Origin of the sequence: Cohnella zeiphila, assembly GCF_014212055.1 — a bacterium.
GTDB classification, from domain to species: domain Bacteria; phylum Bacillota; class Bacilli; order Paenibacillales; family Paenibacillaceae; genus Cohnella; species Cohnella zeiphila.
The window spans coordinates 1-55,980 of the sequence record NZ_JACJVO010000015.1 but is presented as its reverse complement, the minus strand read 5'-3'; the positions used below and the strand labels follow the sequence as shown (position 1 = coordinate 55,980).

Annotated in this window: 54 protein-coding genes and 1 riboswitch (1 of these 55 only partly in view); of the genes, 36 read left to right on the top strand and 18 right to left on the bottom strand. The window is 60.2% G+C overall.

Annotation, left to right across the window (positions count from 1 at the left end):
• Positions 1–106, top strand: the end of a protein-coding gene (gene rocF, locus H7C18_RS12835) for an arginase (protein WP_185129467.1). It extends 797 nt beyond the left edge of the window; the window shows 106 of its 903 coding nt (coding positions 798–903); its start codon lies off the left edge, out of view; it ends in the stop codon at positions 104–106.
• 74 nt (positions 107–180) lie between these two features.
• Here the strand turns inward: rocF and H7C18_RS12830 are convergent, their stop codons facing one another.
• On the bottom strand, positions 181–309 hold the full coding sequence (locus tag H7C18_RS12830; protein ID WP_185129466.1) for a DUF4023 family protein: 129 nt from the start codon (positions 307–309) through the stop codon (positions 181–183).
• Between the two features lie 184 nt (positions 310–493).
• On the opposite strand from H7C18_RS12830, the gene vanG reads away from it, so the two are divergent.
• From vanG to hepT, 7 genes are all read left to right on the top strand, one after another.
• A complete protein-coding gene (gene vanG, locus H7C18_RS12825) occupies positions 494–1,552 on the top strand; it encodes a D-alanine--D-serine ligase VanG (RefSeq protein ID WP_185129465.1) in 1,059 nt (352 codons plus the stop codon).
• Positions 1,549–2,406, top strand: a complete 858-nt coding sequence (locus H7C18_RS12820; protein WP_238357668.1) for a D-alanyl-D-alanine carboxypeptidase family protein — start codon at positions 1,549–1,551, stop codon at positions 2,404–2,406. The genes vanG and H7C18_RS12820 overlap by 4 nt, the downstream gene beginning before the upstream one ends.
• Positions 2,396–4,543, top strand: coding sequence for a serine racemase VanT catalytic subunit (gene vanT / locus H7C18_RS12815; protein ID WP_185129464.1), 2,148 nt, complete (start codon positions 2,396–2,398; stop codon positions 4,541–4,543). The genes H7C18_RS12820 and vanT overlap by 11 nt, the downstream gene beginning before the upstream one ends.
• A gap of 206 nt (positions 4,544–4,749) precedes the next feature.
• Positions 4,750–6,813 carry an alpha-galactosidase gene (locus tag H7C18_RS12810; protein WP_185129463.1) on the top strand — a complete coding sequence of 688 codons (2,064 nt, stop codon included), beginning with the start codon at positions 4,750–4,752 and terminating at the stop codon, positions 6,811–6,813.
• A 35-nt stretch (positions 6,814–6,848) separates the two neighbouring features.
• Positions 6,849–7,934 carry a Gfo/Idh/MocA family protein gene (locus H7C18_RS12805; protein ID WP_185129462.1) on the top strand — a complete coding sequence of 362 codons (1,086 nt, stop codon included), beginning with the start codon at positions 6,849–6,851 and terminating at the stop codon, positions 7,932–7,934.
• A gap of 72 nt (positions 7,935–8,006) precedes the next feature.
• Positions 8,007–8,387, top strand: coding sequence for a type VII toxin-antitoxin system MntA family adenylyltransferase antitoxin (mntA, locus tag H7C18_RS12800; RefSeq protein WP_185129511.1), 381 nt, complete (start codon positions 8,007–8,009; stop codon positions 8,385–8,387).
• A 49-nt stretch (positions 8,388–8,436) separates the two neighbouring features.
• Entirely contained in the window at positions 8,437–8,820 is a 384-nt protein-coding gene (gene hepT / locus H7C18_RS12795) for a type VII toxin-antitoxin system HepT family RNase toxin (RefSeq protein WP_337913433.1), read from the top strand.
• A gap of 70 nt (positions 8,821–8,890) precedes the next feature.
• Here hepT and H7C18_RS12790 read toward each other — a convergent pair whose 3' ends face one another.
• Positions 8,891–11,260 carry a glycoside hydrolase gene (locus tag H7C18_RS12790; protein ID WP_185129461.1) on the bottom strand — a complete coding sequence of 790 codons (2,370 nt, stop codon included), beginning with the start codon at positions 11,258–11,260 and terminating at the stop codon, positions 8,891–8,893.
• A gap of 155 nt (positions 11,261–11,415) precedes the next feature.
• Here H7C18_RS12790 and H7C18_RS12785 point away from each other — a divergent pair, with 155 nt between their 5' ends.
• On the top strand, positions 11,416–12,063 hold the full coding sequence (locus tag H7C18_RS12785) for a response regulator transcription factor (RefSeq protein WP_185129460.1): 648 nt from the start codon (positions 11,416–11,418) through the stop codon (positions 12,061–12,063).
• Complete coding sequence (locus H7C18_RS12780; RefSeq protein WP_185129459.1) at positions 12,056–13,441, top strand: sensor histidine kinase; 1,386 nt, start codon at positions 12,056–12,058, stop codon at positions 13,439–13,441. The genes H7C18_RS12785 and H7C18_RS12780 overlap by 8 nt, the downstream gene beginning before the upstream one ends.
• 124 nt (positions 13,442–13,565) lie before the next feature.
• On the opposite strand, the gene H7C18_RS35520 is transcribed toward H7C18_RS12780, so the two are convergent.
• The 6 genes from H7C18_RS35520 to spoVAC form a co-directional block, all read right to left on the bottom strand.
• Positions 13,566–13,700, bottom strand: coding sequence for a hypothetical protein (locus H7C18_RS35520; RefSeq protein WP_273386625.1), 135 nt, complete (start codon positions 13,698–13,700; stop codon positions 13,566–13,568).
• 71 nt (positions 13,701–13,771) lie between these two features.
• Positions 13,772–14,221 (bottom strand): hypothetical protein, encoded by a 450-nt coding sequence (locus H7C18_RS12775; RefSeq protein WP_185129458.1) that lies wholly within the window; start codon positions 14,219–14,221, stop codon positions 13,772–13,774.
• Positions 14,222–14,434: 213 nt separating this feature from the next.
• A complete protein-coding gene (zwf, locus tag H7C18_RS12770; protein ID WP_185129457.1) occupies positions 14,435–15,934 on the bottom strand; it encodes a glucose-6-phosphate dehydrogenase in 1,500 nt (499 codons plus the stop codon).
• 380 nt (positions 15,935–16,314) lie between these two features.
• On the bottom strand, positions 16,315–17,175 hold the full coding sequence (locus tag H7C18_RS12765) for a DUF421 domain-containing protein (protein ID WP_185129510.1): 861 nt from the start codon (positions 17,173–17,175) through the stop codon (positions 16,315–16,317).
• A gap of 6 nt (positions 17,176–17,181) precedes the next feature.
• On the bottom strand, positions 17,182–18,216 hold the full coding sequence (gene spoVAD, locus H7C18_RS12760; protein WP_185129456.1) for a stage V sporulation protein AD: 1,035 nt from the start codon (positions 18,214–18,216) through the stop codon (positions 17,182–17,184).
• A gap of 8 nt (positions 18,217–18,224) precedes the next feature.
• Positions 18,225–18,698 (bottom strand): stage V sporulation protein AC, encoded by a 474-nt coding sequence (spoVAC, locus tag H7C18_RS12755; RefSeq protein ID WP_185129455.1) that lies wholly within the window; start codon positions 18,696–18,698, stop codon positions 18,225–18,227.
• Between the two features lie 154 nt (positions 18,699–18,852).
• Between spoVAC and H7C18_RS12750 the strand changes: the two genes are divergently transcribed.
• The gene (locus tag H7C18_RS12750; RefSeq protein WP_185129454.1) at positions 18,853–19,059 is read left to right on the top strand and encodes a DUF1657 domain-containing protein; all 207 of its coding nucleotides are present in this window, start codon (positions 18,853–18,855) and stop codon (positions 19,057–19,059) included.
• 156 nt (positions 19,060–19,215) lie between these two features.
• Positions 19,216–20,739, top strand: a complete 1,524-nt coding sequence (locus H7C18_RS12745; protein ID WP_185129453.1) for a hypothetical protein — start codon at positions 19,216–19,218, stop codon at positions 20,737–20,739.
• Here H7C18_RS12745 and H7C18_RS12740 read toward each other — a convergent pair.
• Both H7C18_RS12740 and H7C18_RS12735 read right to left on the bottom strand, forming a co-directional pair.
• Positions 20,708–21,532, bottom strand: a complete 825-nt coding sequence (locus H7C18_RS12740) for a hypothetical protein (RefSeq protein WP_185129452.1) — start codon at positions 21,530–21,532, stop codon at positions 20,708–20,710. The two genes, H7C18_RS12745 and H7C18_RS12740, sit on opposite strands and share 32 nt — an antisense overlap.
• A gap of 171 nt (positions 21,533–21,703) precedes the next feature.
• Positions 21,704–21,919, bottom strand: coding sequence for a hypothetical protein (locus H7C18_RS12735; RefSeq protein WP_185129451.1), 216 nt, complete (start codon positions 21,917–21,919; stop codon positions 21,704–21,706).
• A 150-nt stretch (positions 21,920–22,069) separates the two neighbouring features.
• Between H7C18_RS12735 and H7C18_RS12730 the strand changes: the two genes are divergently transcribed.
• From H7C18_RS12730 to H7C18_RS12675, 12 genes are all read left to right on the top strand, one after another.
• A complete protein-coding gene (locus tag H7C18_RS12730; RefSeq protein ID WP_185129450.1) occupies positions 22,070–23,464 on the top strand; it encodes a hypothetical protein in 1,395 nt (464 codons plus the stop codon).
• A 90-nt stretch (positions 23,465–23,554) separates the two neighbouring features.
• Entirely contained in the window at positions 23,555–24,799 is a 1,245-nt protein-coding gene (locus H7C18_RS12725) for a DUF445 domain-containing protein (protein WP_185129449.1), read from the top strand.
• A gap of 249 nt (positions 24,800–25,048) precedes the next feature.
• Positions 25,049–25,429, top strand: coding sequence for a DUF2642 domain-containing protein (locus H7C18_RS12720; protein WP_185129448.1), 381 nt, complete (start codon positions 25,049–25,051; stop codon positions 25,427–25,429).
• Entirely contained in the window at positions 25,422–25,613 is a 192-nt protein-coding gene (locus H7C18_RS12715) for a hypothetical protein (RefSeq protein WP_185129447.1), read from the top strand. Before H7C18_RS12720 ends, H7C18_RS12715 begins: the two co-directional genes overlap by 8 nt.
• A 28-nt stretch (positions 25,614–25,641) precedes the next feature.
• Positions 25,642–26,367, top strand: coding sequence for a glycosyltransferase family 2 protein (locus tag H7C18_RS12710; RefSeq protein ID WP_185129446.1), 726 nt, complete (start codon positions 25,642–25,644; stop codon positions 26,365–26,367).
• The gene (locus tag H7C18_RS12705; RefSeq protein WP_185129445.1) at positions 26,357–27,514 is read left to right on the top strand and encodes a glycosyltransferase; all 1,158 of its coding nucleotides are present in this window, start codon (positions 26,357–26,359) and stop codon (positions 27,512–27,514) included. Before H7C18_RS12710 ends, H7C18_RS12705 begins: the two co-directional genes overlap by 11 nt.
• Complete coding sequence (locus tag H7C18_RS12700) at positions 27,511–28,575, top strand: polysaccharide pyruvyl transferase family protein (RefSeq protein ID WP_185129444.1); 1,065 nt, start codon at positions 27,511–27,513, stop codon at positions 28,573–28,575. Before H7C18_RS12705 ends, H7C18_RS12700 begins: the two co-directional genes overlap by 4 nt.
• 162 nt (positions 28,576–28,737) lie before the next feature.
• Complete coding sequence (gene infC / locus H7C18_RS12695) at positions 28,738–29,232, top strand: translation initiation factor IF-3 (protein WP_185129443.1); 495 nt, start codon at positions 28,738–28,740, stop codon at positions 29,230–29,232.
• 583 nt (positions 29,233–29,815) lie between these two features.
• A riboswitch (cyclic di-AMP (ydaO/yuaA leader) is annotated at positions 29,816–29,964 on the top strand.
• A gap of 139 nt (positions 29,965–30,103) precedes the next feature.
• A complete protein-coding gene (locus tag H7C18_RS12690; protein ID WP_185129442.1) occupies positions 30,104–30,772 on the top strand; it encodes an HAD family hydrolase in 669 nt (222 codons plus the stop codon).
• Between the two features lie 51 nt (positions 30,773–30,823).
• A complete protein-coding gene (locus H7C18_RS12685) occupies positions 30,824–31,987 on the top strand; it encodes a mannitol-1-phosphate 5-dehydrogenase (RefSeq protein ID WP_185129441.1) in 1,164 nt (387 codons plus the stop codon).
• A gap of 105 nt (positions 31,988–32,092) precedes the next feature.
• Entirely contained in the window at positions 32,093–33,160 is a 1,068-nt protein-coding gene (locus H7C18_RS35725; protein WP_185129440.1) for an acyl-CoA dehydrogenase family protein, read from the top strand.
• A gap of 103 nt (positions 33,161–33,263) precedes the next feature.
• A complete protein-coding gene (locus tag H7C18_RS12675; protein ID WP_185129439.1) occupies positions 33,264–33,728 on the top strand; it encodes an HPP family protein in 465 nt (154 codons plus the stop codon).
• Here the strand turns inward: H7C18_RS12675 and H7C18_RS12670 are convergent.
• The 3 genes from H7C18_RS12670 to H7C18_RS12660 form a co-directional block, all read right to left on the bottom strand.
• Positions 33,725–34,288 (bottom strand): peroxiredoxin-like family protein, encoded by a 564-nt coding sequence (locus H7C18_RS12670; RefSeq protein ID WP_185129438.1) that lies wholly within the window; start codon positions 34,286–34,288, stop codon positions 33,725–33,727. The genes H7C18_RS12675 and H7C18_RS12670 overlap by 4 nt on opposite strands.
• 63 nt (positions 34,289–34,351) lie before the next feature.
• On the bottom strand, positions 34,352–35,053 hold the full coding sequence (locus tag H7C18_RS12665; RefSeq protein ID WP_185129437.1) for a helix-turn-helix domain-containing protein: 702 nt from the start codon (positions 35,051–35,053) through the stop codon (positions 34,352–34,354).
• A gap of 265 nt (positions 35,054–35,318) precedes the next feature.
• Complete coding sequence (locus tag H7C18_RS12660) at positions 35,319–38,582, bottom strand: DEAD/DEAH box helicase (protein ID WP_185129436.1); 3,264 nt, start codon at positions 38,580–38,582, stop codon at positions 35,319–35,321.
• Positions 38,583–38,764: 182 nt separating this feature from the next.
• Here H7C18_RS12660 and H7C18_RS12655 point away from each other — a divergent pair, with 182 nt between their 5' ends.
• From H7C18_RS12655 to H7C18_RS12645, 3 genes are read left to right on the top strand one after another with little or no spacing between them, the layout of a single operon-like run.
• Entirely contained in the window at positions 38,765–39,880 is a 1,116-nt protein-coding gene (locus H7C18_RS12655) for a GerAB/ArcD/ProY family transporter (protein WP_185129435.1), read from the top strand.
• The gene (locus tag H7C18_RS12650) at positions 39,877–41,406 is read left to right on the top strand and encodes a spore germination protein (RefSeq protein ID WP_185129434.1); all 1,530 of its coding nucleotides are present in this window, start codon (positions 39,877–39,879) and stop codon (positions 41,404–41,406) included. Before H7C18_RS12655 ends, H7C18_RS12650 begins: the two co-directional genes overlap by 4 nt.
• Positions 41,403–42,626, top strand: coding sequence for a Ger(x)C family spore germination protein (locus tag H7C18_RS12645; RefSeq protein WP_185129433.1), 1,224 nt, complete (start codon positions 41,403–41,405; stop codon positions 42,624–42,626). The genes H7C18_RS12650 and H7C18_RS12645 overlap by 4 nt, the downstream gene beginning before the upstream one ends.
• Positions 42,627–42,663: 37 nt before the next feature.
• Here the strand turns inward: H7C18_RS12645 and H7C18_RS12640 are convergent, their stop codons facing one another.
• Positions 42,664–42,957 carry a hypothetical protein gene (locus H7C18_RS12640; protein WP_185129432.1) on the bottom strand — a complete coding sequence of 98 codons (294 nt, stop codon included), beginning with the start codon at positions 42,955–42,957 and terminating at the stop codon, positions 42,664–42,666.
• Positions 42,958–43,125: 168 nt separating this feature from the next.
• Here H7C18_RS12640 and H7C18_RS12635 point away from each other — a divergent pair, with 168 nt between their 5' ends.
• Positions 43,126–44,994, top strand: coding sequence for an LTA synthase family protein (locus H7C18_RS12635; RefSeq protein ID WP_185129431.1), 1,869 nt, complete (start codon positions 43,126–43,128; stop codon positions 44,992–44,994).
• A 49-nt stretch (positions 44,995–45,043) separates the two neighbouring features.
• Entirely contained in the window at positions 45,044–45,700 is a 657-nt protein-coding gene (locus tag H7C18_RS12630) for a phosphatase PAP2 family protein (RefSeq protein WP_185129430.1), read from the top strand.
• 197 nt (positions 45,701–45,897) lie between these two features.
• Here H7C18_RS12630 and H7C18_RS12625 read toward each other — a convergent pair whose 3' ends face one another.
• A complete protein-coding gene (locus H7C18_RS12625; protein WP_185129429.1) occupies positions 45,898–46,488 on the bottom strand; it encodes a TetR/AcrR family transcriptional regulator in 591 nt (196 codons plus the stop codon).
• A gap of 238 nt (positions 46,489–46,726) precedes the next feature.
• On the opposite strand from H7C18_RS12625, the gene H7C18_RS12620 reads away from it, so the two are divergent.
• Both H7C18_RS12620 and H7C18_RS12615 read left to right on the top strand, forming a co-directional pair.
• A complete protein-coding gene (locus H7C18_RS12620) occupies positions 46,727–48,199 on the top strand; it encodes a DHA2 family efflux MFS transporter permease subunit (protein ID WP_185129428.1) in 1,473 nt (490 codons plus the stop codon).
• Positions 48,200–48,724: 525 nt separating this feature from the next.
• Positions 48,725–49,795 carry an undecaprenyldiphospho-muramoylpentapeptide beta-N-acetylglucosaminyltransferase gene (locus tag H7C18_RS12615; RefSeq protein WP_185129509.1) on the top strand — a complete coding sequence of 357 codons (1,071 nt, stop codon included), beginning with the start codon at positions 48,725–48,727 and terminating at the stop codon, positions 49,793–49,795.
• Positions 49,796–49,812: 17 nt separating this feature from the next.
• Here H7C18_RS12615 and H7C18_RS12610 read toward each other — a convergent pair whose 3' ends face one another.
• From H7C18_RS12610 to H7C18_RS12600, 3 genes are read right to left on the bottom strand one after another with little or no spacing between them, the layout of a single operon-like run.
• On the bottom strand, positions 49,813–50,937 hold the full coding sequence (locus H7C18_RS12610; protein ID WP_420481858.1) for a PAS domain-containing sensor histidine kinase: 1,125 nt from the start codon (positions 50,935–50,937) through the stop codon (positions 49,813–49,815).
• Positions 50,927–51,583 carry a response regulator transcription factor gene (locus H7C18_RS12605; protein ID WP_185129427.1) on the bottom strand — a complete coding sequence of 219 codons (657 nt, stop codon included), beginning with the start codon at positions 51,581–51,583 and terminating at the stop codon, positions 50,927–50,929. The genes H7C18_RS12610 and H7C18_RS12605 overlap by 11 nt, the downstream gene beginning before the upstream one ends.
• 43 nt (positions 51,584–51,626) lie before the next feature.
• The gene (locus tag H7C18_RS12600; RefSeq protein WP_185129426.1) at positions 51,627–52,103 is read right to left on the bottom strand and encodes a GAF domain-containing protein; all 477 of its coding nucleotides are present in this window, start codon (positions 52,101–52,103) and stop codon (positions 51,627–51,629) included.
• A 219-nt stretch (positions 52,104–52,322) separates the two neighbouring features.
• Between H7C18_RS12600 and H7C18_RS12595 the strand changes: the two genes are divergently transcribed.
• The 5 genes from H7C18_RS12595 (at position 52,323) to H7C18_RS12575 (ending at position 55,908) form a co-directional block, all read left to right on the top strand.
• A complete protein-coding gene (locus H7C18_RS12595; protein ID WP_185129425.1) occupies positions 52,323–52,859 on the top strand; it encodes a DoxX family membrane protein in 537 nt (178 codons plus the stop codon).
• A gap of 179 nt (positions 52,860–53,038) precedes the next feature.
• Complete coding sequence (locus H7C18_RS12590) at positions 53,039–53,473, top strand: hypothetical protein (protein WP_185129424.1); 435 nt, start codon at positions 53,039–53,041, stop codon at positions 53,471–53,473.
• A gap of 124 nt (positions 53,474–53,597) precedes the next feature.
• A complete protein-coding gene (locus H7C18_RS12585) occupies positions 53,598–54,653 on the top strand; it encodes a LacI family DNA-binding transcriptional regulator (protein ID WP_238357665.1) in 1,056 nt (351 codons plus the stop codon).
• A gap of 95 nt (positions 54,654–54,748) precedes the next feature.
• Positions 54,749–55,204 carry a VOC family protein gene (locus tag H7C18_RS12580; RefSeq protein WP_185129423.1) on the top strand — a complete coding sequence of 152 codons (456 nt, stop codon included), beginning with the start codon at positions 54,749–54,751 and terminating at the stop codon, positions 55,202–55,204.
• Positions 55,201–55,908: an SDR family oxidoreductase gene (locus H7C18_RS12575; RefSeq protein ID WP_185129422.1), complete on the top strand. Its 708-nt coding sequence runs from the start codon at positions 55,201–55,203 to the stop codon at positions 55,906–55,908. The genes H7C18_RS12580 and H7C18_RS12575 overlap by 4 nt, the downstream gene beginning before the upstream one ends.
• Positions 55,909–55,980: the final 72 nt, after the last annotated feature.

Here is a 55,980-nt window from a genome sequence, read left to right as displayed (position 1 = left end):
CTCGATGGACCTCGTGGAGGTCAATCCCCGCCTGGACCCGAGCGGACGAACGGCCAGGCTGGCGGCAGAGCTTGCCGCGGCCCTGCTGGGTCGGAGGCTGTTATAACCGCCGGCAAAGGAGAAGCCGCATTTCCCGGGGGATCGCTTGGGGAATGCGGCTTCTTGCCGTTCTGCGCGGCGTTATTTGTTGGTGCTGTGCTGCTTGCCGGGGAGGACGTTGCCTTCGTTCCCTTTTCCCTGATGCTTGTTCTTCTCGGCCTTCTTCTGGTTATCCTGCACCTTCTGTACGAAATCGCTTGTGTTCTCCACCTGAGATTCCTCCTGCGCGATGTTGGCGTTCAAGTTAGCTTTTCCCGGAGGGCGATACGGTTACGCGCAAATTCTTAATAAATGTTTAGCCTTTCGTAAGACTCTTCTAAGCTTGTCTTCAATCGTTCCTAAATTCGGCCCGTTACCATAGAAGCCAATACGATAAACAAGGGGACAGGCTGCGATGAGAAAATGGGCGATCGGAGTTCTATTCGGAGGGTGCTCGACGGAACACGACGTGTCGCTGTCGTCCGCGGCGGCCGTGTTGGCGCATTTGGACCGGGAGAAGTACGAGCTGATCCCCGTCGGCATTACGAGGGACGGAAGCTGGTACCGGTATTACGGGGATGTCGGGGAGATCGGAAAAGACCGATGGAGACAGCATCCGGGCTGCGTCCCCGCCACCCTGTCGGTCAACCGGACGATGAAGGGGCTGATCGAGCTCGTCGGCACGGAATACCGCTTCACTCCGCTGGACGCCGTTTTTCCGGTGCTGCACGGCCGGAACGGTGAAGACGGGACGCTTCAAGGGCTGCTGGAATTGGCCGGCATGCCGTTCGTCGGCTGCGGAACGCTGTCGTCGGCGGTGTGCATGGACAAGGAGGTGTCCAAAATGCTGGTTCGGGAGGCGGGCATCGAAGTCGCCCCCTTCTGGACGCTGGCGGCGGGCGAATCGCTGGATACGGCCTTGGCGAAGGCGGAGGAATTCGGGTATCCGGTCTACGTCAAGCCGGCCCGTTCGGGCTCCTCGATCGGCATTACGAAAGCTTACGGGGAGCGGGAATTGCTGCAGGGGATCGAGACGGCTCTGCTGCATGACGGCAAAGCGGTCATCGAGCGGCACGTGGACGGCGTCGAGCTCGGGGTCGCCGTGCTGGGAGGCTCGCAGCCGGAGACGGGAGAGATCGACGAGATCGAGCTGGCCGGGGAGTATTTCGACCTCGCGGAGAAGTATTCGCTGGCCACCGCGGCCATTCATCTGCCGGCCCGGATCCCTCCGGAGACGGCGGAAGCGGCACGGCGGATCGCGCTGCGCATCTACCGCGTTCTCGGCTGCGCGGGCTTCGCCCGGGTCGATCTGTTCCTGGCCAGGGACGGGCGGCTGCTGTTCAACGAGGTGAACACGATTCCCGGCTTCACGGCCAAAAGCCGCTACCCGAGCATGATGCGGGAAGCCGGAATCTCCTTCCCCAAGCTGCTGGACCGCCTGATCGAGGCGGCCGTCCGGGAGGCGCGGCCATGATGGCGGATCGCGGTTCGCGGCTGGAGCCGGCGGATACCGGCGGCGGGGCGGTACTGCCGTTGAAGCGGGAAGGGATGTACGAAGGAGAGCTCGTTCTCGTGAACCGCGAACATCCCGTTCGGGTGCCTCCGCGGAATCTCGCCCCCGTTCCCGAACTGTATTTGCGAACGGACCGGCCTGAAGAGCCGCGCATCCGGCTGGAGCGGGCATGCCTGTCTCAGCTCGTCGCTCTGCTGCGGGAGTGCCGGGCGGGAGGGCGAATCTCCGTCGTCAGCGGCTACCGTTCCCGGGAAGCGCAAGAGAAGCTGTACGCGGACTCGCTGCGCGAGAACGGCGCCGCCTTTACGGCCAGCTACGTCGCGCTGCCGGGGGCGAGCGAGCATCAGACCGGGCTGGCCGTGGACGTCGGATTGGCGGGGGAAGACACGGACTATATCCGCCCGGATTTCCCAGACAACGGCGTCTGCGCCGACTTCCGGCGGCTCGCCGCGCAATTCGGCTTCGTTCAGCGATACCGGGAGGAGAAGACGCCGATCACGGGCATCGCCTGCGAGCCGTGGCATTACCGCTATGTCGGGTTTCCGCATTCGGCGATCATGGAGCGGGAAGGCCTGTGCCTGGAAGAGTATACGGAGTACGTCAAGGTCCATGCCGGCGGCAGCTCGCGGCTGGTCTACGAGAATCGCGAAGCGAGGTTCGAGATCGGGTACGTCGCCGCGGCCGGCGATAGGACGAACGTGCCGGTTCCCGAGGCCGTACCCGAGGATTGCCGGCGGCTGTCCGGCAACAACAAGGACGGGTTCGTCGTGACGACGGCTTTCCCGGCCGGCCGTTCCGACCGCCATGGCCGCTAAGCTCGGCTACGGCGGGGTGGACCGTTTCCGGCTGGCGGCCGCGCTGCTCGTCGTCGCCAATCACACCGGTCCGCTTTCTTCGTATAGTTTGACGGCCGATTTTCTGCTTTCCGGCGTTTTGGCGCGGCTGGCCAACGCCTTCTTTTTTATGGTGTCGGGCTACTTCCTCTTCGGCAGGCCGAGAGATGACCGGCGGCAAGAACGCGCGGCGCTGGGCCGGTTCCTGTCGCGAATCGGGCTGTTCTACGCGGCGGGAATGCTGCTGTACTTGCCTTTGAACGTGTACGACGGGTATTTCGCTTCGGGAAAAGGGGTTCTCTCTTACGCGGAGGATATCGCGTTCAACGGAACGATGTATCATCTGTGGTATCTTCCGGCGGTCATGCTCGGCATGTGCATCGTCTATGGCCTGCGCGGCGTTCTGTCCGACCGATGGACGCTCGGCGCGTCCGCTTTCCTCTACGCGCTCGGATTGCTCGGCGACAGCTATTACGGGCTGACCGCCAAAGCCGGCGTTCTCTCGTCGTTCTACGATGTTCTCTTCGAGGGATTCCATTATACGCGGAATGGTTTGTTTTTCGCTCCCTTGTATATCGCGCTGGGAGCGCTGGCCGCCAGACGGCCCCTGCGCCCCGGGTTTGTTCGAGGCTACGCGGGCATGCTGCTGATCTCTTCGGGGCTGCTGCTGGCGGAAGGGAAGGCGCTTCACGAGGCGGGCTGGCCGCGGCACGACAGCATGTACGCGGCGATGGTTCCGGCCGCATACTTTCTGTTCCGGCTACTGCTCGCCTGGGGCGGAGCCGAGCGCCGGCTGCTTCGGCCGATCTGCGCCTGGATGTACGTGCTGCACCCGCTTGCCATCGTCTTGCTTCGCGGGATCGCGGAAGCGACCGGACTCGTGCCCTTTCTGATCCGCAACAGTCTCGTCTATTTCTTGTCGGTATCCGTCCTTTCGGCCTTATTGTCGATGGCGGTCGTCTGTCTGGATCGTCTTCGGAAGCGAAGAAGGAAGACGGGGAACATCCCTTCGCGGGCTTGGGCCGAGATCGATCTGGGGCATCTGGAACATAACATCGGCGCGCTCGGAAGCCTGCTGCCCGGCGGCACGCAGATGATGGCGGTCGTCAAGGCCGACGCCTACGGCCACGGCGGCGTGCCGATCGCCAAGCGGCTCTATAAGGCGGGCGTACGTTTCTTCGCGGTGGCCGAGGTCGACGAAGGGATCGCGCTGCGGCGGGGAGGCCTGAGAGGGGACATCCTCGTGCTCGGCTATACGCCGTCGCATCGGCTGACCGACCTGGTCCGCTTCAAGCTGATGCAGACGGTCGTCAGCGCCGACGATGCGGAGCGGCTGCAGGCCAGCGGGCACCGGCTCGCCGTTCACGTGAAAATCGACACCGGCATGAACCGGCTCGGCGAACCGTCCGGCCGGATCGAGCGAGTGCTGTCGATGTACCGGCACAGCCGGCTTCGGGTAGCGGGGACGTTCAGCCATCTGGCCGCGGCGGACGGGACGGAGCCGGAAGCCGTCGCGTTCACCCGGGGGCAGATCGACCGGTTCCTCCGTGCGGTGGCCGAAGTGCGAGCCGCCGGATTCGATCCGGGGCCGGTTCATCTGCAGAGCAGCTACGGCATTTTGAACTATCCGGAGCTGCGGTTCGACTTGGTCCGCCCGGGCATCGCTCTGTACGGGCTGCTCGCCAACGAGCGCGACAAGAAGGCGGCCGGCATTGACTTGCGTCCGGTGCTCGCGCTGAAAGCGACGGTTACGCGCGTGGAGACGGTGCGAGCCGGCGAGCACGTCGGCTACGGCATGAGCTATGCCGCCTCTCGCGACAGCGTCGTGGCGACGGTCTCGATCGGATACGCCGACGGCGTTCCCCGCGAGCTGTCGGAGCGCGGCGGCTGCGTCCTCGTTCGCGGACGGCGGGCGCCTATCGTCGGCCGCATCTGTATGGATCAGATGATGGCCGACGTGACGGGCATCGGGGAGGTTCGCCCCGGCGACACGGTTACGCTGATCGGAGCGGACGGAGACGAATGCATCACGGCGGAAGAAGTCGCCGGCTGGACCGGAACGATCTCCAACGAGACGGTGACTTCGATCGGCGCTCGGGTGGCCAGAAGGTACGTATAGCCTGCTCCCGCTTGGCAGCGGCTTCGGAGCTTGATGATGGACGGTTAACCTCGCAGCCGCAGGGTTCGCGGGGTTATTCGTATTTATCGAAAGTGGCCAAGGAATACGCGCCGTCTCTTGTTAAAGAAAAATAAGCCCTTACAATGGAAAATGGAAGACTAGCAGATGTCCATCGCCATTACGTATTGAGAGAGGGGCTTTGACGGATGAGCATCAGGCTGTTGGATCTATCGGACGACCGGCTGACCTATCGGCTTCGGCTGGATGGCGGCATCGCGCTGGCTGAATTCGGCCGCCGCGGGGCCGTGCCCTGGACGGGGGAAGGAGGCGGGCCGGGCCCCGACTTCGCCGTGTATGCAGGAAAGGAGCGGATCGACGGACGGTCGGACCGCTTGCAGGTCGTGGAGACGCGCGAGCTGCCAGCGGCCGCCGGGGCGAAGCATACGGCCGTCGTGCTGTTCGAGCCCGCTTCCGGCTTGGAGATCGAGAGCCATCTCGTTCGCTACGAGGGAACGGCGCTGCTCGAAAAGTGGATCGTCGTCCGCAATCGCGGCGGGCGGACCGTTCGGCTGGAACGAGTGGACTCCCTGGCGCTCACGTTCGTTCCCGGCGAATGGCAGCTTCTGTCGTTCTCCAGCGACTGGGGCAACGAGTTCGAGCCTGCGGCCGAGCCGGTGGGGGAACGCGTTATCTTGGAAACCAGGTATGGCCGTTCTTCCAAAGGCAAGCATCCGTGGGCGACGCTGGTACGGGAAGACGGCGAACTGCTGAACGTATCGCCCATGTGGTCCGGCAACTGGATCATTCGGCTGGAAAAAGGGGATAAGGGAGAGCTGAGTCTCAGCGCGGGGCTGAGCGATTGGTCGTTCGGCAAAGAGCTTGATTCCGGCGATTCCTTCGAGAGCGTTCATGTCGCCGTCGCGCTCGGAAGCGGCGCGGACCTGAACTCCGTGTCCGTCGATTACGCCCGCGTGGGCCGGAACCACTGGTATCCGCGCAACGGGCTGTCCCGCGTGCTGCCGGCGGAATGGAACCACTGGTGGAGCTACGAGGATCAGGACATCAACGAGCGAGCGTTCTTGGCGAACGCGGAAAGCGCGGCTGACCTGGGCGTTGAAGTGTGCACGCTGGACGCCGGGTGGTTCGGCCCTTCGGATGGAGAGACGCAATGGTACGATTACCGGGGAGACTGGGACCTCGTCAACGCTTCCCGGTTCCCGGGCGGCATTCGGGCGCTGTCGGACGCCGTTCACGCGAAAGGCATGAAGTTCGGGCTGTGGTGCGAGATCGAGGCGGTCGGGCAGCGGGCCAAGCTGGCGGAAGAGCATCCGGATTTCGTCGCCCGCCGGGACGGCGCTTCTCTAGGCTATCTCTGTTTCGGCAATCCGCAGGTCCGCGAGTGGGCTTATCATACGCTCGCGCAGCTGATCCGAGATTATCGCTGCGATTGGATCAAGCTGGACTTCAACCTGGACCCCGGAGCGGGCTGCGGGTGCGACGATCACGGACACGGCCCCGGCGACGGTCTCTATGAGCATTACCGGGGCTACTATGCCGTATTGGACCGCGTGCGCGCCGATTTTCCCGAGGTGCTATTGGAAAATTGCGCGTCCGGCGGCTTGCGAATCGACCTTGGCATGGCGAGGCATACTCACACGACATTCCTGAGCGACCCCGATTGGCCGGAGCACAGTCTTCAGGTGTTCTGGGGCGCCTCCACGTTCCTCGCTCCGGACGCTTGCCTGCATTGGAGCTATTCGGAGTGGAGGGGAGAACATCCGAATCAGCGATTCCGGGCTAGCGACCCGTCCCTGACTCCCGAGCGCTTCGATTGTTATACCCGCATCTCGATGCTGCACGGTTTTGGCATCTCTCAGAAGCTGCCCGAACTGCCTTCATGGATAGCCGAGCGCCTAAGGCTCCATATCGCCGACTATCGGCAGCTTGTACGCCGCTTCGTCCGGGAAGCCGACCTGTACCGCCTCACCGGCCAGCCTCTCCATGACGGCCGCGGCGATCGTTGGAGCGCGTTCCAATACAGCCTCCCGGCGGAGGACGAGCACCTGCTGTTCGTCTTCCGTCTAGCCGGCGCCGAGCCTTCGCGCACCTTGAAGCTGCGTGAACTCGCCGCGGACGCCCGTTATGAGCTGACCTGGTCGCAAGAGGAGCGTGCAGAAACGCATGCCGGGATCGAACTCCTCTTTCGGGGCCTCCCATTCGCCAAGATGGAGGAGGAATCCTCGGCTTTGATTCGAATTCGGAGATTGTAGCGGCAAAGATTCGATTACGAAGGGGAGAGGGAGCGATGAAAAAACCTGTCGTTTTTGGGATTGTCGGAGGAGCGAGCTTTCGGGCGCAATATTATTTGCGGATCGCCCGGGAGCTTCCGGATCGGTTCCGGGTAAGCGGTCTTGTCGTGCGGGACGGGGCCAAAAGGCAGGATATGGCCGAGCGGTGGCGGGTGCCGGTCTTGGAGACGCTGGAAGATCTGCTCGAGCGGGAGCGGCCGGATTTCGTCGTCGTATCCGTCAGCGGAGGCGCTTGCCCGGACTATTTGCTTCGATTGGCAGAGCTGGGCGTTCCGGCTCTGGCGGAGACGCCGCCGGCTCCCGATCTGGCGGGCTTAATCGACTTGCACGAACGGTTGACGCTTCGGGGCGCACGCGTTCAAGTCGCCGAGCAGTATCATCTTTACCCGCTTAACGTCGCTCGATCGGCCATCATCCGGGAGGGGCGGCTTGGAGACATCACGCAGGCGACGGTATCCGTCTCCCACCTGTATCATGGCGTCAGCCTGCTGCGCAAAATGCTGGGCATCGGCTTCGAAGACGCCAGCATCCGAGGAATGCGTTTCGAAGCCGATGTCGTGGCCGGTCCGGGAAGAGGCGGGCCGCCGACGGAGGAGAAGATCGTTCGCAAGCCGCGCGACTTGGCCTGGCTCGACTACGGCGGGAAGCTGGGCATTTACGATTTTACGGCCGACCAGCACCGCTCCTGGGTTCGTTCCAACCATCTGTCGGTAAGGGGCGTGCGCGGAGAAATCTTCGACACGCGTCTCAGCCTGCTTCAGAGCTTCGACACGCCTCAGCCGCTGGAGTTTAAGCGGATCAACCGGGGAGAGTGGGAAAATGCGGAGGGGTACTTTCTGCAGGGCATTATGGCGGGAGATCGCTGGGTATACGAGAACCCGTACGCGCCCGCCAGGCTGTACGACGATGAGCTGGCCATCGCCGCATGTCTGGACGGCATGGCTTCCTACGTGGACGGAGGGCCGTCCTTTTACGGGCTGCCGGAAGCGTCGCAGGATTGCTATCTCGGCTATCTGATCGAAGAAGCCGTGCGCACCGGCGAGACAGTGACCTCTCAGCGTCAGATTTGGTCGGCGGTTTAGAAGCACCCGTCGCCGACGATTCGTATATTTTCAATCTCAGAGAGGCTATAATAATTTTGAAAATAAGGATGGATCGGCACACAAGTTGATTTCCTTGTAGAACGGTGCAAGGCTTTTGCCGTTATTTTGTTCGGGTCGGCGGTCAAGGGGCAGCTGCGCGTCGATAGCGACGTGGACATTGCCTTTCTGGCGCATGGCCAAATGTCGGCGTACGATCGTTTCATGGAGGCGCAGCGGCTCTCCGACTTATTGAAGCGCGATGCGGATTTGATCGATTTTTCGGAGACGAGCACGGTTATGCAGGCACAAATTGTCACGACCGGGAAGCTTCTTTATGATTCGGAGCCTTCAAATCGGCAGAAGGCTTTTATGGTTGCGCTAAAATCGTATGCTTTACTGAACGAGGAAAGGGCCGAGATCGTAAAAGCTTTCGAAAAAGGTCCGGGAGGCTGAAATGGTGCAAGACGTTATCTTGAATAAGGCAGCTACCATTCGGCGGTGAATCGCCAGAATTTTGGAAGAATACGGCGGCGACTCCACCAATCTTCTTCATGTGACCAAACAGGACTCCATTATCTTGAACCTCCAGCGAGCGTGCGAGGCTTCTATTGACTTGGCGATGCACGTCGTCGCCGAGAAAAAGCTTGGCCTCCCCCAAACGAGCAAAGAAGCATTTGATTTCCTGATGCGCGAACGTGTCATCGACAACGATTTGTGCGGCAGTTTAAAGGCAATGGTCGGTTTTCGCAATATTGCCATGCATGACTACCAGGCGCTTCAATTGGAAATCGTTCAAGCCATCATCGATAAGCACTTGGGAGATTTTCAATTGTTAACCCGGAAGATCGGGGAGTATTTGGGAGCTGCAAGCAACAATCAGCTATAAAAGAACGGTCGATCTGCAGCAGGATAAGAGGCCGGGCAATGTTGCCCGGCTTCTTCACGTGATGATTGCCCTACTCTTTCACAGCCAGAAGCTTGGCGTTCGCCGCCGCGTCGAACACGAGGCTCATCCCGTCTTGGGCGACGACGGCGGATTTGGCCGGAATTTTCCGGCCTTTCACCGTTGCGGCGCGATCGGAGAAATTGGCGATGACGCTCAGGCCGTTTCCGTATTTCGCGCTTTGCACGAGCCGGTCGTTCGACAGGAAGGAGAAGCCGGTCATTTCCCGGGTGACGGCCTGCCGGTGGAAAGGGGACCATACCTTCAGGAAGCCGACGATGCTCGACTTTTCCCGCTCCCACGTTGTGCGGTCCAGATGGTACAGCGGCGGCACGTCGTACAGCAGCTCGTACAGCATGCGATCGGCTTCTTCGCCCTTGATTTTGTAGCTGCCCCATTCCCAGTGGTTCGTCGTGATGATCGAATCGTTGTAGACCAGCTTGTACAGCGGAAGCGAATAAGCCGGATCGACGTAGACCTTATCATACAGCGGCTTGATCGGCACGGGCTTGGCGTAGCGTTCGGGAATGCCGCTGGCCGCGTAGTAACCGCCGACGTAGTACGGACTTTCCTTGTTGTCGCGCATATCGGGATCGCCCCAGGCGATGATCGGGCTCTCGATTCCCTGCGCGTAAGCGATCACGCTGCTGGCGTAGTCGTTGCCTCCTTCGGAGCCGACGACCATGTTCAGGTCTTTGGCGAAATAGGAGAGCCGCTCGAGCCGGGCGTTCAAGTCCTGCTGCTGCGTCGTCGGATGGGCAGGGGAGTAATCGTCGTAAATTTCCCCCGTCGCGTCGCAGTCCACGAACCAGGAGTTGAAGCCGATGCCGTCCTGCAGGATGCCGGCCGCCCGCTGCTTCACGCTGGGCATCGCCAGCGTCGGGTTCAGCTTGCGCCCCCGGCCCAGGAAGCCCGCGACTTTCGTTCCGTCCTTTTTGGCAATGGTCGCGTTCTCGTACAGTGTCGGGTCCGGGAACGAGGCGGTGTTCCAGGAGATGTCCGCGTTCTGCTGGATGGAATGGTACGAATCGTAGGGCGCGATCAGATAGCCGTCCTGGTTGGCCTCGCCGACCAGCTTCGGGTTCATCAGCCCGTCGGCCCAGTTGGGCAGGCCGATCCAGGCGTTCTCAATGCCGGCGTCGCGGATGTCCTTGACGAGCTCCGTCGAATCGGCCTGGCCCCACTCGGACAGGTCGGACGCGGCATCCTTCAGAACGCTCTGAAGCAGCAGTTTGTTCAGTTCGTACAGCTTCTCCTCGCTCAGCTTGTCGACGCCTTGGGCGATCAGCTTCTCGGCTTCTTCTCCCGGATTCGGGAACATCGACGCGTCGTAGAAGCCTCTCAGCTTCAACGCCTCGTTCAGCGCGCTCAGCACGACGCCTTTCTGATACTTGTCCAAATAGTCCTGCTTAGGGATTTGCGCCAGTACCTGCGCGAATTCGTCGCTGCCGTCGGCCGTGCCGGAGAGCAGCTTGACGAGCCACGGTCCGAGCGATTGCGGCAGCAGGACGCGCAGCTTCGGCCAATGGACGTCCCCGTCGGTCAGGATCGACTCGCTCCACAAGTAAATTTGCGGCGCTCCATAGAGCTTGCGAACGTTCGGGTTATCTTGCGCTTTCTGCTCCAGCGTAACGAAATTCCCCTGCTCCTTCACATAGTTCTTGTAGGGCTGCACGACCTGCCGCGGGTCGTTGCCGGTGACGTACAGGCGGAACCCATAGCTCTTGTCCGGATTGATGGACGGAAATTCATGGGCAAACTGGAATTGCACCGAAGATGAAGTGTCGAATTGCACCTCGTCGTTGAACTTGTTCGTCACCACGTAGACGAGGGAGAACGCCTTGGCATTCAGCGCGAAGAAGTCCATGGAGAACGATTCGCTCCACGTGTACGTCTGATCCTTGAGGAACGACCGCCAGTCCGGATCGGCGGCCGGAATCTCTTTGCCTTCCCCAAGCGGCAGCATGTACCGGTCGGCGCTCACCGACGGCCATGCGAACGAATCGGCGCCGATGGACGTCACGCTGATGTCGAGGTAATCGTTTTTCTTGGCGATGCTCACCTTGACCTTGCCCGGATACGTCCATCTGACGCTGTCTTTGCTTTTGACCAGATCGGTCACTTCCGCCCTGGGCAGCGGAACCGAAGCCGGCACGCGTTGGCCATCCTTGATAATCGTGAGCGCGAACGTCTCCGGGTCGACCTCGAAGTCGAACGGCTCTCCGGCCTTTTGCGAGGCTGTTACGACCGCCGCCGTCTGTTTAACCGCCGGGGGCGAAGCCGCGGCGGCGGCGTCGCCGGCTGCGGCCCCGCCGCTCCGACATCCGGTGACCGAGACGGCCAGAAGAGCGATCGCGCCGGCCCAAAAGAATCTTTGCTGCATGTTTGCTTCCTCCATTCTTCGATTGGCTTGCAGGGTCATGGTAAGGGAGCAATGTTACAGGAAAAGCGTCGTTCGATCGCTTGTCCACAGCCGGGCGATTTGTCATACTGGCGTAACAGACGGGCGTTATAGTGAGATGCGGGAGGCGCATCAAGATGAATTTGCTGCTGGCCGACGACGAGCCGTTGATGTTGAATATTTTGCAATCCTACTTTTCCAAAGAGGGTTTTCGCGTGTTTCCCGCGCAGGACGGCGAGGAGGCGCTGGAGCTGTTCTATGGCGGTCCCGTCGATCTGGCGATTCTCGATTGGATGATGCCGCGGCGAAGCGGCGTCGAGGTGTGCCGCGAGATCAAGAAGGCCGGACGGACGAAGGTGCTGCTGCTGACGGCCAAAGGAGGCGCGGAGGACGAACTGCTGGCGCTGGAGGCGGGGGCGGACGATTACGTGCGCAAGCCGTTCGATCCGCGCGTTCTGCTTCTGCGTGCGCGGAAGCTGCTGCAGCTGACCTCGACGGTCGCCATCGGCGACGTGACCGTCGATCTGGCGGGGCAGAAGATCTTCCGCGGCGGCGAGGACGTTCAGGCGACATGGAAGGAGTTTCAGTTGATGAAGTTTCTGGTCCGGAACAAAGGAAGGATCATCTCCCGCAAAATGCTGCTCGACCATGTGTGGGGCTTCGATTATTTCGGCGAGGAGCGCACGGTCGACACCCATATCCGCAGGCTGCGGGAGAAAATCGGGGAGTCGAGGATCAAGACGTACCGGGGGATGGGCTATTGCCTGGAAGAACCCGATGAGTAAGCTGGCCCGCAAGCTGATCGTGCGGCTCGCCGCCGCGTTATGCGTCGTATTTGTCCTTTCCTGCGCCCTGAACACCTACTTTCTCCCCAAATATTTTCTGCACCAGAGCAAGGTGAAGCTGGCCGGACTTACCGCCGAGCTCTCGCCGCTGCCGTACGATTCGCTTGTTTCGAGGATCGACGCTTTGGAAAAAGAGGAGCAGGTCGCGATCGCTTCCGCCTCTCTGACGGAATCGGAGAACGATCTGAACGGCGAGCTGCTGCTCCAGTGGAGTCGCAAGGGGATCGCCCTCAGCAAATTTTGGTTGACCGGGGACAATATCGATCTGCTTCGCGCGGGCGGCAAGGTCAACAAGATTTACGACCAAACCAAGCTGAAGTCCGGCTTTCTCGTGAACTTCTTCCCTGTTGACGGCTACGTGTTCGCGGTAGGAGAATCGATCTCCCATTCCTCGGAGACGATGCGGATCGTCAACCGGTTCAACCTTTATATATGGAGCGGCATGCTGCTCCTGCTCACCGTCCTGTCCGTTCTGTATGCGACCCGGATCGTCAGGCCGCTGGCGGAGCTGAACGAGACGGCCGAGGCGATCTCCCGCCTGTCGTTCGTCAAGCCGGACATCCGGACGGGCGACGAGATCGAGTCGCTCGCGAACAGTCTGGGCCGGATGAGCGACAGACTGAAGGAAGCGCACCGTTCGCTGGAAGTCAAGAACGCCAACCTGCAGAGTTTCATCGCCGACATCTCGCACGAGCTGAAGACGCCGCTGTCGCTCATCCAGGTGTATGCCGCCGGTATTCAGGACGGTTTGGACGACGGCACTTATGCCGGCGTGATCCGGCTGCAGAGCGAGGAGATGAGCGGCCTGATCGATCGGCTGCTGGAGCTGTCCAGACGGCAGGCCGACACGTACGAATTCGCGCCCGTCGAGCTGCGGCCGCTTCTGGACGAGACCTTGGCGCCTTATCAAGTCGCAGCTAGCCAACAAGGGCTCGCTTGGGAGACGGACGACCGGCTGTCTCCGGAAGCGGCGGTGATGGCGGACCGGCCCAAGCTGGAGTCGGTTCTGCGGAATCTGATCTCGAACGCGATCAAATACACGACCGACGGCCGAATCGTCGTGACGATGGAGACGAAGAACGGGAACTTCTATTTTCGCGTAGCCAACGGCACCGACATCGACGATGCGAAGAAGTGGGAGCGGGTGTGGGAGCCTTTCTTCGTCATGGAGAGCTCGCGCAGCAAAAAGTTCAGCGGCACCGGTCTCGGCCTGTCGATTGCCGCAGCCGTTCTGCAGAGCCACCATGCGGACTACGGTTACGAGTTGGACAGGGGGACGGTGACGTTCTATTTTTCCTTGCCGCTGATCCGCGAATGATCACGATGAAATGGGCTGCTGAGTTCGAACGGGGATGAAAGCTCGAATTTGAAACGGCGCGACTCGGAGAAAAGAAAAGCCGTGCAGGAGAATCGCTCTCCTGTACGGCCTTCCGCTGTTCATCTTAGCACGAGCCCTTGTTGTTTTTCCGCTTCGGCTTCGGTCCGGCGCTCTTGGCCTGCTTGTCGCCGAATTGGTCCAATCTCGATGGCGTTGCGGCCGGTCCGTCGTTGTCCGGCTTGTTGTTGCGTCCCGTCATTGTCCTCACCTCGCCTCCCCATAACTTGCACAGCCGGAAGGCAAAGCATTCCCTTTAACGGGCACCGTCCGCTATGTAAGCGATGCGGAGTATGCGCTGCGGGTGACAAGCTCCGCGATTTCGGCCTTTTGCGCTTGGTATTGCTGAAGCGAGATGCTGCCTTCCAGCATGCGCTGCTTCAACTGCTCCGTCAGCTGCCGAATCTGCAGATCGATGACGTCGCCGGGGTCCGCGCCGCTTGCGGAAGCGATGTCCGCCAAGGATTGCCCGTTATACAAGGCGTCGCGAACCTGTTCGTCCGACTCTGCGCCGAGAAGGCTGAGAAACGGGTCGTCCTGCGATTCGGATTCGCCGGCTTCCGTCGGTTCGGCGGCGATTTCGGTTTTGTCGGGGGAATATGCTCCGTAGGATTCGTCGTTCTGAAGCAGATCGCCGGCACTGGTCTCGCGAGACCAAAATCCGCTATTTATCGTCAACATCAAGGCTAGCGTGCAGATTGCCAGCATGCGTTTGGGGTTCATCGGCCATTCCTTCTTTCTTCAATCGTTCTCCCATTGTTCTTTATCCTAAACGAAAGAACTTAAAACAGAATGAAGATCCCCTTAAAGTGTCTTAAGGTTAAGCGGAGCACCCGGCAGGCTCGCATGCATATGGAAACGAAGGAAATGCAAAAAGCCGCCTCCGGATGGAAGCGGACCTTGTTGCGGCAAATATCGTCATGAGCCTTGCTCGTCTCAAGCTTGGCCGACCAGTTCGGGGACGTCGGGATCGAGCCACCAGGAATGGCCGTTCTCCTGCAGAAGATTGTCCGCCGCTTGCGGGCCGTTGGACCCGGCAGCGTACGGATGGAGAGGGAGCATTCCGCCTTCGAATGCTTCAAGCACCGGCTGGACCCACTCCCACGCAAGCTCGACTTCGTTCCAGTGGGCGAAGAAGGTGGCGTCGCCCAGAAGCGCGTCGTAAATGAGCCGCTCGTACGCTTCCGGGAGCTCCTTCTGTTCGGTGGCGAAGCTCATGTCAACCGTCTCGAGACGCCCTTCGTTCCGGGGGTCCTTGGCGTTCAGAACGAACGACACCTTCTCGTTCGGATTGATCTCGATCACGAGCAGATTGGAAGCCGTCTTCTCTCCGCGGGAAGCATAAAGGTCGAACGTCGGATTGCGGAATTCCACTACGATGCGAGTCGACTTCTCCGCCATGCGTTTGCCGGTCCGCAGGTAAAACGGAACGCCCTGCCAATCCGGGTGATCGATAGATACGCGCGCGGCGACGAACGTGTCGTTGCGGGAATCCGGCCCGATCCCCGGCTCTTGCTTGTAGCCGACTACCTCTTTCCCGTTCAGAACGCCGGCTTCATACTGGCCGCGGACGACAGTCGCTGCGACTTCCGCCGGCGCGATAGGCCGAAGGGACTCGATGATCTTTCGTTTCTCCTCGCGGATATGCCGGGCCGTAATGCGTTCCGGCCGGCGCATGGCCGTCATCATGAGCACTTGAAGAAGATGGTTCTGGAACATGTCCCGAATCGCGCCGGCCTGGTCGTAATAGCCGGCCCGCTCTTCGACGCCGACGGTCTCGCTCGCCGTAATCTGGACGTTGGAGATGTATTCCTTGTTCCACACCGCCTGAATGACCGGATTGGCCATCACCAGCGTCTCCAGATTTTGCACCATCGTCTTGCCGAGGTAATGATCGATCCGGAAGATCTCCTCTTCCTCGAAAGAATGGCTTAAATGTTCGTTGAGCAGCCGCGCCGATGCAAGATCGTGGCCGAACGGCTTCTCGATGATGAGCCGCTTCCAGCCCGACGTCGTTCCGAGGCCGCTCTCCTGAATTTGCTGCGCGATCACGCCGAAGAAGTCCGGGGCGACGGACAGGTAAAACATCCGGTTGCCGGGGCCGCCCAGCGCCTGCTCGCGGGACCGGACAAGCTCCAGCAGCTTGCCGTAATCCTCGGCATGATTCACGTTCAGCGGGTGATAGCGGAAGGAAGACAGAAAATCTCCCAGCGGCGCCGCTCCCTCTTCCGCGACGGGACGGCGCGAAAACTGTCTCAGCGATTGCTCGACCTGGCCCTGGTAGACGGAGTCGGGAAACTCTCTCCGGCCGAGCCCGATGACCGTAAAGGCGGACGGAAGCTTGCCGTCCATATATAAATTGTACAAAGCGGGGTAAATCTTCCGCTTGGCTAGATCGCCGGTCGCGCCGAACAAAATAAACGTCATGGCTTCCATCAGTCCGTGTTCCTCCTACCGCGCTCCGTAAGCGCCGGGCCCTTCGCCCTATATATCTTGCATCCCGTCCATTCCGACAGGAATACGATTGGTGCGATCATAATAGTGCCAATCTTACACTCCGCGGGACGGATTCGTCAACTGCTCCGGGGCGATTTCGACTGGCGTTCGATCTAGGGAGATCGCTGGGCGCGAAAGAAGGGGGGGATCCGCACGAAGACTGCCGCAGGCATGGGGAAATAGGACGAGACGGCGAGAAAAATCGAAGAGGGAAAGGCGCTTTCGGCATACGGGAAAAAAGCGCCTGCTTACAAATGGCATGGCGGCAGCCGGAACCGACCGATAACCGATCCGTTCGGCTGCCGCCAGTCGGCAGGCAATCAGCTTTGAAGTATCGGAGTGAGCTGAGAGACAACGTCGGCCAGCTCTCGCGAATTTCGCTCGTACATTCGCTTGGCGTCTTCGTTCTGGCTCGCCGATGCGAACAGTTCCAGATCGGCTTGCGTCTTCTTGAGCGTCGCCAGCAAAAGCGCCTTGCCCTGGGGAGCGGGCACTTTCAGCTTATCGTCGTACAGATCGACGTAAACCTGCTGGTACGCGTCCACCTGTCCGAGAAAGACATTCTCAACCGTTACCCCGATCTTCTCCAGCTCGGTGTTGAGCCAGCCCCGGCTCAGTCCCAGCGTCGCGAGCGGTTCATCTATATACTTGCCGTCGATGATGACCGTCTGCGGTTCGACTTCGTTCACCATCTTTATCCCCAGATGGCTGGCGGTGAGCGGCTGTTTGTCTTTTTTGAGCAGCACGTTCAGATCGCCGTTCGTCTCCATGACCGCGAATTCCACGTCCGCCATGTTGAAGACGCTCTTGCCCCGCAATTGCTCAAGCAGCTCGTCCGCCGTGATGCGTTCCTTCTTCAGGTTGTCCTCCAGCACTTTGCCTTCCTTGATCATGATTCGTCCTTTGCCCTCGAACCAATGCCGAAGCTTGCGGCTCTTGAGCATCAGGAATTCCAGGCCGAACGGAATAAGGAACCAGATGAGCAGGGCAACGACGCCGTGGAAGTAGTGGGCTTCGATGTCGGTGGAGATGAAGGCCGCCAACTCGCCGAGCGTAATCCCCAATATATATTCGAAGAACGACAGCTGCGAAATTTGCTTCTTGCCCAAAATACGGGTCATCGCGAACAGCATGGCCATCGAGCCCAACGAACGTATGGCGATCTCTCCCCAGTTCGGCATTGTCAATCAGTCCTTTCCTGTCCGCTCTTCTTCGGATTCCGCTTCGAGCGCTACCGCGTGCGCGATGCCGGGGATGGATTCCCCCTGCTGCATGGCGACCGGCGAGTGCAGCGCTCCGGTGGCCACGACGAGTATCCGCCGCAGTTCGCCCTTGCGAAGCTTCTTGAGCAGATGTCCGTAAGTGACGACCGCCGAACAAGCGCATCCGCTTCCTCCGGCCTGAACCATTTGCTTCTCGTAATCGTAGATCATCATCCCGCAATCCTTGAACCGGGTTTTGTGGATCGGAACGCCGTGCTTGTCGAGCAGCTCTTCGGCAATGGAGTGGCCGACCTGAGCCAAATCCCCCGTTACGATCAGGTCGTAATGATCGGGCCCGACCTGCAGATCGCGGAAATGAGCCGTGATCGTATCGACTGCCGCCGGCGCCATGGCGGCTCCCATGTTAAACGGATCTTTGATCCCCATATCGACGACTCTGCCGATGGTGGCCGACGCGATCGAAGGACCCGAGCCTGCTTCGGCGACGACGGCGGCGCCTGCGCCCGTCACGGTGTATTGGGCGCTGGGCGGCTTCTGCGAACCGTATTCGGTCGGATAGCGGAACTGCTTCTCCGCGCTGGAGTTATGGCTGGAAGTAGCCGCCAGCGCATGCTTCGCTCCCCCGGTAGCGACCATGTAAGAGGCCAGCGCCAGGCTCTCCATCGAAGTGGAGCAGGCCCCGAACACGCCGAGGTACGGAATGGTCAGCGTTCGCGCGGCGTAGCCGCTGCTGGTAATCTGGTTGAGCAGATCTCCGCCGACGTAGAAATGCACTTGCTCCTTCGTAATACCCGCTCTCTCGATCGCGACGTTGGCGGCTTCTTCGAGCATTGTCCGTTCCGCCTTCTCCCAGCTGGCTTGTTCCAGCAGCGAATCGCCATGGATGATATCGAAGTCGTCGGCCAGCGGCCCGCGCCCTTCGAACGGCCCGACGACGGCGGCTGCGGAGACGAGCTTGGGCTTGCGATGGAACAGCCAGCTTTGATGACCTTTGAGCATAAGAACGCTCAGCCTCCTTGATTGAAGATCAGACGAATCAAAGCGATGATGAACGCGGCTACGGTGCCGAACACGATGACCGATCCGGCCAGCTTGAACATGTTCGTCGCGACGCCGAGCACGATGCCTTCGCTGCGTCCTTCGATCGCCGTCGAAGCCATCGAATTGGCGAATCCCGTCACCGGAACGGCGGAGCCGGCCCCGGCCCATTGCCCGAGCTTGTCGTATACGCCCAGGCTGGTCAGCAGGACCGAGATGAAGATCAGAATCGCGACCGTCGGATCTCCCGCTTTGACCTCATCCCAGCCTCCCCAATGAATAAACATCTGCCGGATGCACTCCCCGACCAGACAGATCAGCCCGCCGAACCCGAAGGCGCGCACGCTGTTGGCGGCGACAGAGCGCTTCGGCATGTGGCTGAGCGCCAGGCGCTGGTACTCCTGCTGGGTTGGCGTCAGTTTCTTGAGCTTCTTGTTAGCCATTCCGACTTGCCCCTTGTTTTCCAGTTTGCTTATCAGGATGCCACCGAGTCCTCCGTTTTACGACAATTTTTTGGCGGTAATGATTTCAACGAATCGGGGTAGGTTATAAGACGTCCCGGAACGCGGGAAATTCCGATCAAAGGGGTGATTCAACATGACCGTCGCTTCCCAAGTGAAAACCTGTGTCGCCTCTTTGAAAAGCGCGCAAGCAAGTCTGGAGCAATTTGCCCTGAGCACGCAAAACCAAGAGGCCAAAACGCTGTTCACGAACGCCGCTGAGCAAACGCAGCAAATCTTGTCCCAAGTGGAGTCGAGAGTGCAGCAGCTGGAAAACGAGGAACCTCAATATAAAGGTTTCTGATTTTCGGCCTGCTCAGAGCCCCGCGTTCGCGCGGGGTTTTCTTTGCGTCGATTAAAGGTGCCTTCATTCTGTTTTCATCTCCGCTTCATCCTCGCGTGAGAAGATACGTCCAGGGGAATGGGCTCGGTGCTGCCGAGCGATGAAAGGGAGACTCTTATGGAAGAGAATCGGATCGAACCGCGACTCCGCCGGTTCTACCCGTGGGGAGCCGCGCTGCTGTTGGCCGCCGCCGTTGCCGTTCGTTTGTGGACGGCGGCGGAGACTCCGGGGTTCTATTCGGATCAGCGCTTGTTCGTCCAATGGATGCAGGCTGCCGATAACTTTGGACTCGGCGGCGCTTATACGAACGATGCGAATCTGAACTATCCGCCGTTTTTCCTTCTTTTGCTGGAAGGATACGGCCGGGTGCTCGGTTTTCTCGGTATCGAGCCTCAGGCCGGCGCCTTTTCTTTCAAGGCGCTGATCGTGGTCATAGACCTGTTCGCCCTTGCAGCCGCCATGGCGCTGATCTCCTCGATCCGGAGCCGTAAATGGAAGCTTCTCGTGCTGGCGCTGTTCGCCCTGAATCCCGCCTTCGTCGTCGACGGTCCCGTCTGGGGCCAAGTAGAGATGCTTCACGGGATGCTGATGGTGCTGTCGGTATGGCAGGCGACCAGGCGACCTTGGCTTAGCGGCTTGCTGGCGTCATTGGCGCTGTTGACGAAATTCCAGGCGGTAACCGTTCTTCCCGTCGTCGGCTTGTATCTGCTCCTCGCGTGGTTCCAGGAGCGGCGGAAGCGCCCCTTGCTCGAGTGGAGCGTCTGCTTTGCGCTTCCGTTTGCAGCCGCGGTTTTGTATTTTCAGGCGGGGGGCGGTCTCGGCGCCATGATTCGCCAAGCGTATACCGACGCCGTCGGCATGTACGCGAACGTCAGCTTGAACGCGATGAACGTCTGGTATTATGTAACCGGCCTGAATCCGGCGGATCCGGATACGGCCCGATTCGCGGATCTGCTTCCTTACCGGGCGCTCGGTCTTCTGCTGTTCGCAATGGCTGCCCTGTATGCCTGCGTCTACCTGATCGTGGCGACGGGGCGGCGTACCGCATCCGAATCCGTAGACGGCATGCTGTTCAAAGCTTCGGCTGCGATCAACTTAGCCTTCTTCATGCTTCCGACCGAAATTCACGAACGCTACAGCCTGCCCGCGCTGTTGTTCTTCGTCTTCGCCGTGATTCATGACCGGAAATGGCTCGCGCCCGCTATTGCTTTGACCGCGACGGTGACCGTCAACCTGGTCGCCGTCCTGAGAAAGAGCGGAAGCCAAGGTGGCTTCGGCGGCCAGGCGGCTAACGGCCGGGGAGGCGCTGCGCGTCGGTTGTCCGGCGGCTTCGGGAATGGGAGCCCCCCGGCAGGCCGGTCTCTCGGATCGGACGGCTTCCAGGGGGGCGGTCCCTCCGCCGGCTTCGGCGGGAACTCCCGTCCCGGAGACTGGGGCGGCGGGAGAGGCCCTTTCGGAGGAATGGGAGGAGGCTTCGGTTCCCATTCCGCCTTGTCTTCCGCCTATGCTTGGGTCGCCGCCGTCAACGTGGTCATTCTGCTGCTCGTCTTCTGGCTGCTTTGGAGAGAGATGCGCGCAGCCGGTAAGGGAGCGGTCGATGCCGATCGGACTACGACGCGGGAAATTGCCCCTTTGCCTTGACCAGAATGGCGGCGATATCCCGTTCGTGCCCGTAAATCTTCTCCTTGTGCCCGTTCAACTGCCGGTAGTAGGAGAGAATCGAAGACAGGGAGGAGGATGCCCCCGCCGGGTCTTTCTTCTTGACGGCCTGGTTGAACGTCTTCATCGACGAGGAGATCGACGCTTTGTTCGAAGTGACGGACTTCTTCTCGGCGGCGATCTGTTTCTTGCTAGAGTCGGCGCCGGCCAACGTGGCGCGAATCGTCTTGGCCGTCTTGGAAGTAGCGTCCTTGAGGCTTTTCTCCGCGGCGGTCTGGTTCCGGATGTTGTCCCGGGCGATCTGAACGAGCGGCTTCAACAGGTTCGCTTCCGTCTGCAGCGCGGACCGGATCGTCTTGCTGCCGAGCGATCTGGCGGTACTGATCTGCTTGTTCAGCTTCGTGTACTGGTCCAGAATCGGCTGGTTGCGCGAGCGAACTTGCTTCGTCTGCGTCGCCATCGCGCTCAGCTTGGCGGCGTTGATCGTCTTGATCCGCTGCCGGACGGCATCGGTCTCCTTCGCGTTGGCATCATGCGCAGACTGAATCCTTGCGTCCAGACTCGCTTCCTGCTGCTGCAAGGAAGCGAGCTCCGCAGCCATCGACTTCAGCTTCGCGGCGCGGGCGGCGTCCGCGTCCGCCACCAGCTTGTCCCATCCCGCCTTCGTCGTCGCCGACCAAGAGACGGCGGATGCCGCGTATCCTTCCGACGGCGCGACGAAAGCCAGATACATTCCGATTAACAGCAGCATTGCGTTTTGACAGAACCTCTTCATCTCGATACATCCTCCCATCGGATCTTCGATCGCCGCGCCGCCGACAAACGCCAAAAAGCACCTGAGAAAAGGCCGTAGACGGCGCTTTCCCACAGGTGCTTCCTGAATGGAAAATGCGAACTTTTGTTCTGATTATATGTCGAGGCGAAGCCGTCTGTCAAGCGGTTCCCGCTATTTGCGACGAAGCTCGAAAAATTCGCATTTGGCTCGCGGGTGGTAAGCCAAATCGCTGACACCGGACTGCAGGACGACGGTCTCGGCATCGAATCGGACGATCACGCTTCCCGATTCGACCAAGTGATCGTCTCTGAAAACCCTAAGGCGCAGCTGCTTCTCCTTCGCTTCGGCAAAATCCTCATCCGTCTCCAATCGCCTGTTCACCGACATGATCCGCGCTCCCTCCGTTTTCTCCAAATATATGGACTATAACAGACCTTCTTCGACCCCGCAAGAGGACGAACGCTGTCGGGGCGGCGTCACGATTGGGCGTTCGCGTACATACAATGTACTCCAATCGACTGGCGGAGGGATTTGCTCATGGACGTAAACTTAAGCTCTCTGCACTGGGTATATCTGGCGTTTATCGTCTTTATCGTCGCCTGTCTGATCAAGCGGCGGGACACGACGATGATCTGCGTGGCGGGCATTCTGGCGCTCGGCCTGATCGCCACCGCCAGCGTCGGCGATTCCGTATCCGGCCTGTTCAAAAGCTTCGTCTACGCCGCCAAAGAACTTCTCGGCACGATCTTTATCATCTCGATCATCGTGTCGATGAGCCGGGTCCTCATCCGGACCGGCATCAACGAGAAGATGGTGGCGCCGCTCACCCGCTTTATGCGAACGCCCGCGCTGGCGTTCTGGGGCATCGGCATCATCATGATGGTCTCCTCCTGGTTTTTCTGGCCGTCTCCCGGCGTCGCGCTGATCGGCGCGGTGCTGCTGCCGGCGGCCGCCCGGGTCGGGCTGCCCGCGCTCGGAGCGGCGGTGGCGATGAACTTGTTCGGCCACGGAATCGCGCTTTCCGGAGACTATATCATTCAAGGCGCGCCGAAGCTGACGGCGGATGCCGCGGGACTGCCGGTGTCGCAGGTGATGGAAGCGAGCGTGCCGCTCGTGATCGTGATGGGCGCCGTTACGACGATCGTCGCGTATTGGATGATGGTCCGGGATCGCAAAAAGGGGACGTGGAGAGACGGCCTCGTCGCCCAGGAAACGCCGGCTTCCCCGTCCGCGGAAACGCTCGTTCTTCCGGCTGCGGTCAAGCGTTGGGCGGCCATTATCATTCCGCTTCTGTTCGTAGCCGACGTGGTCGCGATGTTCGTCCTCGACTTGCAGGGAGACGACGCCACCGCGATCGTCGGCGGGACGGCCATTCTCATCCTGCTCGCGCTGACGCTGATCGCCCATCGCAATAAGGGAATGGAAGAGATGACTTCGTACCTGGTGGACGGATTTCAGTTCGGCTTCAAGGTGTTCGGTCCGGTCATTCCGATCGCGGCCTTTTTCTACCTCGGCGACTCGGCATTCGTGCCGTTGTTCGGCAACCATCTGCCGCAAGGCTCGCAGGGCATCGTCAACGATCTCGGCGTCGCGCTCGCGAACGGGGTTCCGGTCAACAACGTCGTCGGCGCGATCACGCTGACCGTGACGGGGGCGATTACCGGGCTCGACGGCTCGGGCTTCTCCGGCATCTCGCTGGCCGGGTCGGTTGCCCATATGTTCGCGATAGCGATAGGCCATGGCGCGGCGACGCTGACGGCGCTCGGACAAATCGCGGCCATCTGGGTAGGGGGAGGAACGCTGATCCCCTGGGCGCTCATACCCGCTGCGGCGATCTGCGGCGTCAGTCCGTTCGAGCTGGCTCGGCGCAATCTGAAGCCGGTGCTGATCGGGCTCGCGGCGACGACGGTCGTCGCGATGTTCCTTATTTGAAGAGCGGAAGGCGGGGGCTTTGATCAAGGGGGCGGCGACGGGGTAAAATAAGGAATAGCGAACTTTTCCAAGAAAGGATTTTATCCGATCATGCGCAAACAGGCGAAACATACGGCGGCGGTCTCGCTCGGCGCGATGGCGGCGGGATTCGCCCTGACGTTCCCGTGGGTGCAGTACGGCGCCGTCTCGCTGCTTCACGGAGGCTTCGAGGCGGGACTCGTCGGCGGGCTGGCCGACTGGTTCGCGGTAACGGCGCTGTTCCGGCGTCCGCTGGGATTGCCGATTCCGCATACGGCGCTGCTCCCCCGCAACCGCGACAAGGTCGTCCGTTCCCTTGTCTCCGTTATGGAGAACGAGTTCCTGACCAAAGAGAGCATCAAACAGAAGATCGAGCCTTATCTGGCCCAGGACCGGCTGCTGAACTTCGCGGAAAAGCATCTGGGCGACGCGGCCCGGGCGATCGTGGCGCTGGGAGGTTACGCGTTGCGCCATGCGCCGCTGGAGAGGCTGGCGAATCTGGCGGCAAGCGAGCTTGCGAAGCGGCTGCGGGAGTTGGATTCGGCCGGGCTGCTGCGGTTCGTAAGCGAAGAGGTCGTTTCCCGCGGCTATGATGAGCGGGCGCTCGTTTATTTGCTTGGCAAGGCGGAGGAACTGGCCGGGCGGGACGAGGTGAGGCGCCAGCTTGGGGCGATGGCGGCCAACGCGCTCGGCAACGTGCAAGCGAAAGGATTTATGGGCTTCGCTGTCAACGCCTTCGCCGGTTTCATGAGCGAGGACAAGCTGGGCGAAATGCTGCAGGGTGCCGTTCTATCCGCGCTGCGGGATATGCGTCTTTACGAAGACCACCCGCTGCGCCGGTCGCTTGCGGGCGAGCTCCGTAAGGCGGTCGCCGGATTGCCGGAAAACGAAGCGGTGCTTCGGGGTCTCGACGAGGCGAAGAGCAGCCTTCCCGAGCGGGTCGGCCTCGAAGCGTATCTGCTCCGCTGGCTCGAGGACTTGAAGAGCAGGGCCGAGAGCCGCATCCGGGAGCCCGGCTTCGAGAACGACGTGTTGAAGCCGCTGCTTGAGGACGCGCTTCGCCGGCTCCGGGAGCGGCCGGAGACGCTTGAGCCCGCGCTGGAATGGGGAAAAGAGCGGCTGTTCCGGGTGATCGACGACAACCATTCCCGCATCGGGGTTCTCGTCCGCGAAAATCTGGACAAGCTGGACAACGAGATGCTGATCGAGATGATCGAGCAGCGGGTCGGCGGCGACCTGCAATGGATCCGCGTGAACGGAGCGCTGTGCGGGTTCCTGATCGGATTGGCGCTCGAAGGGATCAACATGGCGTTTTAGCCGGACCGTATTTGCATTTTTTACAAATGCAGAGGGGATTTCGGGCGGACGGTCCCCTCCAAACGAACAAATTTGCTTTAAGACTGTGAATGGTCGTGTCACAGTCTTTTTGTTTTGTATAGCTTGTTTAAGAAGGCCGGCGAGGAAAAGGACCGCAGCCGAGAGTGAAGCGACGTTCCGCCCAAGGCGCGCCGTCTCGGCGACGTTCTTTTTCTGCCGGGCTTCGCAGAATTCCAAAACGAGGAGCGGGTGAGAAAAATGTGGATGCGGATCAACAAGAAGGAATTTCGCGAATACATCGAGAGCCTGCGTCTGCTTCTTCTTACGGCCGACAGGTCGAAGGAGGGGGGAGCTCCGGGCTCGGAAGGACAAGCGTCTTGCCGAAGCGGCGGGTCTTCCCGGGAAGACGACCGAGGGCGCTCCTGTTGCGAAGACGTGCCGCCGGCGCTGCGATGCGCGCTTGAGCGAAGCTTGCATCGTAACGTTGTTATCTACACGGCGGGAGGAACCGTATCGGGAATCGTTCAGGAGGTCGGCAGAGACTATGCGGTCGTTCGGGAAGCGGGCGATCTGCACGTCATCGTCAACCTCGACAAGGTGATTTATGCGGAGGTGGGCCGCGATGAATGAACGGCTGAGAGCGTGGGTCGGCTGCGACGTTCAGGCGGCGACAACGATCGATATCGTGGAAGGGCTGCTCGTATCCGCGGAGGAGGGCGCCCTGACGATTCGGTTGTCCGGCCCTTCGGGTTACGGCCGCGGGCGGCATGCGGTGATCAAGCTGGCGGCCGTATGCTACGTGCGCCGGACGTAACCGACAAGAAGAACGGCGGTGATAAAAAATGAACGATCGGAGAGAGGCGGGGCTCGTCAGCGTCGTCGTCACTCATTACAATAACGGGAACTACTTGGCAGACTGTCTGGACGGCATTGTCAGGCAAACGTACGCCGACTGGGAGCTCATTCTGGTCGACGACGCTTCGACGGACGACTCCCGGGAGCGGCTGGAGAAGTGGCTGCGCGAGGGAGGGACGGAGAAGATCGGGGAGCGGAATTTGGTCGTTCTCCGGCTCCCTCGCAATATCGGCTATGCGGGCGCTTGCACGACGGGCATGTTTCTTGCCCGCGGGCAATACATTGCCATGCAAGACTCCGACGACGTTTCGCTTCCGGAACGGTTGGAGCGGCAGGTCGCTTTTTTGGACAGCCATCCGCAGGTCGACATGCTGGGAACGAACTATGAAGTGATCGACGGCCAAGGAAGCCGGATGCCGGTAAAGGCAAGCTGGCTCCGCTATGGGGATTCGATAGTGGAAGTATACCGCAAGGGCGGACACTGCGTCTGCCACGGCACGGTCATGCTGCGGGGCGAGCTGTTCGACCGGACCGGGGGGCATACCCGGTTCCTCGCGGGAGCGGAGGATTACGAGTTTATCGCCAAACGGTTGAATGCCAAGCGCCGCAACGTCGAAAATTTGCCGGACCTCCTTTATCTGTATCGCCGACACTTGCTACAAAGGTCGCGCTCTTTCTACGGAAGCGACCGGGGAGGCCGAGATGGATCCTAACGGGCGCCGGATCTTGATGGTGATGGACAGCCTGGCGGTCGGAGGCACGGAGACTCACGTCCTCAGCGTCGTCAAGGCGCTTCGTTCGTTGGGCGTTCGGCCCCTCTATGCGGGGGCGGGAGGTCCGTTGTACGAAGCCTACGCGAGAGCGGGAGTCCCGATGTACGACGTCGATCTGACGCCCGGCACGCTGGCTGATCCGGCCGATGCGCCCCGCACCGTACAGCGCTTGAAGCGAGTCATCCAGGGCGGGCAGGCCGACCTCGTGCACGTTCACCAGATGCCCTCCGGGCTTTACGCCGCGAGAGCGGCGGCGGAGCTTGGCGTTCCGGTCGCGTTCAGCGTACATGGAACCTACTATTCTTCCGGCCAACTGGAGGAAATGAGGCGGCTTGGAGCATCGTTTGTCAGCGTCAGCAGGCCGGTCGAACGTTTCCTGCGGGAATTGGGCATCCCTTCCTTCCTTGTTCCCAACGGCGTCGATTCGGACGAGTTCTATCCCGCTCCCGCGCCGGAGCGGCTGCGGCGGAAGTGGAAGATCCCACCCGACGCTGTGGTGATCGTCTATGTCAGCCGTCTGGCCTGGGACAAAGCGGCGGTATGCTCGATGCTGCTCCGGGCGGCGGCCGGCATCCGGCGGCGCACGGGGCGGAATCTGCATGTCGTCGCGGTCGGCGGAGGTCCGCAGTACCGGGAGATCGAGCGGCTCGCCGATTCCCTGCAGAGTCCCGTAGGAGAATCGTTCCTTCACCTGACGGGCGGGCAGACGAAGGTTCGCGATTTTTACGCGATGGCGGATCTGGTCGTCGGAACGGGACGCGTGGCGCTGGAGGCAATGTTCTGCGCCAAACCGGTACTGGCGATCGGCAATCACGGCTACTTCGGCCTCGTGGAGCCATCGTCTTACGCGCAAGCCTGGGATCGGTACTTCGGCGATCACGACTCGCTGAGCAAAACGGACGTGAACCTGATCGCCTCCGATTTGGAGGCGGCCCTGGCCGACAGGCTTCGGTTAAGGAGAATCGGCGACCAAGCCTTCGAATGGGTGCGGGGGACGTTCGACATTCATCGGATCGGCCTGATGCTGGCCGGCGTTTACGAGAACGCGATTCGCGGCGCGGCCGAACGGAAGGGGGGAAGAAGTTGACGAGAACGGTTCTGTATGTCGGCTGGATCGGCTTCAACAACTTCGGCGACGAGCTGATGAGGGGGCTGTTCGAGCAGTTGGCGTCCGATCGCCTGCCACCGGACCGGTACGGGATCGTTCCCGCCGTGCCTGGCGTCGAGACGGACGATTTGGGTCCGTACGACACCGTCGTGCTGGGCGGGGGCTCCCTTCTGATTGCGGGATACGCGGATTTGCTTTGGAGAGCGGCGCAAGAGGGCAAGCGAATTCTCGTATGGGGAAGCGGGTACGATTGCATCCATTTGGCGAAGACGGCGGGAGGCGGCGTGACCTTGCCGGATTCGATCCGGGAAGCGCCGGAATACCGGAAACGGCTGCGAGATCTTGCGGAGGCGGCTTCCTTCTTCGTGGTCAGGGGGCCTTGGACGAGGGACTACCTGCTTCATCAAGGCGTGCCGCCGGAGCTTGTCCGGGTGAGCGGCGATCCCGGTCTGCTGGCGGCGGTTGATCGCGAGGAAGCGGAAGCGGGCCGGTCGGGCGGCACCGGGACGCTCGGCGTGAACTGGGGGACGGTATACGACCGGATGTACGGGGCGAACGAATCAGAGGTCGAGGACGCGCTGGCGCAGGTTTGCCGGGAGTGGATCGAACGGGGGTGGCGGATTCATCTTTATGTGGTCTGGGGACCGGATCGAAAATCGGCCGAACGGCTGCACGCCAAAATCGGCAAAGCGGCGCAGACGACGCTCGACCTCAAGCTATACGACACCCCGGGGTATTACAATCTTGTCCGCGGATTCGACGCTACTTTAAACCTGAAGCTGCATGCGAACGTGATTTCGGCCGCGGCGGGCGTTCCGTTCGTCAGCCTGGGCTACCGCTTCAAATGCTTCGACTTCGTTCACTCTGCGGGGGTTCCCGAGCTGATCGTGCCGACTTCGGCTCCCCATCTGGCGGACCGGCTGAACGAGACGCTGCGGGCCGCCCTTCATTCGGGCGACGAGTGGCGGGAAAAGCTGGCGGCTAAAAGAGAAGAAGCCCGCCTTCTGTTGACGGAACCGTTCGAGGGCGGCCTTCTGTAGCCTTCGAACGGCCTTGTGGTATAATGGTGGGCAAAGATTAGGATCCTGCCGGGCGGTGCAAGCGGCGAAGGAATCAGGGAGCGTCCCTTTGCGGGACGCTCTTGGTTTGCGAAACGGCGTGCGCGTTAGGCGGCGGAGATCAGGGGCAGGAGGTTGGAACGGATGATTCTCGTCAACGAGCAGATCAAAGCGTCCGAGGTGCTGCTGACCGGGGCGAAAGGGGAAGAAATCGGCGTCGTGCCAAGAGAGGAGGCGCTGGAGCGGGCCCGTAAGCTGAAGATGGATCTGGTCTGCACGTCTTTGTTCAGCAGTCCGCCGCCCTGCAAGCTGGTCCCTCGGGGGACGGCCAAGAACGCGGTGTCGAAGCCTTCCGGCAAGGAAGGAAACGCGAAAGGGAAGGAAGCCAAAGCGAAGGAGCTTCGGCTGACGCCCCATATCGAAGAGCACGATTACGATACGAAAAAAAGACAGGCGGAGAAGCTGCTCGCCTCCGGCAACGCCGTGCAGCTGGTCGTAAAGCTGTCAAACGCCAAGGAAGGCGTAAAGGCGAAGGAGCTGTTGGAGCGTCTGTCCAAAGAGCTGTCGCCGGGCGGCACGCGGGAGACGGGAATTCAGGTTAGCGGCAAGCAGGCTGCCGTCAAGATCGTTCCGCGCTAGAGGTCTGGCGAAAGGGGGGGATCCCTCTAACGGAACGGAGCGGCGCTATTCCGCCAACGGGGAAAGATATCGGCGTCACGAAATGGGACTGCGTCTACATCTTCTTTTAAGCAGCTAAGCGTGCTCTTTTCCGATAGCGCTGGTATCTTCGCCATGCTTCCGGTCGACCAAAACGCGATAGCCGAGAAAACCGGCTAACGGGCCCTCGCGGCGGGGTGAATGAGCGGAGATAGCCGAGAAAATCGGCTAACGGGCCCTCGTGGCGGGGTGAATGAGCGGAGATAGCCGAGAAAATCGGCTAATGAGCCCTCGCGGCGGGCCGAGCGAGCGGAGATAGCCGAGAAAATCGGCTAACGGGCCCTCGCGGCGGGCTGAGCGAGCGGAGATAGCCGAGAAAATCGACTAACGGGCTCAAGTGGCGCCTGGTTCCACTGGATCTAAGGAAGATTTATGTTATTATTCATAACATTAAATAACGAAAATCTCTTATGATTTATTTCAAATTGCATTAAATGAACCCAAATCTCCTATAAATATTACTTAATGAGTAATTTTAATTGACATAAAAAGCTGACTGTCTTATGATAAGTACACGCTTAGTTTCCGGCCGCCAGGCCGGGGAGCGGGGGACCCGTTACATGGGGGCGAATCCGACGTTCTTCTCGAAGGACGAAGGTAGGGAACCATCTGCCCGAGCCCGTCAGCTAACCTCGTAGGCGGAAGATGGGTCGGCGCTTTATACACAGCTTAATCGCGAACGAAGCCAGGGCCCTTTTTACAGGGCTCTTTTTGCGTTCTTCCGTTCCTTCTTTCCGCATTCCCCCCTTGGATCGAACGGCCGCCATACGACAAAAAAAGGAGTGCGAGAGAGATGATGCGAGCGCTTGTATTCGACTTTGACGGAACGATTCTGGACACGGAGACGGCTTGGTACGAGGCTTTCCGGGAAGCTTACTCGGAGCATGGGGTCGACCTTACGCTGGAGATGTATTCCCAATGCATCGGCACCAGCCTTCATCGGTTCAATCCTTACGAATATTTGATGACCGAGCGCGGGTTGCCGCTCGATAAAGACCGGTTCCGGGAGTCGGTCCATCTGCGGCATTCGGAGCTGATGCGGCGGGAGGAAGTTCGTCCGGGCGTCCTCTCGTACCTGGAAGCGGCGAAAGAGTACGGGATGAAGATCGGCCTCGCTTCCAGCTCCACGCGGGAGTGGGTGGACAAACATTTGCGACAGCTCGGGATCGAATCGTACTTCGAGACGGTCCGGACGGCGGACGACGTCCGGCAGGTCAAGCCGGATCCCGAGCTGTACGTTCTCGCGCTGTCCGATTTGGGCGTCGACGGCCGGGAGGCGATCGCGGTGGAAGATTCCCCGAACGGCGCGAGAGCGGCCATCTCGGCGGGGATGCACTGCGTGCTGGCGCCGAACCGGATCACGTCGCTGCTGGATTTTCCGGCAACGGGCATCGCGCATCGCTTGGGAACGCTGGAAGACCTGGAATTCCGCAGGCTGATCGCGTCGTCATCGCAATTTTAATATCGTGAAACGTTAACGCGGCGAAAGAAGAGAAAGAAAGGAGAGAGCGCCATGCCGGGCAAAAGGGCGGTTCATTTCGGAGCGGGCAATATCGGGAGAGGTTTTATCGGATGGATGCTGTACCGGTCGGGCTACGAGGTTACGTTCGTTTCCCGCAACGATAAGCAGATCGAGCTGATGAGAGACCGGGGCCAGTATACCGTCACGTTGGCGAGCGAGGCGGAGGAGCGGGAGATCGTACGGAACGTGACCGCGATTCATATCGGAAACGCGGCGGCGGTTCGGGAGAGCATGCTGGAGGCCGATCTGGTGACGACATCCGTCGGCGAAGCCGCCCTTGCGCACATCGCCAAGGCGCTGGCGGACGGTCTTGCGTATCGGCTGAGGCGCCATTCGCGCCCGCTGCAGATCGTCGCATGCGAGAACGCGGTGCACGGAAGCGCCAAGCTTAAAGGGTGGGTCTACTCCCATCTGCCGGATGAGCTTCGGGAACGGGCGGAACGCTGCGCGGCGTTCCCGAACGCGATCGTCGACCGGATCGTCCCGCCGCAGCCTTCGGACGAACTTTGGAACGTGCGGGTGGAGCCCTTTCATGAATGGGTGCTGGAGCAGGCCGGCGGGACGGATCCGATCGAGGGCGTGCGGTACGTGACGTCGCTCGAGCCTTATGCCGAGAGGAAGCTGTATACGGTGAACGTCGGCCACTGCGGCGCCGCTTACTTCGGCTATCTGGCCGGCTACCGAACGATTCCGGAGTCGCTTCGGGACGAGAGGCTGCGGAACCGGGTCGCCGGCGCGATGGAAGAGACCGGCCGGCTTCTCGTGCGGAAGTACGGCTGGAGCGAAGAGGAGCACCGGCAGTACATTCGCAAGTCGCTGCAGCGCTTCGCGAATCCCCGCATCCCTGACAAAGTCGCCCGCGTCGGCCGTTCCCCGCTGCGCAAGCTGGCCCCGGACGACCGGCTCATTCGGCCGGCGCTGCAGGCTTCGGCTCTCGGCATGGACTCTCCGCACCTCGTGACGCTCATCTCCGCCGCATTGCTGTTCGATCACGGCCGGGACCCGGAGGCGGTGAAGCTGCAAGCCCGAATCCGCGCGAGAGGCGTTCGGGACGTCATTCGCAGCCATATGGGAATCCTGGAGCATCATCCTCTCCATTTCCGGATCGCCAACCGATACGAAGAATTGAAGCGCGAGTCGACCGGTATATCCTGATCTTGCCATAGACATCGCCCCGGCTCTGTATCATACTGGGCTGGGGCTTTTTTTTGCATAGGCAATTAATGACGGGAAATCGTTCTAAGACGGGAGGGGCGGCAAGTGCAATCGTTCGATCAAGACATCGTGAGAAGAATCCGTGAACGGTCCGCCGACATGGAGAGACGGGGAGAGCTGGACGACTGGCTGCTGGAGAAAATCTATGACGAGAAACTGTTCAAGCTATTCGTGCCTAGCGAGCTGAACGGCCTCGGAAGTTCTCTTCCGGAGGCGCTTCGGGCGTTCGAGAGAATGTCCTGGATCGACGGGTCGCTCGGCTGGCTGGTGACGATCGGTTCCGGCGGCGGCTTCTTCGCCGCGGCGTTGCCCGAACGGCGGGCGGCGGAGCTGTTCTCGGGACGGAAAGCGGTGCTGGCGGGAAGCGGGATGCCGACCGGCAAGGCTCGCAAGGTCGAGGGCGGCTATCGGGTTACCGGAAGCTGGGCTTATTGCAGCGGCGCGACGTTCGCGACTTTTTTCACCGCCAACTGCAAAATCGAGGGGACCGGCGAAGAGCTCGTCCGTTCGTTCGCGTTTCTGCCGAGGCAGGTGCAAATCGCGAAAGACTGGAACCCGCTCGGCCTTCGCGCGACCGCCAGCCATTCGATCGAGGTGCGCGACGCTTACGTGCCCGAGGACATGACCTTCGACCTGACGGCGGAGCCGAGACTGAACGATCCGATCTATCGGTATTCGTTCCTCGCGTTCGCCCAGACTTCGTTCGCGGCGGCATCCGTCGGCGTCGGGCGCCATTTCCTGGAAGAGTGCGCCGAGTTCGCCGCGTCCAAAGCGCCGGAATGGAAGGAAACCAGCCCCAGGCGGCTTGCCGCGCTTGAGAGCGCCGTCGCCGAGCGGCTGGGAATCTTGGAGGCTGCCTCCGACCGGTTTTACGAGCTGGCGGAGTCGTCCTGGGACACGTTCGTCCGGGAAGGGACGCTGCCGGAAGAGGTATGGCGCGAGATCGGGCGGCGAAGCCAAGAGGCGGCGGCGGCCGCGCGTTCCGGCTCAGACGCGGTATTCCCGTTGCTGGGCATGACGGCGCTCCGGCACGATCATGCGCTCTGCCGCACGTGGCGGGACCTGCACACCGTAACGCAGCATTCGGTTCTTCTGCCGGAAAACGAGGAATAAAGCGGACGAACGCCGATCGGGTCAAACTCGTTATTGACCGCCGAAGGGAAGAAAGGCTACAATTTGAAAGGTTAACTTCCAGTAAAGGGATCGGAATTGAAAAATGAAGCTCAAAGCGTTCGCCGCTTGCCTTTATATCGGCATGATCTATTTTTTGTCAGCCCACTGGGCAGGGCTGCATCCTTTGTTTTTCCCGACGCTGGGGGCATTCGCCTATCTGTTCGTCGCCCGTTCCGCCACGGCTGCGGAGATGGGAAGGGCCCTGTTCGGGGCGGCGGTCTGCTCCGCGATCGGGACGGCGCTGTCCCATCTCCATCCGAGCACGCTGTTTTTCGTCGTCAACGCGATGTTGGCGATCTGGCTGATTCACCGCTGGAAATGGAACGCTCCTCCGATCATGGGAGTGGCCTTCCTGCCGTTCTTCTCCAAGCCGGACAGCTACTGGCTGACGCCGGCATTCGCGACCGCGGCGATCGCGGGGTTGACGCTCGTCCTGCTCGCGGCTGCGGCCGTGGCGAAGCTCAAGGCGCTGCGGTCCTTCCTGCCGACGCAGGCGTCGCTGGATTAGCCGACCGGCTGTCCGGCGGCGAATCGGTCGACCGTCTCCAGCGGAAGATGATCGAAGATCAGATTGCCGTAGTGGGCCAGACAGACGACTCCTTCCTCATCGATCAGAAATTCGGCGGGGATCCGTTCGAAGTTGGAGCCTTCTTCGTGCGTCAGCTTGAAGCCGGCGGCTTCGATTTCCGCGATCACCGATTCCTTCCTCGGGTCGGCCATCGTCGCCTTCGTTTTTTCCTCGGATACTTCCACTCCGTACAGATCGTACAGCTCCGCCTTCGGGTCGGCCAGAAGCGGGAAAGGCGTGTTCTGCTTGCCTACGATCATCCGCAAGCTTTCTTCCGGCGACTCGAATACGGCGATGACGTCCAGTCCTTTCTCCCGCCAATCCGGATAGCGCCGAATGAACTGTTGAACTCGCAAGTTGCATAGCCCGCAAGCCGAGAAGCGGAAAAAAGCGAGCAGCAACTTGCGGCCGCGATGCGCGTTCAGAGAGACGGGCGTGCCGTTCGGGTCGGCGGACTCGAATGCGGGGGCGAGGTCGCCTGCTTGAAGATGCGTTGTCATGAGGGTTCCCTCCTGGGTGTTGGAAGATGGGCCGTCCCTTCGGACCGGGCCTGCTTCTTTACCTTAGCGGGAATCCTTTCGTTTTTCTGTGACTTCGTCACCGAGCAGCGAGGACAGTTCGTCTCTGCGAACGACCTGCAACCAGCCTCGCCCTGTCTCCAGCCACCCGGCTTCCCGGAATCGCTGCAGCGCGCGCGTTACGACTTCGCGGGCCGAACCGATCTCGGCCGCCAGCTCTTGATGCGTTGCATGCAGCACCGGCTCCCGTTCGGAGGTGCCGCGGAGCAGCGCCGCCGCCAAGCGCCGGTCCAGCGGCTCGGACGGCCTGGCATCCATGCGTTCTCCCAATTGCAGAATGTTGTCGAGCAAGTCGCCGAAGAACCAGCGGCGGAACGGTTCCAGCTCCTTCACCCAGCGGAGGAAGCTTTCCTTGGCCACGAACATCGCTTCCGCTTCCGTCTCGGCGACCATCTCGCCCGGGTAATCCCGTCCGCTCAGGCCGCTGAGCACCAGCAGCGAGCAAACCTGCCCCGCGGACAGCAGCTGCAGCATCGATTCGCCGCCGTCCTCTCCGATGCGTGTAATTCGCACCGAGCCGGACAGCAGGAACAGGCCGTATCGCTCGCCTTCCTCCTTCTGAAACAGCCGGCTTTTCGCCGGAAACGTCCGGACGAACGGATGCGCCTGTTCCCATTGATCGTCCGATAGGCCGGCCAGCGACGGAAATCGTTGAAGCAGCCGCGTTCGCTCCGCTTTTATCTCCACGTTAAGCCCTCCTATTTGCGCGCCTTGAACAGCCTTGCTCTCCACGCCGACAGCCGCTAATTCCTGCAAAAGCGCATGCTTTTCAAAACCGGCTCTCGGCACGGGGGCTAATTCCTGCGAAAATACATCTTTTTATCCGTCAAGACAAGCGAATCTAAAGAGGGATGCCTGAAAGCCTGTACATTTGCAGGAATTTCATCGATAATCCTCGTCTGCAAAATGAAAGCCTGCAGATTTGCAGGCTTCGGCGGCAGTCGCGATCCTTCTATATCATCAGAAGCTCGCGGATTTCCTCTTCCGTGATGGAGGACAGCGCTTCGTCTCCCGGTTGGATGATCTCGGCGATGAGGTTTTTTTTGCGATTCTGGAGCTCGACCATCTTCTCCTCGATCGTTCCTTGAGTGACCAGCCGGATGACCTGGACGACCTTCTTCTGGCCGATGCGGTGCGCGCGGTCCGCGGCCTGCTGTTCGACGGCGGGGTTCCACCACAGATCGTACAAGATGACGGTATCGGCCCCGGTCAAATTCAGGCCGGTGCCTCCGGCGCGCAAGGAGATCAGGAAGATGTCCAGCTCCCCTTCGTTGAATCGGCGGCACAGCTCGACTCTCTCCCGGGAAGGCGTCTGGCCGTCGAGATAGAAACAGGAGAGGCCGCGCAGCGCGAGCTCGTCGCGAATCAGATGAAGCATGGACGTGAACTGGGAGAAGATGAGCATCCGCTTCCCGGAGCTCAGCGCCTCGTCCATCAGCTCGAGCAGTTGTTCCAGCTTCCCCGATTCGCCTTCGTAGTTCTCCACGAACAGCGCGGGATGGCAGCACAGCTGGCGAAGACGGGTGAGCCCGGCGAGAATCTTCATCCGGCTCTTCTGGAAGCCTTCGGTCTGCAAGCTGAGCCGCGTCTCGGCCTGAAGGCGGGTCAAGTAGGCGACATACAGCTTCTTCTGCTCGTCGGACAGCTCGGACAGCTGAAGCGTCTCGATCTTGTCGGGAAGCTCCTTCAGCACGTCGCTCTTCATCCGCCGCAGAATGAACGGACGAACCCGTTTGGCGACGGCCTCGCGGGAAAGCTCGGCGAACTCGCGGCGGCTTCCGAACAGCTCGGGGAATACCGCGTCGAACAGCGACCACAGCTCGTCGAGCGAATTCTCGATCGGCGTGCCGGTCAGCGCGAACCGGTACTGCGCCTGGAGGATCTTCACCGCGTGGGCGGTCTGGGTCGCATGGTTCTTGATCGCCTGCGCCTCGTCGAGAAACAACGTATGGAACCGCTGCTTCGCGTACAGATCCATATCGCGCCGAAGAAGCGGATAGGAGGTGATCAGCACGTCGACGTCGCCGAGCTCCTCCAGGATGCCGCTTCTCTCCTGCTTGATCCCGGCGGCGATCACCGCGTTCAGATCCGGCGCGAATCTTGCGATTTCGTTTCTCCAATTGTATAACAGCGAAGCGGGGGAGACGATCAGGACGGGCAAGCCCGACGACCGGATCTCTTCCCGGACCGATTCGATGAAGGCGATGCTTTGCAGCGTTTTGCCGAGGCCCATGTCGTCGGCGAGTATGCCTCCGAAGCGGTAATGGGCGAGCGTCTTCAGCCATTGGAATCCGTCCTTCTGATATTCGCGAAGAACGGAGGCGAGCGATTCCGGAACGGCGTAATCGAGCGTATCCGGATTCCTCATGTTCTCAAGCAGCTGGCGAAGCGACCGCCCGAACCGGACATTACGGCCTTGGGCGCCGGAGTCCATCAGCGCCAGCCCGCGCACGACGGACAGATCGAAGCGGGAGCCGCGTATCTCGCTCTTCCGGATGTCCATATCGTCCATCAGGCGCGCGATCTCCAGGTAGCTCTCGTCCTCCAGCGACAGGAAGCCGCCGTCCGGCAGCCGGTAGTAAGATTTCTTCTCCACCAGCGTCTGAAGGATGCGGCGAATCTCCGCCTCGTCGATGCCTTCCAGATCGAAGCGGACTTCCAGCCATCGGGTGCCGGGGTCAAGGTCCACCGTCAGCCGGGGAGCCGCGACGGGTTGGCGGAGCATCTCTCGCAGCGCATGGGTGGAGGCAACCTCCGCCAGCTTCTCGAGCCGCGGCAGCAAGCGGAACTGGAACCGGTAAAGATCTTCCTCTTCGTCAAGGTAGAGCTCGCTGCCGTTGTATTTGAAGTCGGCCTGCTCGATCAGGCCCATGATCGCGGATTCTCTCTCCACATCGCGAAGCAGAATGCGTCCGTCCGCCAGCGAGGGGCGGCCCCGCTCCGGCCGCATCGGATCGATCTCGATGTCGTCATAGACGTAAGCGAGGCGGGCGAGCAGACGCCCGTTCAGCCAATCGAGATCCAGCCGCGCCCGCAAGCGCGGGCTGACCAGCCGGCCTTCGATCGACGGGTCGATCGACACCTCGCCCAGCCGCCGGAGACCCGGAAGGACGCGGTCCATAAACGGCTCGATCTGGGCCGGAGGGATCATCGCCTGCTTCGTCGGCTTGTAGGCGAACATCTTCCGCAGTTCGTCCAGCCGCTTCATCGAATGATCGTCCATCCGATGCAGGACGCAATCGGCCACCACGACGCCGTAGTTCTCCATCACGAGCACCCGGTCGAGACCGGCGATCTCCAATTGATAGCCGTCGCCGGGAGCAGGTACGATGTCGAAGCGCATCGGGAGCGGCTCATCCGTCACCTGCACGCGGTCGGCCGTCCGCATCCCCTGCTCGAACCGGACGTTCGTGTTCTCCAGCAGCGGAAGCAGCTCCTCCCAGGCGAGAGGAGGGATCAGCAGCACGCGGTCCTGCTGCGGCGAATAGCCCGGAAAGCCGCTCCGGAACGCATCGCGATAGGCGGCTTCGCTGTGCGCGATGCCGATCAGCCGGCGGAAGATCGCCAGATCTTCCGGCTTGAAGCGGTGCAAGGCCGGATCGAAGGTAAAGAGCTTGGCGAAGACGAACGGCAGCTGCTGCTCGACCTTGCCCAGAAAATCTTTGATCCGCTGCACGATATAAAGGCGCCTGGGGCCGACCTTCATCTCGATGCCGAACAGCGGGGATCGGCTCGCATCGGTGACCGCCTTGCACGTGAATTCGACCTCCAGCGTCGTTCGGCCGTTCTCGCCCGATTCTTCGGCAATCGGGGATTCCGGCGCCGCGTTCTCGAACAGGGAGATCATGTTGCGGGCGAACTGGACGTCGCGGGCGGTGAAGGAAGGCTCCGCAGGCACGATTCGAGGCTCCGCGGGCGCCGGCTCTTTCTCCCTCTGGGCATTGTAGAGATGAATAAGCACGGCGGCGATGTGCTCGCAATAATATTCGGAGTGCCGGGCCTGACAGTCGCACCGGGCGTCCTCGACGCCGGAGTCGTCCATCCGAATCCGCACGTTATGCCGGACGTTTCCCCATACGAAAGCCTCGTAACGCCTTTCGGCGTCGTGGAAACTCACTTCCATGACCCGATGGGCTTCGTCGTACTTCATTCCCTTGTCGTAGGAACTCTGGCCGCACAGCAGCTTGATCTGCTGAAGCGATAGCGAGTGGCTCATCCGCGCTTCCTTCCTCCGCCCTCACGAAGCGAACGTATTAATATTTCATTATACCACACGAGAAGAACGATAAGCGCCGAGGGGAGATACGAACAGGCACGATGCTCCCGGATGAATGAAGGCAACCGCTTTTTCCCATATTAGGTACGCAAAGTCCAATCCGATTTTTCAGAGGTATCCCTATGCAGGTAACCAGCAGGTATCAGCTTGCCGCAGCCGTTTTCCTGTTCCAGTTGGGCAGTTCTCCCATGTTCCTTCTTGCCGGTCCGGCCGGAAGGGACGCATGGATCGGCGTGCTGATCGGGTTTGCGGCGGGGCTGCTGCTGCTCGTTGCCGTCATGCTGCCGATTCACCGTATCGAGCCGGAGATGAACCTGATCGAGGTCTCCCGGCGTTACTTTGGTCCCTGGTTCGGCAGCTTACTTTCGTTCTCGTACGTTCTGTACTTTATCTATCAGGCGGTCCGGAACTTTCGCGAATTCAGCGATTGGGTCATTCTGTACTTGCTGCCGAGCACGCCGCTCTTATTCATCCTGGCTGTGCTGATGTTCATCTCGTCATACGCCGTATGGCACGGCGTGGAGGTTTTCTTTCGGCTGACCGAGCTGCTCTGTCCGTGGATCGTTCTGATGTACGCCGCGCTGTTCGCCAGTATTCTGGCTTCGCATTTGATTCACCCCGAACTGCTGGAGCCGGTTCTCGAGCATGGGATCCGCCCTGTCGTGGCAGCGGCGCTTCCCGAAGTGATCTCCTTCCCCTTCGGAGAGATGGTGCTGTTCCTCATGTTCTGGAAATTCGCCGGAGCGTCTCATCGGGTTTCGAGGGCGACTCTGCTGGCTTATCTTTCCGCAGCTACGCTTCTATTCGCCGCCAATGTGCTCATCGTGAGCGTGCTCGGACCTTTCGCCGACGTCAGCGTCATTCCGCTCATGCAGATCACCAGCATGGTCCAGATCGGGGAAGCGATCGAGAGGCTGGATCCGGTCGTCCTTCTTTTGCTGTTCGTCGGGGTGTTCATCAAGCAGACTGCTTATTTCATGGCGGCGGTTCTCTCATTGTCGGAGCTGCTGCGGATCCGGTTCCGGTTTGCCATCGGCCCGGTCGGCGTAATGATCTATCTGGGGGCGCTCGCTTTCAGAAGCTATATGCAGCAAGTGCGAATCGGGTTTAAATTGAACGTCGTCTATCATTTTCCGATATTTCAGATCGCGCTGCCGATTCTGATTCTGGCGGTTATGCTGATTCGCTCTCCCGGAACGCCCAAGATCAGAAGAGCCGATGATGGAGGGATCCGATGACGGCGGAAACCGAGCGGGCGTTAACCGGCCATCTGGCTGAAGATGTGGAGGCCGTCGTCCGGGAACTTGGAGACAGCTGTGACTTGGTCGTTCGGGAATTGACGGGGAAGGAAGAGGGAGAGCCCGAAGCTGCAGTCGTGTACATGAAAACGATGGTCGATGAAGAAACGGTAATGCGTTCGATTCTGGATCCGCTCATGGACGAACTGGATCGACTGGGGATGGAGGAGCCCGGGGACGCGTTCCGGAGGGTACACAAAGATATTCTCCGAATCGGAACGGTCAATGAACGAACGAAACTCAACGAGGTTCTTTGCAGCATTCTGGACGGCGACACGGTCGTGCTGATCGCAGGGAAGGCCGGCGCGCTTGCCGCCTCGACGATCGGCGGGGAATCCCGGGCGGTGGAAGAGCCTACTTCCCAGACGGTGACCCGGGGACCGAAGGAGAGCTTTACCGAGAACCTTCAGACGAACGTGTCGCTCGTCAGGCGGCGGATTCGCTCCCCGCTGTTGCGGGTCGAAGCGTTTAAGCTGGGCAGGCATACGCAGACGAACGCCTGCATGATTTACATGCAGAATATCGCCCAACCCAAAGTGGTGCAGGAGTTCCGCCAGAGGCTTGGGAAAATCGACGTAGACAGCATTCTGGACAGCGGTTATGTGGAGGAGTTGATCCAGGACGCAACATGGACGTCCTTTCCGACCCTTCAGAATACGGAGCGGCCGGATGCCGCATGCGGAGCCGTGATGGAGGGAAAGGTTCTGCTGATCGTCGACGGCACGCCGTTCGCGCTGCTCGCGCCGGTCACGTTCATCAGCTTCTTTCAGTCGAGCGAGGACTACTATCAACGGTACGACATCTCCACCTTTTTGCGTATCCTGCGGTTCTGCGCCTTCTTCATCTCGATGTTCTTGCCTTCGTTATACATCGCGATCACGACGTTCCATCAGGAGATGCTGCCGACGCCGCTGCTCATCAGCCTGGCGGCCCAGCGCGAGGGGGTGCCGTTTCCGGCGATTCTCGAGGCGCTTCTCATGGAGATCACCTTCGAAGTGCTTCGCGAAGCCGGCGTTCGCATGCCGCGGGTGATCGGTCCCGCGATCTCCATCGTCGGGGCGCTCGTCCTGGGGCAGGCGGCGGTGCAGGCCGGGCTAGTGTCCGCGGCGATGATTATCGTCGTCTCGTTCACGGCGATCTCCAACTTCGTCATCCCCGCGCTCAATATGGCCATCGCTGCGCGGCTGCTGCGTTTTGGCATGATGATTCTCGGCGGAACGCTCGGCCTCTTCGGTATTATGTCGGGGATGATGATTCTGCTGATTCATCTGGTCAGCCTGCGCTCGTTCGGCATTTCGTACATGACGCCTTTCTCCCCGATCGTATGGCCCAATCTGAAGGATACGCTGGTACGGGTTCCCTGGTGGCTGATGAAAAAAAGGCCGGCGTTGATCTCCAACCCGCGCCAAGCGGTAAGGAATGCGTCCGGACAGAGACCGTCCCCCCGAAGGAAGAAGCGCCCATGAGGAAAGGGATTCGGGCGGCTGCGATGCTTCTGACGGCTGCGATGCTCACCGGCTGCTGGGACCGCACCGAACTGGACGATATCTCCATCACGTCCGCGGCTGCCGTCGATTGGAAAGACAATCAATGGCTCGTCTCCTACCAGGTTGTCATCCCCTCGGCCATATCCGGAGGCGGAGCGATGGGCAGCGTGCAGGGCGGTTCGTCCAAATTGCCTGTCGCCGTTTACTCCACGCACGGGCCGACTATCCGCGAGGCCATCGGGCAAAGCGTTTTCGAAAGCCCGCGCAAGCTTTTTTTCTCCCATACCCAGGTGTTTATCGTAAGCACGGATATGCTTCGCAAGGGGGTGGAGGAGTTGATCGACGTCTTCTTCCGCAATCCGGACGCCCGGGAAACCGTGTCGGTGCTCGTCTCGGACGGAGATGCAAGGGATATATTGAAGGAGCTGATGCAGATTCAATTCATTCCGGGCGACGGGATCTATGAAACGCTGCAGCGGGAGAGTAGGATGGAGTCGGCGCTGCCCGACACCAGCATATTCAAACTGACGATGCAGTTGGCCGGTTCAGCCCACAACGCCGTGCTGCCGGAGATCGCCTTGTCCGGATCCGAGCCCGTGACGAAGGCCGACCAGTTGAAAAGCACCACCGTCCCATCCAAGCTTAGGCTCCGAAGGTTGGCGGTGTTGAAAGAAGGGCGCTTCGCCGGTTGGCTGGGCCAGGAGGAGGCGCTCGGCGTCGCTTTTCTGCGGGACGAGGTTCATCAGACGGTTCTGCCGTTTCCCTGCCGGGCGACCGATCCGAAGCTCAAGTCGACGATTCAGGTCGACCGCTCCCGAACGACCGTCAAGCCGGTTCGAACCGCAGACGGGTATCGGATGGAGGTGAGAGTCCGTGCGAAGGGAACGATTCTGGAGACGAACTGCGGCGTCGACCTGCTGAAAGCAGATGTCATTCACCGGATGGAGGTGCAGATCTCAAAGGAGATCACCGATCGAATGGAGCAAGGGCTCAGCTCGATCCAAGCGCTTCAGGCCGATGTGGTCGGCTTCGCCGATCTGATTCATCGGCGCGACCCGAAACGGTGGCAGCAGTGGGAGAAGGATTGGCCGGCGCGGTTCGCCAAGACGGAGATGAAGGCAGAGGTCGACTTCACGATTCGCCGCGAAGGGCTCAGCAATAAGTCCATGGACAGCGTGCTGGGATTGAAAACGGACTGAAGGAGAGGCGCGCGGCCTCTCCTCCCGGGAATACTTACTATTTCAGCGATACGACGTGAACGAGCTGGGGCGAAGCCGTCACTTTGATGACGCTCCGCGACCGGTCGTATTCCAGCTTGCCGGAGCCCGCTTCCGCGCGAGGCTCCGAACCGAGCACGTAGAACATGTCGTCGGCGAGCGTTCGGATGCAGACGTCGCGCTCAGCCTTTTCCAGTCCGCCCCACTCCTCGGCGTCCATCTCGAACGTCTCGTAGCAGTTCGGAATGTCTTCCAGCGCTCGCGACAACTCGTCCAGAATTTCATCGTAAGGCCGCGTATATCGAATGGCCATGGGCACACTTCCTTTCCCTGATGAAATACATTATACCTTATGTGCCGGATTTTAAGACGTGCCGGAAGTCTAGTCAATTCCTTCCCTGGCTTTTTAACGGGGGGCAAATCCGCTATAATAGGTTAGCCGTTGTTTACTTTATGCTTAAGCGGGGTCACAACTCGGGAGATGATTGCATTGGTATCGAGACAACGTTTGCGGGGCGTGATCGCCAAACCGTTTGTCTTTTTTTCTGTTCTTATGATTCTAAAAATCTATTTGGCCTGGTTCGTCATCTTCGATGAGGGACACTTTTGGGCGTCGCTGGCAACCGGAGTCCCTTCCGTGTGGTTCGTCTTTTGCCTGATCGAGACGATGTTCTACAAGCGTAAGCTGGGCGCCTATCTGATCGCAGATTTGGTCATGACCAGCATCTACTTTGCGGTTATCATGTACTACAAATATTTCGGCGTCATCGTCACTTATCATGCGCTGCAGCAGGCCGGCCAGGTGACCGAGGTGAAGGGGAGCGTCATGTCCCTGCTTCATCCGTATTTTTTGCTCATTTACGTGGACATCGTCGCCCTGTTCTTCATTCTGATCTTTAACAAAAAAGTGAGGGCGTGGGGGAGAAGCCTCGCGGTCAAGGAGCGCCAACGCTTCGTCACGGGGATCGGCATTCTGATGCTGGCGGCTTGCGTCGCCTGCATCTGGCCGAATAAGGACAGCATGAACGAGATTCTGCAAGCCCAGAGCATGGGGATACTCAACTATGAAGTCTACGCGGCGTTCGCGGCGTCCAAGGATGACGACGTCAGCGCCGTATCGGTCAACCAGCAGGCGATCGAGAAGCTGAAGGGGGAGACGCCTTCCGCGACGCCCGCCTATTTCGGAGCCGCCAAAGGGAAGAACGTCATCATCATTCAAATGGAAGCGTTCCAAAATTTTCTGCTGAACAAGAAGCTGGACGGCAAGGAACTTACGCCGAACATGAACAAGCTTCTCGGCAGCAGCTTGTACTTCCCGCATTTCTTCCAGCAGGTCGGCCAAGGCAACACGGCCGATGCCGAGTTCGTCGTGAATACGTCGTTCTACGTGCCGCAGCACGGCGCCGCGTCGCAGGAATACGTGGACCGCGTATTGCCCAGCATGCCGCGGACGTTCGCGGCGAACGGCTACCAGACCGCCACGTTCCATACGAACGACATTACGTTCTGGAACCGCAAGGAGCTGTACGCGGCTCTCGGCTGGGACAAGCATTATGACAAAACCTTTTTCGGAGACGAGGATCCCGTCATGTTCGCCGCTTCCGACGAGGTGCTGTACAGCAAGACGGCGGACGAATTGGCGAAGATGCAGAGCACCGGCCAGCCGTTCTATGTGCAGCTGATCTCGATGTCGGGCCATCACCCGTTCGACATTCCGGAGCGGAAGTATAAGATGGACCTGCCCGACCGATACGAAGGCACGCTGGTCGGAGACTATATCCGCGCCCAGAACTATGCCGATTACGCTTTGGGCCAGTTCGTCGACAAGCTGAAGGCGAACGGGGTTTGGGACAACAGCGTCGTGGTCATCTACGGCGATCATCAGGGCTTGCCGATCTATTCGCTCACCTCCAAGGAGAAAGACCTGATGAAGGAGATCTACGGCCGCGATTACGGCGTTCAGGACATGATGAACATCCCGCTGCTGATCAAGCTTCCCGGGGCGTCTCCGGAAGGGAAGGAGCTTCCGCAGACCGGCGGACAATCGGACATCTTCCCGACCGTCGCCAATCTGGCGGGAATTTCGCTGGAGGATCATGTTCATTTCGGTCAAGATCTGTTAAATGATACGCATAACGTGCTGCCGGAGAGATATTATTTACCGTCCGGTTCCTTCATTAACGACAGCAGCGTCTTCGTCCCGGGCAAGAGCTTCGAGGACGGGACCATAAGCGCGATCGACGGTGGGAAGCTGGGCAAGGATAGCGTCACCAAGGACCAATACAATCAGGCGCTGGAGCTGCTCAGCATGTCGGATGCGTATGTCCGGTCGCTGCCGGAAAGAAAGTAGCGCAGAAGCAGAGAGAAAAAGGGAATCCCCGGGGGGAGGTCCGAAAATCGTGGCAATCGCAGTTCGTTACCGCAAGTATATGCCGCTGCTGTTCATGCTGATTTTTCCGATGCTAGGCGCGATTTACGGCTGGGTCGACAAGCCGGGCAAAGTGATTTATCACTTGACGACCCGGCTGGACGACGCCATACCGTTCGTCAAATATTTCGCGATACCTTACGGCGTTTGGATTTTTTATATTTATTTGTGCGTTCTGTATTTCTTCAAAAAAGACATTCGGGTCTATTATCGCGCTCTCATGGTCTATACGCTATGCGCGCTCGTCTGCTACGGGATTTATTCCGGGTTCCAGACGACCGTGCCTCGTCCGGTGCTGGTCGGACACGATCCGTTCACGCGGCTGGTGGCGTTTATTTACCACCGGGATCGGCCGTTCAACTGCTTCCCCAGCATCCATGTATTCTCCAGCTATATGGTCTTCCGGCTGCTGGCGGCCAGCGGCTTCCGCAACGCCCGGAATCTGGCGTTGATCGGAGGCACCTCGACGGCGATCATTCTGTCGACGCTGTTCATCAAGCAGCATGCCATCATGGACGGCATCGCCGGCATCTTGCTGGTGGAGATCGTGCTCGCCGGAGTGATGTACGCCGAGCGGCTTCTCTCCGGGGGACAGCAGGAGCGGCAGAGAGGCACCTTCGGAGCGTAATGTCAAAAAAAAAACGGCGCCGGCCAACGGGAATCGATCCCGCTGGCCGGCGCCGTTTTATCCGGGGGCTCCCCCGAAAGTAATCGGAATTCGCATCGAAGCTTTGCGTCACTTTTGGGGGATTATATCCGGGGGCTCCCCCGAAAGTAATCGGAATTCGCATCGAAGCTTTGCGTCACTTTTGGGGGATTCGACAGTTATACGCGCGAGTACAAGCACCGGTAATATTGTTTGATCGCGTCCTTGGAATAGCCGAGCTCGTTCCGCAGATGGAGATAGCCGATCGGATTAAGGGAGGACAGCAGCGCATGAGCGGCAAAAGCCGATTTCTCTTTTTCCCCGTTATCCGTCCGCATCTCGTCGTACAGTTTGGTCACGAGTTCCTTCACGCGCAAGTAAATCGGCGACCGAAAGAACGCGGTGCGGTCCGTCTCGCATGCGTATACGTTGTGAAGCGGAATGAGGAACTGACATTTCTCGTCGATAAAGTCGATGATCCGGTCCATCACGAGTCCGAGCCGCTCGGCCGCTTCGCGGCCGCTAATGTCCGCCAGATCGCGCTCGAGCTCGTCGAGAAGCCGCTGCCCGGTATCTTCCATCAGATCGGAGCATAAATCCCCTTTGTGCGCGTATCGTCTGTATAGAGTGCCCTGCCCGATTCCCGCCGTCTTGGCGATCTGGTGCATGCTGACTTCGCTCACTCCGTATTGGGAAAACAAGTTTCGAGCGGTTTCCAGAATCAGTCGGCGATGGGCGGCGGCATCGCTGCGTTCTTTGCGAATGGGCATCCTTCTCCCTCCACCTCTGCCTAGGTTACCCCAAAATGTTCTTGACAACCGGACATCTGTCCGCTAACATCAAGCTTAAACGGACAATTGTCCGTATTGTGAACGGTACGTCCGTTACAATTGTCCGCAGTCCTATTGTAACGCGCGATGCGAATTCAGGTCAATCCGCGCGGAATGATAAGGAAGTCCGTTAGAACGGACAGGGCGGCGTGCCGGGATAAGGGAGAGGAGAAAACGCATGTCTGTTCAAGCTTCAAAGGCGGAGGCGCCGGCATCGGGCTCGATTGCTTCGATTCTGGGTCCGCTGATTGCCATCATCGTGGGGCTTTTCATGGTTATTCTGGACGGAACCGCCGTCAACGTCGCCATTCCCAAGCTTCAGGAGGATTTTAACAGCTCGTTGTCGCTCGTGCAGTGGACGGTTACCGGCTACGCGCTGGCGCAGGCGGCCGTCATTCCGCTTGCCGGCTGGCTGTCGGACCGCTTCGGCGCGAAGCGCATCTTCTTGATCTCGATCGCGCTCTTTACGATCGGATCGCTGCTGTGCTCGTTCGCCCAATCGGCCGAGATGCTCATTCTGTTCCGCGTTCTGCAAGGTCTCGGGGGCGGCGTCGTCATGCCGATCTCCATGGCGTTCGTCTATCGGATGGCACCGCCGGATAAAGTCGGAGCGGTCATGGGCATGATGGGCGTGCCGATTCTGCTGGCTCCGGCGCTCGGACCGGTGCTCGCCGGTTCGCTGGTCGACTATGCCAGCTGGCACTGGATCTTCCTGATCAATCTGCCGATCGGCGTCATCGCCGTGCTGCTCGGCATTCGCACGCTGCCGAACATCGATCGCCAGTCCGTCGCGTCGCTGGACCTGCTCGGCATCATTCTGGCGCCGCTGGCGTTCGCCGCATTGTCCTACGGCGTGACGCAGGGCGGATCGAGCTGGACTTCGACCGAGACGCTCGTCGGACTCATCGTAGGGGTCGTCGCGCTGGTGCTGTTTGTCATTGTGGAGCTCCGAAGCAAGAATCCGCTTCTCGAATTGCGCGTCTTCCGTTCGGGTAACTTCACTCGCGGCATTGTGGTCCAATGGGTATCCCAGTTCGCCCTGTTCGGCTCCTTCTTCCTGGTGCCGGTGTTCCTGCAATCGGCGAAAGGATATACCGCCTTCGACACCGGCTTGATCATGCTTCCGCAAGCGATCGCTTCGGGAGTGTTCATGCCGATCGGCGGCCGCTTGTCCGACCGTTTCGGCGCGAGGCCGCTCGTTCTCGCCGGCATGATCTTCGTCATCGGAGCGACCGCGCTGCTCGCCAACCTGGACGCGAACGACGGCAAGATCATGGTGATGATTCCGCTTGCCTTGCTCGGCGCCGGAATGGGCCTGTTCATGATGCCGCTCAACACGCATCTGATCCAGTCGTCTCCGCAGAACCTGGTCGGACGCGTCACTTCGCTGACGAACGCCGCCCAGCAAGTCGTCTCCTCGCTGGCGATCGCCACGCTGACGACGCTGTCGACGAACAAGATGAAGGACCTGCTGATCTCGGCGCACAAGCAGGCTCCCGAGCTGAAGGAATGGACCACCGCGTTCAGTTATACGTTTTTCATCCTGATCTTCGTCGGCGTCGCGGGCGCGATCCTCGGCCTGCTGCTCAGCCGGCCGAAGGTAGACCCCAACGCCGAAGCGTCCGCCGAAATTCATATGATGGTCGGCTGACGGCCAGTTGATGGATACAGCCTCTCTCTCCGCCGCATCCCGGCGGGGAGGAGGCTGTTTTGTCGTCTCGGGGCGAAGTCTCGAATTCGCCGACGAAGACTGCCGGAAGCGCGCATGCGATGTATTGCATGCAAGAAGCGCCAGGAGCCCGCCGCGCGGCTGAGTTGGCCTCGCCCGAGGCCAATAAATTGGACGACCCCCGCAGGGCTTGCCTGACGGGGGTCTAAAATGCGATAAGCGTGAACCGGGACTCTCCTGCAGCACTTCCACGAAAACAACGAAGGCCCTGCCTCTCCAACGTTCTTGCGGTTCCGATGACCGCGCCAGTGGTGAATTCGTGTTCCTTCAAGCAGCCGATTTTAGTCAAGGAATGCGGTGGTGAACGGGAGGAAATTCAACCCAAAGAGGAAAAATCGGAGGTTACACTTAATACAATTATTTATCATACCTCAGTATGATTGTTTTGTCAAAGGTTTTGCCGGACAGGTATAATGAAGCGGGAAGATGACCTAAAGATTGCGAGGGATCGTTACGAAGAAGATCCTGTTTACCGGGGGAGGCTCGGCCGGCCACGTGACGGTGAACCTGGCGCTCATTCCCCGCTTTCTCGAAGAGGGATGGAAGGTCGAATATATCGGTTCGACGGGCGGAATCGAACGGCAGCTCGTCTCGTCGCTGCGGGATGTCCGTTATTACGGAATCGAGACCGGCAAGCTCCGAAGATATTTGGACTGGAACAATGTGAAGGACCCCTTCCGAATCGCGAAGGGCGTCTGGCAGGCATATCGATTAATTCGAAAAGAAAGGCCCGACGTGCTGTTCTCCAAAGGAGGATTCGTCTCGGTCCCCGTCGTTCTGGGGGCGTGGATGAACCGCGTTCCGATCGTCATCCACGAGTCCGACCTGACGCCGGGACTGGCCAACCGGATATCCATTCCGTTCGCCGGCGCCGTATGCACGACGTTTCCGGAGACGGGCGATCATCTGGGCAAAGGAAAAGTCCATCACGCGGGCCCGATCGTCCGGGAGGAGCTTCGCCGGGGGAATGCCGAGCGCGGACGGACGTTCTGCGGCTTCGCCGGCGGCAAGCCGGTGCTGTTGGTCATGGGCGGAAGCCTGGGAGCGCGAAAGATCAACGAGGCCGTGAGGGCGGCGCTTCCGCTGCTGACGCCGGCTTTTCAGGTCGTGCACTTGTGCGGGAAAGGACAAAGGGACGACTCCGTCCGCTCGCCTCATTATCGGCAATACGAATACGTGCAGGAGGAGTTGCCGGATTTGCTGGCCATGACCGACGTCGTCGTATCCCGGGCGGGCTCCAACTCCATCTTCGAATTTCTCGCGCTGCGCAAACCGATGCTGCTCGTTCCGCTGACGAGACAGCAGAGCAGGGGCGATCAGTTGGTGAACGCCGAATCGTTCCGCCGGTCGGGCTTTTGCGAAGTGCTGTTCGAGGAAAAGATGACCGCCGAGACGCTCGCCGCGGAAGCGAAGCGGCTTTACGAGAATAGGCACGCCTACAAGCGGGAGATGGACCGCTTCGACCAGGGGGACGCGCTGTCCTCCGTCTTCGAGCTAGTGCGCTCGGCGGCGAAGTAAAAAGCCGGGCTGTTCGTTCAGAACCCGGCTTTGGGGAGTTCGGCCGTCACGACGGTTCCCCGGCCGGGAGCCGACTCCACCCTCGCCTGCCCGCCGACGCTTCGGGCCCGCTCCTCCATGCTGAACAGGCCGACGCCGGTCCTCTCCGGCATGGGCACGAAGCCGACGCCCCGGTCTTCGATCCGGGCGTGAACGCAGGCGTCGCTCTCCCAGACGTCGACCTCCGCTTCCGTCACCTTGGCGTATTTGCCGACATTGGTGAGCGCTTCCTGAACGATTCGGTACAACGCGGTCTCGACCTGGCGGTCCAACCGGTTCGCCAGCTTGCAGCTGAGCCGGACGCGAATGCCGTAATGCTGCGAGAACATCTCGGAATAGCTGCGCAAGGCGGGGCCCGCGCCGAGATCGTCCAGCACCGATGGCCGCAGTTCCCACGCCAGGCTGCGCACTTCCTCGATGACGCCGGTCACGTCGCGCCGCAAGGTCTCGAGCTCTTCGGGATGATCGGGGCGAGCGAGCAGGCGGTCCAGCTGGATGGCCAGGCCGAACAGGCTTTGGCCGATTCCGTCGTGCAGCTCGCGGGAGAAACGCTTCCGTTCTTCCTCCTGGATTTGCATGACCCTCGTCATCATCTTTTGCAGTTCTTCTTCGGCTTTTTTGAGCGGCGTCACCTCGTTGCGGATGGCCAAAAATTGATAGGGAACGCCCTGCTCGTCGAGAAAAGGGACGATCGTCGTGTATACCCAATAATAAGAACCGTCCTTCGCCCGGTTGCGAAGCTCGCCGCGCCACACCCTCCCGGCCTGTATGGTCTGCCAGAGCCCGCGAAAAAACGCTTTGCCGTGATACCCCGAATTGACGATGCGATGGTCCTGGCCGATCAGCTCTTCTCGGCTGTACTTCGATATTTCACAGAATTTATCGTTAACGTAGCGAATTTTTCCTTTCCGGTCCGTAAGGGCCACGATGGACGACTCGTCCATCGCCAGCTTCAGATCGGTCAGCTGCTTGAGCGTCTTTCTGAGTTCTTCCCGGACTTGCGGATCGTCCCCCGACTGTTCCAAGCCGACGAGCAGCCGGTCGACGTACTGTCCGATTCCCGTCGAGTAACGGGAGGAAGGCGCGTTGTCGCTAGGCGTCAAAGTTCAGCAACCCCTTTTTGAGCGCGTATTTGACGAGATCGGGACGGGTGCGCAGTCCCAGCTTCTCCATCAGGTGGGCTTTGTGCGTCTCGACCGTCTTCACGCTGATGATGAGGCGTTCCGCGATCTCCTTGTTGGAGTAGCCCTTGGCGATCCAGGCGAGCACTTCCCGCTCCCGGTCGGAGAGCGACTCGTAGGCGCCGGCGCCGTCTCCGCTGCGGACCCGGTCCATATACTCGTTCATCAACCGCTTCGTCGCGGTCGGGTACAGGTAGGCGTTGCCGGCAAATACCGATTCGATGGCGGTCAGCAGTTCCTCGTGAGGCGCGCTTTTCAGCACATAGCCCGACGCCCCGGCGTGAATGGACCGGAACAGGTATTCATCGTCGTCATGCATCGTCAGGATCAGAACGTTCGTCTCGGGCAGCAGCTTCTTGAGCTCGGCAGTGGCGGTCAGGCCGTCCTTGCCGTGCGGCATGCTTAGATCCATCAGCACGACGTCGGGCTTCAGCTCCTCCGACAGGCGAATCGCCTCGTCGCCGTCCGCCGCGTCCGCCACGACCTGCAGATTCGGTTGGGACTCCAGCAGCAAGCGAAGCCCCGTTCGCACGACGATATGGTCGTCAACCAGCATGATCCGGATCAAGCCGTCTCCTCCTTATTTAACGATTGAGCTTATGACCAGCATATCAATTCCGGGGGAGGATTTGAATGCCGGATCCGGATTTCGCCGCGGCTTCCTCTGCCCAATGTCCGATTCGATCGGCGGCTTCCCGAAGGACAAGCAGATCGTCCGCCGTATAGCGCCGCGCCGACCGCGCGCCAACCATCAGCACGCCCGGGGAGCCGACGGCGGCGATCGGACAGGCGGCGGCCGCCACGAGCCGTTCGACGTTCATTAATGCCGATTCCTGCCGTTTCCGGACTGCGTCCGGGTGACTGTCGTCCAGAGCGAGCGCCCGGCCGACGCGGAGAACGGAGCCCTCCAGGCCGCGCCCCGGCCGAATGGACAGCATGCGATAACGATCGTCCGCGCAGCCGGACGCAGCCCACCATGCCCATTGCGGCCGTCCGTCCGGAAGCCAGGCGACCGCCGCGACATCGGAGGCCAGCGCTTCGCGCAGATCCGACAGCTCCGCGTCGATCCGTTCGTCAATCGTTTCCATGGTCTTCCCTCGCTTTCCCGTAGCTCTTTTCTTTTCATTGTAAGCTGTCGGGGTTCCGAAGTAATTCGGGGAATTCCCCTAATTTCGAATCAGGGAATGGCGTCTCCTCCCTGATTGGAAAATAGGGGAAAGCAACGCCGATTTTCAGAACTTATCCCGATGGGGGAGAAACGGCTTCCGCGGTATGATGAAGCCATGAGATGAGAGGAGACGATGATCATGACAAACTGGCTGAGAACGAATAAGATCGCCGCGGGGCTGATGGTGCTGATTCGGATCTATCTGGGGTGGCAATGGCTCGATGCGGGCTGGCACAAGCTGACGGGAGGGTTCAATGCGGCGGGCTTCCTTCAGAATGCCGTGAACAACCCGGTGCTGGAGTCGGGAACGAAGGAGAAGCTGTATCCGAACTTCGTCGCTTTCCTCGATCATTTCGCCCTGCCGAACGCGAAGCTGTTCAACGTCGTCATTCCGCTCGGGGAATGTCTGGTCGGGGCGGGGCTGATCCTGGGAGCGCTGACCGTGACGGCGGCATTCTTCGGGATGCTGATGAACTTCATGTTCCTGCTGGCGGGAACCATATCGAGCAATCCCTGGCTCATACTGTTCGGCACGATCGTGCTGATGGCCGGACCCAATGCCGGCCGGTTCGGAGCCGACTACGTCTTGCTTCCGTGGCTGAAGGCCGAGTGGCGCAGGCTGACCCATCGGACGCCCAAGCAGCCGCCGCTGAATCCGAAAGGCGCCGTCGGCTGACGGCATGCTGATCCAGGACACGCGATCGAAACCCCCGGAACCGTCCGTTCCGGGGGTTTCGCATTGGCGACGGGGCTCCGATTTTGGAGGAAAAAGTTAGAATTTTCCCAACGAGGTTCGACCGATTCCGCCGAAGATAGCCTTTATAATAGGAGGAAACGAATCGAGGAGGCAACGTCATGATGCAATTTTCGGCCGTGGTGCGGGAATTGAGAAAATGGCTGACATCCTTTGCCGTCGTGAATGTTGTGCTGCCGTTCGCGCAGTACACGCTGTTCGGCGGGTTGGGACTGCTTTTCCTCTACGAGCTGCTGTTGAAAATACTGCCTTACTCCAGCTACGATACGATCGACTTGCTGTTCACGACGATTCCGTTGTACGCGATCGGGTACTTCGCCTTTTTCTCCGGCATCTGGCTGACGCTGATTTCTCCGCGAATCCGAGAGCTGCCGATCGCCCTATGGGGGTACGCTTTCGTCATCCTTTTCCCTTTCGAAGGCCTGACGTTGCTTTTGATCGTAAGAGCCGTGATTTACATACTGGCCGGATGGGCGCTGTTTCGCTATACGACGGCTGTCGGGGCCGGGCGCGAAGGAAATCCGTATTCGGGATAGAAGGAAGCGCTCTGGGAGCAACCTCCATTCATCCCCTCTCGCTTGTCGGCGGAGGGGATGTTGACCTTTGGCGGGGCGGCTGGTAGAATCGAGATTGTAAACGCGTGTTCATAGGAAAAGGAAGATGAGCAAGTTGAGGAAGTCCGAGATCAATTCCGTCGAGATCGCCAGGCTGGCCGGCGTGTCCCGGAGCACGGTGAGCCGCGTGGTCAACAACTATGCCAATGTGCCCCCCGAGACGCGGGCCAAGGTTATGAAGGTCATCGAGGAGCACCGCTATGTTCCGAATCTGTCCGCGCAAGTTCTCGCCGGCAAAGGCACGAGAACGATCGGGCTGTTCGTGATCGAAGCCGGGCATGTCTCGAGCGACATGCTGTCGAACATGCTGATCGCGAGCGTCATCGAGAACGCGTCCGCCCTGGGCTATTATGTGCTGACTCACATCATTCGCGACGCTTCCGATGCGGACAGCGCGCGAAGCGTCAAGGACATCTTCTATCAGCGCCGCATCGACGGCGGCATCTTCATCGGCGCGGCGAACGAGGAGCCGCTGATCGAGGAGCTGATCGCCGAAGGGTTCAAGATCGGGCTGGTCGATCAGCATTTGCCGGGGAGGAACGAGCCGAACCGGGTCGTCGTCAACTTCGACAACGAGCGGGGCATGCTGCTCGCGGTCGGTTATTTGGCCGGCCTGGGACACAAGCGGATCGGGATCGTCAACGGCGACATGAAGCGGCTTTCCGGCCAGGACAAGTATGACGGCTTTCTGGCCGCGATGAAGGAGCACGGTTTGCCGGTGGAACCGCGCTGGGTGCTGCCGGCCGGCTTCCACGAGGAAGAAGGGTACGAGGCGATGCGATCGTTCTTGCGAAGCGGCGAAGAACGGCCGACGGCGATTGTCATGGCGAACGACAGCGTCGCTTTCGGCGCCATCCGCGCTCTTCGCGAGCAGGGCTTGTCCGTCCCGGAAGACTTGTCGGTCGTCGGCTTCGACGATCATGCGCTGAGCGCCCGCTTCCAGCCGGCGCTGACGACGGTCAAGGTGGACTTCGACGGCATGATGCGCCAGTTGACGGAGTCGCTGATCGTCCGGATCGAAGGCGAAGCCGCCGGCCAGGCGCCGGAGGAGCCCCCGGCCGGCTCCCGCCTGATCGTGCGGGACTCCTGCCGGCCGCTGTGAGCGGACCGGCAGCCGCGGGGCGGGTAGCCCGCGGGCTTTTTTACCGCTTTTGTAAACGCGTGTTCATTAAGATGAATGAAGGAGAGGGTTAACGGATGGATGGGAATTTGCTCGGCAACCGCGTGATTACGCAGATTGGTCTGCTTGTGAACGATATCGACAAGACGTCGGAAGCGTACGCGCGCTTCTTCGGCGTCGAGAAGCCGCAGTGGTTCTGGACGGACGCTCCGGAAGTCGCTCGGACGGAGTTTCGCGGCGCTTCTTCGGATGCGCGGGCGAAGCTTGCTTTTCTGGATATGGGCTCGCTGCAGCTGGAACTGATCGAACCCGACGCGAATCCGAGCACCTGGCGGGAATCGCTGGATCAGAACGGAGAAGGCTTCCACCATATCGCGTTCGTCATTGACGGCATGAAAGAGAAGATCGAACTCCTCGGGCGCAACGGCTATCCGCTGCTGCAGAAGGGCGAATATACGGGCGGCCGCTACGCGTACATGGATACGTTCCAGGACCTGAAAGTTCTGATCGAGCTGCTGGAGAACGACCGATGAACATTCTCATTACCGGAGCCGGACGCGGATTGGGATTGGAATTGGCGAAGCAGGCGCTGGAGCGCGGGCATCAGGCTGTGGCGTGCGTACGGGACGCGTCCGCGCCGCCCGCCGGGCTGAAGGCATTGGCGGATGCTTATTCCGGTCAAATCCGGATCGAGTCGCTGACGGTCGAATCCGAAGAGGATGCCCGGCAACTTGCCGATCGGCTGAGACAGGATGCCTTCGAGTTGGACGCGATCGTCAACAATGCGGGCGTGCTGCTGGGCCGGGACCAGAGAATCGCCTCGCTGTCGATGGACGACGTCCGGCGGACGTTCGACGTCAATCTGTTCGGGCCGATGATGGCGGCGAAGCACTTGATTCCTCTTATTCGGGAAGGCAAATCCGGCGCGGACATGCTGATCAACATCTCGTCGGAAGCGGGAAGCTTCTCCGGAGCTTACGGCGGCGACTACCCGTACGCGCTGTCGAAGCTTGCGCTGAACATGTTCTCCAAGCAGCTCAACGAGGAGCTGAAGCAGCGCGGCATCCGGGTGCTGGCCGTTCACCCCGGCTGGATGCGAACGGATATGGGCGGACAGGCGGCGCCGCTGGCCGCGGAGGACAGCGCCCGGGGCATCCTGGACATGATCGAAGGAAAGACGCAGGTTCCGGACGATCTGTTTTTCGTCGATTACGCGGGACGTCCGATGCCGATCTGAACGGTCATTTTCTCTCCAAGCCGAGTATTCGTACTCGGCTTTTTTCTTTTTCGCGTGCCCAGCGAAGCACGC

What these genes read in the sequence shown, in the direction of transcription:
- vanG (WP_185129465.1), top strand. Translation starts at nt 494, where the DNA reads ATGAGAAAATGGGCGATCGGAGTTCTATTCGGAGGGTGCTCGACGGAA.
- spoVAD (WP_185129456.1), bottom strand. Translation starts at nt 18,216, where the DNA reads ATGCTCAAAGGTCATCAAAGCTGGCTGTTCCATCGCAAGCCCAAGCTC.
- H7C18_RS12705 (WP_185129445.1), top strand. Translation starts at nt 26,357, where the DNA reads ATGGATCCTAACGGGCGCCGGATCTTGATGGTGATGGACAGCCTGGCG.
- H7C18_RS12660 (WP_185129436.1), bottom strand. Translation starts at nt 38,582, where the DNA reads ATGAGCCACTCGCTATCGCTTCAGCAGATCAAGCTGCTGTGCGGCCAG.
- H7C18_RS12670 (WP_185129438.1), bottom strand. Translation starts at nt 34,288, where the DNA reads ATGACAACGCATCTTCAAGCAGGCGACCTCGCCCCCGCATTCGAGTCC.
- H7C18_RS12785 (WP_185129460.1), top strand. Translation starts at nt 11,416, where the DNA reads ATGAATTTGCTGCTGGCCGACGACGAGCCGTTGATGTTGAATATTTTG.
- H7C18_RS12635 (WP_185129431.1), top strand. Translation starts at nt 43,126, where the DNA reads ATGATTGCATTGGTATCGAGACAACGTTTGCGGGGCGTGATCGCCAAA.
- H7C18_RS12765 (WP_185129510.1), bottom strand. Translation starts at nt 17,175, where the DNA reads ATGCCGAACTGGGGAGAGATCGCCATACGTTCGTTGGGCTCGATGGCC.
- H7C18_RS12575 (WP_185129422.1), top strand. Translation starts at nt 55,201, where the DNA reads ATGAACATTCTCATTACCGGAGCCGGACGCGGATTGGGATTGGAATTG.
- H7C18_RS12740 (WP_185129452.1), bottom strand. Translation starts at nt 21,532, where the DNA reads ATGAAGAGGTTCTGTCAAAACGCAATGCTGCTGTTAATCGGAATGTAT.
- H7C18_RS12685 (WP_185129441.1), top strand. Translation starts at nt 30,824, where the DNA reads ATGCCGGGCAAAAGGGCGGTTCATTTCGGAGCGGGCAATATCGGGAGA.
- H7C18_RS12625 (WP_185129429.1), bottom strand. Translation starts at nt 46,488, where the DNA reads ATGCCCATTCGCAAAGAACGCAGCGATGCCGCCGCCCATCGCCGACTG.
- H7C18_RS12735 (WP_185129451.1), bottom strand. Translation starts at nt 21,919, where the DNA reads ATGTCGGTGAACAGGCGATTGGAGACGGATGAGGATTTTGCCGAAGCG.
- H7C18_RS12725 (WP_185129449.1), top strand. Translation starts at nt 23,555, where the DNA reads ATGCGCAAACAGGCGAAACATACGGCGGCGGTCTCGCTCGGCGCGATG.
- vanT (WP_185129464.1), top strand. Translation starts at nt 2,396, where the DNA reads ATGGCCGCTAAGCTCGGCTACGGCGGGGTGGACCGTTTCCGGCTGGCG.
- H7C18_RS12745 (WP_185129453.1), top strand. Translation starts at nt 19,216, where the DNA reads ATGGAAGAGAATCGGATCGAACCGCGACTCCGCCGGTTCTACCCGTGG.
- H7C18_RS12675 (WP_185129439.1), top strand. Translation starts at nt 33,264, where the DNA reads ATGAAGCTCAAAGCGTTCGCCGCTTGCCTTTATATCGGCATGATCTAT.
- H7C18_RS12710 (WP_185129446.1), top strand. Translation starts at nt 25,642, where the DNA reads ATGAACGATCGGAGAGAGGCGGGGCTCGTCAGCGTCGTCGTCACTCAT.
- H7C18_RS12620 (WP_185129428.1), top strand. Translation starts at nt 46,727, where the DNA reads ATGTCTGTTCAAGCTTCAAAGGCGGAGGCGCCGGCATCGGGCTCGATT.
- H7C18_RS12715 (WP_185129447.1), top strand. Translation starts at nt 25,422, where the DNA reads ATGAATGAACGGCTGAGAGCGTGGGTCGGCTGCGACGTTCAGGCGGCG.
- H7C18_RS12655 (WP_185129435.1), top strand. Translation starts at nt 38,765, where the DNA reads ATGCAGGTAACCAGCAGGTATCAGCTTGCCGCAGCCGTTTTCCTGTTC.
- H7C18_RS12690 (WP_185129442.1), top strand. Translation starts at nt 30,104, where the DNA reads ATGATGCGAGCGCTTGTATTCGACTTTGACGGAACGATTCTGGACACG.
- H7C18_RS12645 (WP_185129433.1), top strand. Translation starts at nt 41,403, where the DNA reads ATGAGGAAAGGGATTCGGGCGGCTGCGATGCTTCTGACGGCTGCGATG.
- H7C18_RS12780 (WP_185129459.1), top strand. Translation starts at nt 12,056, where the DNA reads ATGAGTAAGCTGGCCCGCAAGCTGATCGTGCGGCTCGCCGCCGCGTTA.
- H7C18_RS12580 (WP_185129423.1), top strand. Translation starts at nt 54,749, where the DNA reads ATGGATGGGAATTTGCTCGGCAACCGCGTGATTACGCAGATTGGTCTG.
- H7C18_RS12595 (WP_185129425.1), top strand. Translation starts at nt 52,323, where the DNA reads ATGACAAACTGGCTGAGAACGAATAAGATCGCCGCGGGGCTGATGGTG.
- H7C18_RS12820 (WP_238357668.1), top strand. Translation starts at nt 1,549, where the DNA reads ATGATGGCGGATCGCGGTTCGCGGCTGGAGCCGGCGGATACCGGCGGC.
- H7C18_RS12650 (WP_185129434.1), top strand. Translation starts at nt 39,877, where the DNA reads ATGACGGCGGAAACCGAGCGGGCGTTAACCGGCCATCTGGCTGAAGAT.
- H7C18_RS12730 (WP_185129450.1), top strand. Translation starts at nt 22,070, where the DNA reads ATGGACGTAAACTTAAGCTCTCTGCACTGGGTATATCTGGCGTTTATC.
- H7C18_RS12790 (WP_185129461.1), bottom strand. Translation starts at nt 11,260, where the DNA reads ATGCAGCAAAGATTCTTTTGGGCCGGCGCGATCGCTCTTCTGGCCGTC.
- H7C18_RS12640 (WP_185129432.1), bottom strand. Translation starts at nt 42,957, where the DNA reads ATGGCCATTCGATATACGCGGCCTTACGATGAAATTCTGGACGAGTTG.
- H7C18_RS12810 (WP_185129463.1), top strand. Translation starts at nt 4,750, where the DNA reads ATGAGCATCAGGCTGTTGGATCTATCGGACGACCGGCTGACCTATCGG.
- H7C18_RS12585 (WP_238357665.1), top strand. Translation starts at nt 53,598, where the DNA reads ATGAGCAAGTTGAGGAAGTCCGAGATCAATTCCGTCGAGATCGCCAGG.
- H7C18_RS12750 (WP_185129454.1), top strand. Translation starts at nt 18,853, where the DNA reads ATGACCGTCGCTTCCCAAGTGAAAACCTGTGTCGCCTCTTTGAAAAGC.
- H7C18_RS12590 (WP_185129424.1), top strand. Translation starts at nt 53,039, where the DNA reads ATGATGCAATTTTCGGCCGTGGTGCGGGAATTGAGAAAATGGCTGACA.
- H7C18_RS12805 (WP_185129462.1), top strand. Translation starts at nt 6,849, where the DNA reads ATGAAAAAACCTGTCGTTTTTGGGATTGTCGGAGGAGCGAGCTTTCGG.
- H7C18_RS35520 (WP_273386625.1), bottom strand. Translation starts at nt 13,700, where the DNA reads ATGACGGGACGCAACAACAAGCCGGACAACGACGGACCGGCCGCAACG.
- spoVAC (WP_185129455.1), bottom strand. Translation starts at nt 18,698, where the DNA reads ATGGCTAACAAGAAGCTCAAGAAACTGACGCCAACCCAGCAGGAGTAC.
- H7C18_RS12775 (WP_185129458.1), bottom strand. Translation starts at nt 14,221, where the DNA reads ATGAACCCCAAACGCATGCTGGCAATCTGCACGCTAGCCTTGATGTTG.
- H7C18_RS12600 (WP_185129426.1), bottom strand. Translation starts at nt 52,103, where the DNA reads ATGGAAACGATTGACGAACGGATCGACGCGGAGCTGTCGGATCTGCGC.
- infC (WP_185129443.1), top strand. Translation starts at nt 28,738, where the DNA reads ATGATTCTCGTCAACGAGCAGATCAAAGCGTCCGAGGTGCTGCTGACC.
- zwf (WP_185129457.1), bottom strand. Translation starts at nt 15,934, where the DNA reads ATGGAAGCCATGACGTTTATTTTGTTCGGCGCGACCGGCGATCTAGCC.